Here is a 55969-nt window from a genome sequence, read left to right on the forward strand (position 1 = left end):
CAGGCCTGGTCGGGCGTTACCATTCGAGGCCTGCTTCCTTCCCAACTTCAACAAGCAAAGGATGCGTATGAACGAGCAAGCCCTTTCCCTGCAGCAACTCGCCGCCCCCGAAGGCACCTGCTACGGCTGCGGCTGCAGCCACCCCAGCGGCCTGCACCTGAACAGCTATTGGGACGAGGACGGCATCCACCTGCTGTGCCGGCATTCTCCCGACCAAACCTTCATCGGCTGGCCCGGCCTGGTCTACGGCGGGCTGCTGGCGATGCTGGTCGACTGCCACTCCAACTGGGCCGCCATGGCCCATCACTACCGCGCCGAAGGCCGTGAGCCCGGCAGCCTGCCGCGTATCGACTGCGTCACCGGCCAGCTCGGCCTGACCTATCTGAAACCCACGCCCATGGGCGTCGAGTTGCTGCTCAAGGCGCGGGTGGAAGGCGAGGTGGGGCGCAAGACCCGGGTGATCTGCGAAGTCTGGGCCGGTGATGTGCTGACCGTCGCCGCTGATTCGGTGTTCGTGCGGGTGGATACCGCGAAGCTCAAGCAGCAGGCACATGGTGGACAGTGACGGGGCAGGGCTGGCATTGTCGGGCATGATCCGGCTGCCCGACAGGATGTTGCCATGCCCTACCAGATTCGCCCGGCCCGCAGCGACGACTGTGAGGCCCTGAGCCATATCGGCCAGGCCACCTTCGCCCTGGCCAGCCCATCCGACAGCGCGCCGTCCGCGCTGCAGCACTACATCACGCACAACCTGCAGCCCGAGCATTTTCAGCAGCACCTGCAACACCCGCACAAGCGCCTGCTGATCGTCGAGCACGACGGCCATGCAGTGGGCTACAGCATGCTCGACCTGGCGCCGGGCCGGCTGGATATCGCCGCCGCCGAGCATCGGGTGGAGATATCCCGCTGCTATGTGCTGCCCGAGGCGCACGGGCAGGGTGCGGCGCAACTGTTGCTGGACGCGACCCTGGCGCACACCTGCGGCGCGGTACGCCTGACCGTCAACGAAGGTAACGCCCGGGCCATTCGCTTCTATGAGCGCAATGGCTTTCGCAAGGTCGGCGAGGCGATTTTTCCGTGCGGTGACGAGCGGCACAATGACTGGGTGATGGTCAGGTCGCCCGCAGGTCTCTAGATTGTTCTCTCTCTCATCCAAGGCACGCACATGACCGATCTCTCTGCATTTCCCATTACCCATAAATGGCCGGCGCAGCACCCCGAGCGCCTGCAACTGTATTCGCTGCCCACGCCCAACGGGGTCAAGGTGTCGATCATGCTCGAAGAAATCGGCCTGCCCTACGAGGCGCACAAGGTCAGTTTCGACAGTGACGACCAGCTCAGCCCCGAATTCATCTCCCTTTCCGTCAACAACAAGATCCCGGCGATCCTCGATCCCAATGGCCCCGGCGGCAAACCGCTGCCCTTGTTCGAGTCCGGCGCGATCCTGCAGTACCTGGCCGAGAAAAGCGGCAAGCTGCTCAGCCAGGACCCGGCCCAGCGCTACCAGACGATGCAGTGGTTGATGTTCCAGATGGGCGGCATCGGGCCGATGTTCGGCCAGGTGGGGTTCTTCCACTTCTTCGCTGGCAAGGAATACGAAGACAAACGGCCGCGCGACCGCTACGTGAACGAGTCGAAGCGTTTGCTGGGTGTGCTGGACCGGCACCTGCAAGGCCGTGAATGGATGGTCGACGAATACAGCATCGCCGACATCGCCATCTTCCCTTGGGTGCGCAACCTGGTGGAGCGCTACAACGCCCGGGAGCTGGTGGGCTTCGATGAGTTCGCGCAGGTGCAGCGGGTGCTGGCGAATTTCCTGGCGCGGCCGGCGGTGCAGCGTGGGCTGAAAATACCCGGTTGATCCGGCATCACCGAGCCTGTGGGAGCGGGTTTACCCGCGAAGGCTGTGGCGGGTTCGCCATCGCATTCGCGGGTAAACCCGCTCCCACAGGCCCTGTATTTCAACCTAGAGAATCTGATTCAGAAGCCAGTACAGCGTCCCCGCCAGCAGCATCGCCGCCGGCAGCGTCAGCACCCAGGCCATCAGCAGGTTGACCAGGGTGCGCTTCTGGATCCCCGAACCATTGGCCACCATGGTCCCGGCCACCCCCGAGCTCAACACATGGGTGGTCGACACCGGCAGCCCGAACATGTCCGCCGCGCCAATGGTGCACATCGCCACCACCTCCGCCGACGCCCCCTGGGCATAGCTCAGGTGGGTCTTGCCGATCTTTTCGCCCACCGTCACCACGATGCGCCGCCAGCCGACCATGGTGCCCAGGCCCAGGGCGATGGCCACCGCCACCTTGACCCACAGCGGGATGTAGCGGGTGGCATCGTCCAGCTGGCGCTTGAACAGTTGCACATGGCGGGCGGTGTCGGGGTCGAACGCCACCAGCGCGTTCTTGTCGATCAGGCGGATGGCTTCGCTGGTCAGGTACATGTCGTTGCGCACGTTGGCCATGGCCTCGGCTGGCACGCGGTTGAGCGAGCCATAGCCCTTGACCTCTTCGCCGATCATGCCGGTCAGCGCGGCCAGGGCCGGTACCAGTTCGGGGCTGGCCTTGGGCTGGCCGATGAATGCGGTGAGGGTGTGGCGTGGGTCGGCCGGGGCCGCTTGCGGGGCGCTGCGCACCAGCGCCTGGCGGGTCACCTCGGCCACTGCCGAGAACTGCAGGGCCTGTTCGTTGGGCATGGTCTTGTTCAGGGCGTAGGCCATCGGCAGGGTGCCGACCAGGATCAGCATGATTAGGCCCATACCTTTCTGCCCGTCGTTGGAGCCGTGGGCGAAGGATACGCCGGTGCAGGTCAGGATCAGCACCCCGCGGATCCACCACGGGGGAGGGGCCTTGCCTTCGGGCGCCTGGTACAGCTCGCGGCGTTTGACCAGCGCTTTCAAGGCCAGCAGCAACAGGGCGGCGCAGGCGAAACCGATCAGCGGCGAAAACAGCAGGGCATAGCCGACCTTGCTTGCCTGGCCCCAGTCCACCCCGCTGGTGCCGTCGCGGCCGTGCATCAGCGCGTTGGCCACGCCCACGCCGATGATCGAGCCGATCAGCGTGTGCGAGGACGAGGCCGGCAGGCCCAGCCACCAGGTGCCGAGGTTCCAGATGATCGCCGCCAGTAACAAGGCGAAGACCATGGCGAAGCCGGCGCCCGACCCCACCTGCAGGATCAGCTCGACCGGCAGCAGGGCGATGATGCCGAAGGCCACCGCGCCGCTGGAAAGCAGCACGCCGAGAAAATTGCACAGCCCCGACCACACCACCGCCACCGGCGCCGGCAGCGAATGGGTGTAGATCACCGTGGCCACGGCGTTGGCGGTGTCGTGGAAACCGTTGACGAATTCGAAGCCCAGGGCGATCAGCAAGGCCAGGCCCAGCAACAGGAACGGTGTGACCGTGGTGATCACGGTGCCGCTGGCGCTGACATCTTGCTTGAGGCTCCAGAAGGTGTAGGCCAGGCCGGCCAGCAGCAGGCCGAAGAACAGCACCAAGGTGGCACGACCGGGGCGGTGGGACAATTGCGGGCGGGAATCGGGCGTGATCAGCGCGTTCTGGCTGACCATCGAGGGGGTAGTCATGGGTGGGCTCCGGGGTGCTGTGAGGCACGAGGCGAGGTATCCCATCCTAGAAACAATCTGTTACCGGGGAGTGACCTCGATCAAAGGAACTTCTAGTCTAGGAGGCATCGGCGAATTGCCAAGCGAGCCCCGAATGATCCGCTGCAAGCGCGTGTACGACCCTGTTGAAGCCTGCGATGGCCAGCGTGTGCTGGTCGATCGGCTGTGGCCGCGCAACACGCGCAAGGAGCACCTGCACGGCCAGTGGTTGCGCGAGGCGGCACCTTCCGACGAACTGCGCAAGGCCTTCCATGCCGGGGTGCTGGATTACCCCGGATTCACCCAGCGCTACCGGCTGGAGCTGGCCGCGCACCCTGAACACTGGTACCCGCTGCTGGACCTGGCCGGTAATGGCGCGCTGACCCTGCTGTACGCCGGCAAGGACACCGAGCACAACAATGCCCGGGTGTTGGCCGACTGGCTGGAGGATGAGCTGGAGCGGCGCGGGCCCGGGAGTTCGCCGGTGTGCTATGCCCCTTGAACTGATTGCTGCCAGCGACAGTGACCTGACCTTTGCCCGCGACCTCACGCGCCGGGCGATGCTGCCGTACTACCGCGAGTTCGACCTGTTGTGGATCGAGCAGGCCTTCGACGAAGCCTGGGGCTGGCGCGAGCAATGGCTGGTAGTGGAGGACGGCACGGTGCTGGGTTTTTGCAGCCTCAGCCAGGACCGCCAGGCGCTGTTCATCCGCGAACTGCACCTGCTGCCCGAGCATCGCGGGCGCGGCGTGGGTGGCTGGGTGCTGGAAGAGCTGGCCGGTTGGGCCGCGCAGCGGCATCTGTCGTTGCTGCGCCTGATGGTGTTCAAGAGCAACCCGGCGCGACAGCTCTACCTGCGCCAAGGCTTCATCGAGATGGGGGAGGACGAGTGCTTCGTGCGCATGCAGCGCAGTATCGATTGCGGTTGACCGCTCGGCTACGTGCGCTTTATCGCCTCAGATTGATGTCGATCTTGCCGGTTACATGGTTGTTTTTTCCGTTGCGTTCGAAACTGAATTCGAAGTCCGCCTTGAACACCTGGTCTTCGACAAATTCACGAACAGCAATCTCACCGGTGCCGCGAACCGATTCGTCGTGCTCGCCGTCCTGGATCGTGAAGCGAGCAGAACTGTTTTGCGGATTTAGCTTCAGGGTCGAGTTCGTCGCGAATTCACCCTCCAGCAGGGCGATAATAAGATCGGCCGCTCGTCCATCCACGAAGCCGGCAGAACTGAACGCTGTATTGAAAAAGTACACCCAGTCAAGGGGCGCATCCCAATAGACAACCCCATTCTGCTTTGCTGTCGCTTGTACTGTGCCTACTTTACGTTTGAATGCACCAGGGTGTTTCTTGAGGTAGTCGGCGACACCATTCAGTTCGGAAATCGTGGTCATGTTCGTCTTCCTGCTGAACAAGGGAGGCTTGAATGTTACGGAGGCTGCCCAGGACCGACTACTAGCAGTTTTATCAGGTGTGGAGCGTGTTTTCCCTGCTGCTACACCGCCTGATCACGGTATTCGCAGGCGCACCGTATTCTCGCTGAGCACTACATCGCGGACTCCTTCGAGCCGCACCAGGACCTAGCCCAGGCAATTGCCGCATCTTGATCGACTCGCGGATCACCGGGGCGTCGAGGTCCTTGGTTTCTCTGTGCTTTTTCGAGCTTTTGATTGTGAGTGGAGCGCTGTCGGCAGGTGCTTTCAATGGAGCTGCGCGAAATACCCGACACTGGCGGCTTGCCATGATTGGATCCAATTGGCATAGTGCCGGGCGAATGCGTACGCATTCACTCGGGTGCTGGATGCACCTGTCCTGGAATGATGCAGAGGAGGCAAGTAGATGAATGGATTCGGTCCGCGACTCAGAGAAGAGCGCGAGCGCCTGGGGCTGACCCAGCGTGTGTTCGGTGACATTGGCGGCGTCGAGCCCAATGCCCAGGGCAAGTATGAAAGTGGCGAGCGCACCCCGCGCATGGACTACCTCGCTGCCGTGGCGGCGAAAGGTGTCGATGCCTTGTATGTGCTGAACGGCGTGCACACCCCCGCACCGCTGGACTGCCTGACCGCTGACGAAGACCGTCTGCTGGGCGCTTTCCGGCGTTTGCCAGACGCCGACCAGGCCGCTGTCTGGCACCTCTTGCACCGCCTGGCGGGTGAGGTGGGCGGCGTTGAACGGGTGCAAATGCGTCGCCCGGATTACCAAGCGTTTTTTCAGGATGCTTTACGCTAGGTTGCTTGTGAAAAATTTTGTTAAGGTGGCGGGATCCAATCGCCCCACTAATGAGGTGTCTGCTTGATTAGGGTCCTGGTGGTCGACGATCACGATCTGGTGCGTACCGGCATTACGCGCATGCTGGCCGACATCGATGGCCTGCAAGTGGTGGGGGAGGCGGACTCGGGTGAGTCCGCCCTCAAGCTTGCCCGCGAGCTCAAGCCGGACGTGGTTCTGATGGACGTGAAAATGCCAGGGATCGGCGGCCTTGAAGCAACCCGCAAATTGTTGCGCAGCCAGCCGGACACCAAAGTGGTGGCGGTGACCGTGTGCGAGGAAGACCCGTTCCCCACCCGCCTGATGCAGGCGGGTGCCGCTGGCTACCTGACCAAGGGCGCCGGGCTTGACGAAATGGTCCAGGCCATCCGCCTGGCGTTTGCCGGCCAGCGCTACATCAGCCCGCAGATTGCCCAGCAACTGGCACTCAAGTCGTTCCAGCCCCAGGGCTCGCCGTTCGATACGCTGTCGGAGCGGGAAATCCAGATCGCCCTGATGATCGTCGGTTGCCAGAAAGTGCAGATCATCTCCGACAAGTTGTGTCTGTCCCCCAAGACCGTCAATACTTACCGTTATCGAATCTTCGAAAAACTCTCGGTCACCAGCGACGTCGAACTGACCTTGCTGGCCGTCCGCCACGGTATGGTCGACGCAAGTCTGTAAACACACCCATGTCCCAAGCTTTTGATGCCAGCGCGTTCCTGGCGACCTGCAGTGGTCGCCCGGGCGTCTACCAGATATTCGACACCGAGGCGCGGCTGCTCTACGTGGGCAAGGCCAAGAACCTCAAGAAGCGTTTGGCCAGCTATTTCCGCAAGACCGGCCTGGCGCCCAAGACTGCCGCACTGGTGGGGCGCATCGCCCAGGTCGAGACCACCATCACCGCCAACGAGACCGAAGCGCTGCTGCTTGAGCAGACGCTGATCAAGGAGTGGCGGCCGCCTTACAACATCCTGCTGCGCGACGATAAATCCTACCCCTATGTGTTCCTGTCCGACGGTGAATTCCCGCGCCTGGGCATTCACCGTGGCGCCAAGAAAGCCAAGGGTCGCTACTTCGGCCCTTACCCCAGCGCTGGCGCCATTCGCGAAAGCCTGAGCCTGTTGCAGAAGGCCTTCTCGGTGCGCCAGTGCGAGGACAGCTATTACGCCAACCGCACCCGGCCCTGCCTGCAGTACCAGATCAAACGCTGCAAGGCGCCGTGCGTGGGCCTGGTCGAGCCGGCCGAGTATGCCGAAGACGTGCGGCACTCGGTGATGTTCCTCGAAGGGCGCAGCCAGCAATTGGGCAACGAGCTCAATGCCGAGATGGAAAAGGCCGCCATGGTCCTGAACTTCGAAAAGGCGGCCGAGCTGCGTGACCAGATCGCGCTGCTGCGCCGGGTCCAGGACCAGCAGTACATGGAAGGCGGCTCCGGCGACGTGGATGTGGTGGCGGCCTTCGTCAACCCCGGTGGCGCCTGCGTGCACCTGATCAGCGTACGTGGCGGGCGGGTGCTGGGCAGCAAGAACTTCTTCCCCCAGGTGGGCATCGAGGAGGAGGTGGCCGAGGTCATGGCCGCGTTCCTGTCCCAGTACTATCTGGGCAATGCCGAACGCGAACTGCCGGGCGAGCTGATCGTCAATGTGGTGCACGAGGATTTCGCGGCAATCAGTGAAGCCGTACAGACCCTGCGCGGCCGTGAGCTAAGCATCAGCCACCGGGTGCGCGGCACCCGCGCGCGCTGGCAGCAGTTGGCGGTGACCAACGCCGAGCAAGCGCTCAACGCCCGCCTGGCCAACCGCCAGCACATGGCCGCGCGCTTCGAGGCATTGGCCCAGGTGCTGGACCTGGATGAAGTGCCGCAGCGCCTGGAGTGCTACGACATCAGCCATTCCAGTGGCGAGGCCACAGTGGCCTCGTGCGTGGTGTTCGGCCCCGAAGGCCCGCTCAAGTCCGACTACCGCCGCTTCAACATCGAAGGCGTCACCGCCGGCGACGACTACGCCGCCATGCACCAGGCCCTGTTGCGCCGCTACGGGCGCATCAAGGATGGCGAGGGCAAGCTGCCCGACGTGCTGCTGGTGGACGGCGGCAAAGGCCAGTTGAACATGGCTCGCGACGTGATGCAGGAACTGGGCTTCGCCGACCTCACCCTGCTCGGCGTGGCCAAGGGCGTGACCCGCAAGGCCGGTTTCGAAACCCTGTACCTGAACGACGTGGCCCACGAGTTCACCCTCAAGGGCGACAACCCGGCGCTGCACCTGATCCAGCAGATCCGCGACGAAGCCCACCGTTTCGCCATCACCGGCCACCGCGCCAGGCGCGGCAAGGCGCGGCGCACCTCCAGCCTGGAAGACGTGGCCGGGGTAGGGCCCAAGCGCCGGCGCGAGCTGCTGAAACATTTCGGCGGCCTGCAGGAGCTCAACCGCGCCAGTATCGACGAGATCGCCAAGGCCCCCGGCATCAGTAAAAAGCTTGCCGAGTCGATTTATGCCAGCCTGCATAGCGAGTAGAATGCCGGGCTCAACTCGCAGCCAGTCGTACCGATGAATATTCCAAACCTGCTCACCGTTCTACGCGTCCTGCTCATTCCGATCTTCATCCTGCTGTTCTATGTGCCCTACCACTGGAGCTACATGGCCGCCAGCACGGTGTTCGCCATCGCCGCCGCCACCGACTGGCTGGACGGCTACCTGGCTCGTCGGTTGCAGCAGAGCACACCGTTCGGCGCCTTCCTCGACCCGGTGGCGGACAAGCTGATGGTCGCCGTGGCGCTGGTGCTGCTTGTGCAGGTGCACGCCAACTTCTGGCTCACGCTGCCGGCGGCGGTGATCATCGGCCGCGAGATCGTGGTTTCGGCGCTGCGCGAGTGGATGGCCGAGCTGGGGGCGAGGGCGCATGTGGCGGTGTCCAGCCTGGGCAAATGGAAAACCGCCGCGCAGATGCTGGCGCTGGTGATCCTGCTGGCCAACCCGCCGGCCATGACCTTCTGGGTGGCGCTGGGCTACGGCCTGCTGCTGGTGGCCGCCGGCCTGACCCTGTGGTCGATGGTGCACTACCTGGTCGCCGCCTGGCCGCACCTGCGCGAAGGCTCTGAGCAGAAATAAAACTTTTTTGAATCAAGGGGTTGACGCCGTTCTACAAATCGCTAGAATGGCCCCCATCACGACGCGGGAATAGCTCAGTTGGTAGAGCACGACCTTGCCAAGGTCGGGGTCGCGAGTTCGAGTCTCGTTTCCCGCTCCAGTTATAGATCTACAGGGTTCCACAGAATTCTGTAAGTCGTTGAAAAAAGGGCCGAAAGGCCCTTTTTTTATTTCAGTTGAAGCCACGCCGACCCATGGGCATCTGAACTTTTTCAGTCCAGAAAGTAGCCATGAAATCCGGACTCCCACCGTGGCGGTTTGTTGCTGGAGAGGAGCGTCGAGCCTTACGAGCATCTAGCCCTGAACTTCATGTTCAGGACCTTGTACAGGACACGCTCAGACACGACCGTTCGCCAGGCCAAGGCCACCGGCAAGGACTACACCCACGGCGATAGCGATGGCCTGTCACTCGATGTGACAGCGGCTGGCGGCAAGTCGTGGCACTTGTGCTACTCATGGGTTACCAAGCAAAAGCGCATGTCCCTTGGGACGTACCCCGAAGTAGGCTTGCGCCAGGCCCGTACGTTACGCGACGAGGCCCGTCGGCGATTGCCCAAGGCAGCGAGTTCGGGCCGCTGATCATTTCAAATGATATCAAGGGCAATAACCTGTTCGAGCAGAACAAGGCGCGGTTCAATGAGCGCAAGGGGCGGTGATCAAGAAGATCAACAGTCAGGTGCGGTTTATCAAGTAGCGAAGCCTTGTCCGCGTTGCCTCATAGGCAACTATGGGGCAGCGCGGACCTTCATATACAAAGCCCCTTACTGAAGATTCATGCCTGTGATTTCAATCAGCTCTTCCCTGGTTGCAGGCGAAGCGCCTATAGGCGCCTTGTCCAACACAAAAAGGGTTATGCGTGAGAAGCTGAAACTTTTCCTGGTGACAACGCCGAAGCCTGTCAGCTGATGCTTGTCCGGGTCGAAGGTAGTAACGATCTCCTGCGCCCCAGTGCCAATATCGAGCTCTGCCAGGTAACGCTTCCCATCCGTGGTATCTAGAAAGACTTGAGGCGGTTTATTTTGTGAAAAAATGCATTCCACAGACTTCACGTCGAAAAATATCGATTTCGATGTCGATGCCATGTGCGCGTCCTCCAACAAGTGAGTGTTGCAAACTTATTTTTTCGAAAGTACTGAAATAAATAAACTGGCAAAAATGTCAGGTGCCTGCCGCCGCTGGCAGGTTCCCCGGCACGCAGATGACGAGGTGATTTGAAACTCGCCTCGCGGGTGCGTTCGAAATATCTTTGATGCACATTTTCGATCAAGCCCGCGGAGCCCCCCAGGTGAGCATCAACTTCAACGACCTGCAAGCCTTTCGCGCCGTGGTCGAGCACGGCAGCTTCCGTCGAGCCTCGACGCCATCCCGATCAGCCGCAGGCCATGCGTTGTGAGCACAGCAGCAGGGTCAGCACTGCTCAGCTCGACCAGGCGTTGGATGCGGTGCTGGCTGCGCAAACTCCGCAAGCGCTGAGCGAGTCGTTGCAGGGCAGGGACTTCTGCACAGAACACTTGCGAGCGCGCTACGCCGTGCGTTTCGACGAGGCCAGCGCGCCGCGCCAGCAACAGCTGTGGCACGAGGCCTAAACGGCCCGGAGCAGGCTTACCTGGAGGCGATCGAGCCGGTCGTGCGTGAGCATGAGGCCGCCCAGGCGGCTTTGCGTCGCCAGCTGACCGACGCGGCGGTTGCCAGCAGTATGTAGCGCACGGGATCGAGGGTGGGGTGATCTTCTGCTGTCTGGTTGCATTCACGCAGAGGACATCATGCCCCATTCATTCCCGTCACCCGTTTCGAACGACGCGCTGCTCGCGCAGACATTGCCGGGGTGGTTGACCCGCGCGTCCACGGCCCATCGACGGGCGCTGTGCCAGGGCCTGCAGGCTCAACAGCGCGCGCAGCACGCGCTTGACCAGCAACTGGGTGCGTTGCTGGCGATCGATGCGTTCGCCGAGCCGCTGCTGGTGGAGGCCTTGCAAGACGCCAGCGGCCTTGCCCTGGATGTGCGGGCCTGCCGATTGCTGCGGGTCTGGACCGAAGTGCAACCCGTGGTGCCCGCCAGTCTTCCCTTGCCGATCATTACCCACCAACACACTCAGAGCCTGCTGGCCGCCGCGTTGCACAATTTCTCGGAGAGTGAGGCGCAAGCCGGTGGGCTTGGCATCGAGTCGCGCCTGCTTGATGGCGCCGGCAATCCACTGGCGCTGGCGGCCAGCACTTTCGCCGCACTCTGCCGCCGGCTGGACCTGGGAGGCCGCTACCAGGCCTATCTCAAGCAACGCCTGAGGCCAGCCGATGCGCCGGGCGAGGCGGGTGGTTACGCGCGGATCGTGGTCAATCGCCTGATGGAGGAACAACTGCGTGCCAGCCTTGAAGTGGCCGTACGCCTTGCCCATTTGCAGGGCGAAGTCGACGATACCGCCTACCTGCGCTGGCTCCCGCAGTTTTCGGCGCAACCGATCGTGGCGACCACGGCCGAGGTGCTGCACTTGCGTCAGTTGCACCTGCTCGGGCACCCGCTTCACGGCGTCGCGGCATACGAGGTGCACCGTGGTGTCGACACGGTGGGCGTCATGGCCTGGCTGCCCGATGACCCCAAAGGCGCGGTGGTGAGCGCCGATACCTGGGACGCGCTGTACCGGATCCTTGGCCAGCGCCTGCGTGACCCCGGGTATGCACGCTACCTGCAGCGGTTCACCGGCGAGACCGTGCGCGTGGCGTTCGGGCTTGCTCTGGAGGCGCGTCTGCAGGCCGATCGCGATGCGCCCGCGCTGCGCCTGGACGGGCGGGCACGTGAGGTGGAAGGCGAACTGTTTGCCTATTTGCGTCAGGTTCAGGTGCAAAGGCTGCTGGACGATGCCCGCGTGCTGGCCGTGCCCATCGATGACGAGGATCGCGAGAGGCGCAACGAACGTTTGCAGGGCTATCTGAATGCCGGGTTGGACCTGCTCGGGTTGGCGGCGTTGTTCGTACCGGGCCTGGGCGAGGCGTTGCTGGGCATCGCCGCCTTGCAGGTGGTGCATGAGGCATACGAAGGGTACGAGGCCTGGCAACTGGGCGATCGCGAGGCTGCGCTGGGCCATCTGTTCGGCATCGCCGAGGGTTTGGCGCAAGGCGCCCTGAGCACAGGCTCCGAACAGCTGCTGGGCGCTCTGCTGGAGCGCAGCGCCTTTGTCGACGGCCTGCGCCCGGTGGTCACGGGGCAAGGGCGGGTGAAACTCTGTGACGGCGCCTTGAACGACTACCGGCTGTCCGATGACGGGCATGTGGCCGGGCGGCTGGTGGGCGAGGGCGACCGCCGCTCTCTGACCTTGCACGAGGGACGCTATGCGGTGGTTCGCGAGGGCCCCGGCGAGCCTTGGCACATCAGCCATCCACGCCGTGCCGGGGCCCACGTGCCGCGGCTCGAAAGCAATGGCATGGATGGTTGGTGGCATGCCCTTGAAGTGCCGCAGAGCTGGGTGTCGCCAGTTCAATTGCTCAGGCGTCTGGGCGCCGACTTCATGGAAGTTACCCAAGCGCAGGCGCAGGCGTTGCTAGAGGTTACAGGTTTCGATGTCGAGCGGTTGCGGCGTCTGCTTCTGGAGCAGGCCGAGCCACCCGCACGCCTGCTCGACAGCCTGGAGCGCCTGGTCCTGCGTGACCGTTGGCCAGCATTGAGCGCACAAGCGCTGCAACACGGGCTGGCGTCGGACCTGCCGGCGTTGGCTGGCGAATCGGTATTGCGACGTGATTTCCCTAACCTGAGTCGGCGTGCTGCGCAGGCCCTGCTGCGCAGGGCAACGGGCGCAGAACTGCATACCCTGCGCACGGCGCGCAAAGTGCCTCTTGCGTTGGCCGAGGAGGCGCGTTGGCAGATGCGCGACAGCCGTCTGGACCAGGCCTGCGAGGGCGTGCTGCACGGCCGCTCGCTGAATCAGGACAGCGAACGCCTGACCTTGGCGCTGCTCGATCATCTGGCGCCCTGGCCGGCCGATGTGCGAGTCGAAATTCGCGATGCCTTGCCGGGCGGTACGCTGCTGGCTCACTGCGGGCCGGCGTCGGGGCACAAACGGTTGATCCTCAAGCGGCCGGAGGGGTATCTGGCTGCCGGCCCGGCTGGCCAGGGGCTTGCCGGGGCCTCGCCTGACGACAGCTTGCTGCAGGCATTGTCGAGGCATCTGCCAGCGGCGCAGAAGAGCTTGCTGGGTGACCAGGCCGCCACGCCGCAAGCATTGGGCCATTATCTGGTGCAACAGGCAGCGGTCCGGCGCGACCAGGCCGCAGGCTGGATCGGCATGAGCGTGGCGGGCACCGGTGTCCGACCGCCTGTGCGCTGGGGGGACGGGCGCCTGGGGTACCCCTTGAGCGGTCGCGGCGGTTCGAGTCGTCAGGCGCTGGAGCAGGGCATTCGCCAAGTGTTTCCGACGCTCGATGACGCGCAACTGCAGGCTTACATCAACGAACGGCTGCTTGCCGGTGACAACCTCTGGAGCCACATGAGTGCGTTGCATCAGCAGTTGCAGCGTCTGCAGTCGGCGCTGGCAGCCTGGCAGCGCTCGGCGGGCGACGCGCAACAGGCGCAGACCCGCCACCGGATCGCCGCCCGGTTGTTGCGCTGTTGGCGTCGGCAGTCGCCGGTGGTGCAAGGCGGCTACCGCCTTGTGCTCGAAGGCGAGTCGCTCCAGGTGCTGCCGGCCTTGCCCGCTGGGCTGGAGTTCGCGCATGTCCATTACCTGGCGCTGCACCGCCTTGAGCTTGGCGAAGTGGCGGGGGACTGGTTGCGGCGCTTTCCTGCTTTGCGTCGGCTCGACCTCAGCGACAACCGTCTGGTCGTGCTGCCGGATGCCCTGGGCGAGCTGAGCCATCTGGCCGAGCTCAACGTGTCGGGTAACCTCATCCGTTGGAGTGACCAGGCCAATCTTGCGATCGGTCGGCTAAACCTGCTCGAAGTGCTCAACGTCAATCGCAACCCGCTCGAGCAGATGCCGACGCTTGCGTCATTGACCCGCCTGCGCCAGGTTCACCTGCGCGCGACCGGGCTCACTCAGGTGCCACAGAGCTTGCCGAGGCTGGGAGGACTTGAGTACGCGGACTTGCGCGACAACCTGATCGTCGATCTGGACAGCACATTGTTCGAGCTGCCTCGCGGGCGGCTGGAGCATATCGCATTGCACGACAATCCGCTTTCTGCCGCCAGCCTTGCCCGGCTGGAAAGCTTCCTGCAAGGCGGGCGAGGGCCCCTGCGCCGATTGCTGCGCCACTTCCGGCCCGAAGAGGGCGCTCGCGATGTCTGGCTCGAGGGCCTTGATCGTTCGCAGCGCGCGATACGCCTGGGGCAATGGGACAACGTGGCGCAGCAGAGCGGCAGCTCCGGTTTGCTGAGGCTGCTGGGCGATTTGCGTGGCACCGCCGACTTTCGCAGCCAGCGGGCCGAGTTGCGCCAGCGAGTCTGGCGTGTGGTCGAGGCCTGCGAGCAGGATGGCCAGTTGCGCCAGGCGTTGTTCGAACTGGCAGCGCGTCCACGCAGCTGCAGTGACAGCGTCGCGCTCAACTTCAGCCACCTGGAAGTGCTGGCGCTGGTGCACCAACGCACCCATGGCGTGACCGGCGTAGGGGCTGAGCGGGATTTGCTGCGCCTGGGGCGCGACCTGTTTCGCCTGGACGAGGTGGAGCGCCTGGCGACGCTGGACATCGAAAGCCGCTGGGATAGCGGTGCATTCGTCGACGACGTCGAGGTGCGCCTGGCCTACCGCGTCGGGTTGGCCGAGCCGCTGAACCTGCCCGCGCAACCTGAGGGTATGCGCTACGCCAGCAGCGCCGATGTGACGGCGCAGCAGCTCAGCCAGGTCCGCGCCCAGGTGCTGAGCGCCGAGCGAGGGCCGCGCCTGCTCGAGTCCCTGACCCAGCGCGAGTTCTGGCAGGCGCACCTGCGTGCCACCTATGGCGAGCAATTCGAGGCGACAGACCAACCCTTCCATCAGCGCCTGGAGGCGTTGCTAGAGGCCACTGACGACCTCACGGACGCTGAGTACCTGGCTGCCATCGATCAGGTCGCCCAGGCGCGTGAGCAGGCGCAACGGGCATTGATCTTCGAACTGACCCGCTCGGCCTGGCAACGTCATCCCGGCTGAGTGTCGGCGAGCGTTATGTAGTGCCGATTGCGGTTATTGGCATGGTGTCCTGCGAGCCTCCAGACCCCGGAGGACACCATGAACAATCCTTTCATTCCCCACGTCACCGTCGACGCGCTGATTGCCCAGCGGTTGCCGTCCTGGCTTGCCGGCTTGCCTCAGGAGCAACGCAGTGCGCTGCGCCAGGCCCTTGTGCTTCAGCAGCAGGCCGAGCATCGGCTGCAACAGATGTTCGGGGCGGTCACGCCCCTTGAAGCGTTTGCCGAGAACCTGCTCGGCGAGGCCATGACGTTGATAACCGACGAGGATATCGATGTGCGTGGCGCCAGGCTGCTCAGCGTCTGGCATGAGCCCGTCGCGCCGCTCGTCGCCAGCCTGCCGCTCACCTGGCGGACCCACCGTTCCGAGCAGACCTTGCTGGCAGCGGCGTTGCACAACTTCAGCGAGGAGGAAAGCCGTGCCGAGGCATTCCATGCCGGCACGCACCTGACCGACGATCTGGGCGAAACGATCAAGGCCTTCAAGCCTGAGCAGTACGCCTGGCTATGCCGTCAGCTCGATATCGGCGGCCAGTACCAGCGCTACCTCAAGACCCACTTCGAGCCAGAGGCTGCCGAGCCCAGGCAGCAGCTCGAGCAGCAGTTGGAGGCGGTGCACCGTGCCAACTTCGACGCCGCCGTTCAACTGGCGCTGGCCAAGGGGCAGCTCGATGCGCTCAGTGGTCGGCAGTTGCGGCCGCTGCTGTCGCCAATCCCGTTGGTTGCGCTGGAGCCGGCGCTCCTGGTGCCACGCCAGCTTCACCTGCTGGGCAAGCGGGCGATCGGCGTGGTCACCCTGGAAGTGCGCCGTGACGCCGCGCCAGACGCAACGCTGGAGGGCGTGATCGCCTGGGTGCCAGGTGACCCCCACGGGGCCGTCAGTCGCCACGCCTCTTGGAATGCCTTGTATCGGGCGTTTGCCCAACGCTTTCGGCAGCCGGGTTACCCGGCGTTCTTCAAGCGCTTCCTTGCGCAGGGCGACCACATCGCCTTCGAGCGGGTGCTCGCCGGGTTGCTGGCCGAGAAGGGCTTGGTGGAACTGGACGGGCGCCACCTCGATTTCGACGGCGAGCTGTTTGTCCGGTTGCGGCAGGATCAGGTGGGGAAGATCCTGGGTGATGCGCGGGTGCTGGCGGTACCGACGGACGATGAGGATCGCCGCAGCCGCAGTGAACGCCTGGAGAGCTACCTGAACGCAGGCCTGGGCCTGCTCAATCTGGCCGCGCTGTTCGTGCCCGGGCTTGGCCTCGCCATGCTCGGCGTGGCGGCGTTGGAGATCGCCAAGGAGGTCTACGAGGGGTATGAGGACTGGCGCATCGGTGACCGCGAAGGCGCGTTGAATCATCTGTTCGGCGTAGCCGAGAACGTGGCGGCCAATGCGCTGCTGCTGGCTGGTGGTGTCGCGGTAGGCAAGGTCTTGCAGCGTGTGCATGTCGTCGATGAGCTGGTACCGGTGGTGGGTGCCGATGGCGAGGCGAGGTTGTGTCATCCCGAGCTGGAGGGTTACAGGGTCGAAGACAGTGAAGAGGATGCACTGGGCGAGGTGATCGACAACTTCACCTGGCAGCATGTGCGTACCCACGAGGGCAGCTTTGCCGTGCAGCCGCATGCCGCCAGCGACACCTGGCAGTTGCGCCATCCGCAGCGGCCGGCGGCGTTGCCGGTGGCGCTGCGGGACAATGGCGCCGGCGCCTGGCGCCATGCCCTGGAGAGTCCTCAGCACTGGCAGGGCGCGCGACTCTTGCGCCGCCTGGGCCGCGACCTGGCCGATATTCCTGAATCGACCATGGTCCAGGTGCTGGAGACCACCGGGTTCGACGAAGCGCGGTTGCGCCGGTTGCACCTCGAGGACGCACCAACGCCGGCTCGTCTGCTCGACGCTTTGGAGCGGCTTCAGCTGCATGAACAGCAGCCGGCACTGCGAGGGGACGCGTTCGACATGGCCCTGACGGCACGCCAGGCGCCTGCGGGCGAGGCTGCGCGACTGTTGCGCCGTGATTTCCCGGGGCTGACGGTGCGATGCGCCGAAGAAATCGCCGAACAGGCCAGCACGGGACAGCTTGAGCAGATGACCCGCACCTCGCGCGTACCGCTGCTGCTTGCCGAACAGGCGCGCTGGGCGCTGCGCGACAGCCGCCTGGACCGTGCCTGTGCCGGGTTGCGCCAAGCCTCGGCGATGAATGCCGATGGCGAGCGACTGGCGTTCGGGCTGCTCGACACCCTGTCGCCCTGGGCTGACGGTATCCGTGTGGTGCTGCACGATGGCCAGGCCAGTGGCCCGCAACTGCTGGTGCTGGGCAAGGCGGATGCCCTGGATGCAAGGCGTATCGTCAAGGGTGCCGGGGGCTACCAGGCCATTGCCGCAGATGGCCGGGCACTGGCTGCAGATAACCGCGAGGGCTCGCTGGTCAAGGCGTTGCTGCTGCACATGGAGCCGGTGCAGCACCTGAACCTGGGCAGTGTCACGTTGAGCGAAGGGCAATTGGCTGACGCGCTGGCCGCTCGGGCCGCCAGCCAGCGCGAAGAGGCTGCCAGGCTGCTAGGTCTGGCCCCGGTGGGCGGCGGCGTCCGGCCCCCGGTACGGTTGGGGGATGGTCGGCTGGGCTATCCACTGAGTGGTCGCGCCGAGGGTGGAAGGCAGGCGCTGCGTCACGCGTTGCGGCAGATTCATCCCGAGCTTGGCGATGCCGAACTGGATGCATTTATCGCCGAACAGCTGCAGCGGCAGGTCAATCTCTGGGACCATGTGACCGAACTTCTGCGTCAACTCCCGCAGCTCGAACAACAACTGGCGACTTGGCGCCGAGGTGCCATCGGCCGCTCGCAGCAGGTCGCGCGTAAACGCATGGCGAAATACCTGTTGCGCAGTTGGCGCCACCAGGCGTTGATGCTGGAGGGCGAGCAGATCTATATGAGCATCGAGAGCGAGAGGGTAGGGGCGATGCCTGACTTGCCGGCCAGTGTGCGCTTTGACAACGTGACGCGACTGACCCTGCGCAATCTGGATCTGGATAGCTTGAATCCAGCGTTCTTCGGCCGTTTTGGCAGGCTGCAGCGCCTGGATCTGCGGGGCAATCGGCTCACCGGTCTACCGGCGACGCTGGAAGGGCTCGACAGTTTGCAAGAGCTGGAGCTGGCGGATAATCGGATTGTCCTGGGGCCTGAGAACCGCCGGCGCCTGGAACGCCTGGGGCAACTGCGCCGCCTCAACCTGAACCGCAACCCGCTGGTTGCCGCGCCGCGTCTGGAGGGGCTGTCCCGGTTACGCCACGTGAGCCTGCGCGGTACGGGGTTGACTCAGGTGCCGCAAGGGCTGGCGGCTTTGGCAGGTCTTGAGTACGCCGACCTGCGCGGCAACCGCATCGTCACCCTCGACAATGCGTTCTTCGGTCTGCCGTCACGCAGCATCGAGCGTATCCACTTGCACGACAACCCGCTGGATCTGCGCAGTGAAGCGCGCTTGAGCGCGTTTCTCCAGGCCGAGCCCCACCGCCTGCGTCGCCTGGTCGGGCACACCGACAGCACAGTCCAGAACCGTGACGCCTGGTTGCAGTTGCTGGAGCCGGATGACCGCCTGTTGCGGGGCATACAGTGGGACAGCTTGATGCACGAACCTGGGGCAGCCGATTTTTACCAGCTGCTCGCCGATCTGCGAGCAACAGAGGATTTCATCTTTCATCGCGGTGACCTGACTGCGCGGGTCTGGCGGGTGATCGAGAGCTGCGTAGGCAATACCGGGCTGCGCGAGCGATTGTTCGAGCTGGCCGGACATCCGCGCACCTGCAGCGACAGTGTGGCGCTGAACTTCAGCTTGCTGGAGGTGCAATCCTGGGTGTACCTGCGCACTGCTGGCCAGACAGGCCCGGCGGCCGAGCGCAGCTTGCAGCGATTGGGTCGTTCGCTGTTCCGGCTCGATGAGGTCGATCGCGCGGCGTCCGAGGAAATTGCCAGGCGCGCGGCCCGTGGCATCGAGTACGACGAGGTCGAGATCCGCCTGATGTACCGCGTAGGCCTGGCACAGTCCCTGGACCTGCCTGGGCAGCCGAGCAACATGCGTTTTCCGACCAGCGCCGAGGTTTCGCATCGCAGCCTGGTGGCGGTGCGCAGCCAGGTACTGATCGCCGAGCGCACGCCGCGCTTGATGGCGTCGGTGGCCCAGCGCGAGTTCTGGCAGACGCACCTGCGCGAGACCTATGCACAACGTTTCGAAGACACCGACCAGCCCTTCTATGAGCAGTTGGAGCAGTTGCAGCAAGCCGCTCTGCCGGAGGGTGAATACCTGTCGGGCACCAGCGCGGTGGCCGAGGCCCGTGAGGCGGCTATGCAGACGCTTATCGAAACCCTGACCCAGGAAATCTTTGTCCGCAATCCGTTATGAGCGGCATGAAGCGGGGCGCAGGCGCAAGCCTGCGCCCCGCGGGCTTCAGAAGCCGAAGTCGCTCAAGCCCGGGTGATCATCGGGCCTGCGCCCCAGCGGCCAGCGGAACTTGCGCTCGGCTTCGGTGATGGGTTGCTCGTTGATGCTGGCATGGCGGTTGCGCATCAGGCCGTCCTCGGCGAACTCCCAGTTCTCGTTGCCGTAGGCGCGGTACCACTGGCCGCTGTCGTCGTGGTACTCGTAGGCGTAGCGCACGGCGATGCGGTTGCCGGTGAAGGCCCACAGCTCTTTGATCAGGCGGTATTCCAGCTCGCGGTTCCACTTGCGGGTGAGGAAGGCCTGGGCCTCCTCGCGGCTGTTGCAGAACTCGGCGCGGTTGCGCCAGTGGGTATCGAGGGTGTAGGCGAGTGCGACCTTGGCGGGGTCTCGGCTGTTCCAGCCGTCCTCGGCCAGGCGGACTTTCTCGATGGCGCTTTCGCGGGTGAAGGGCGGAAGTGGAGGGCGGGACATTGGGCGTTCCTCAGCTTGCAGTGGTCAGCGGGATGCTGTGCACGGCTTGAAGGCTAGCCCGGCAGGTTGTGCAGGGAAATCCGTGCCTGGCTCACTTCACAATTGCAGGCGGCGGAACAATTGCAGCATCAGCCGCGCGGTCACTGTCCGCGCGGCGTTTTCAGATGATCAGTCCCAAGCCGGCGCCAGACCGTCGGGGCTGACTTCGCGACCATTGCGTTCCAGGGTGGCGATCAGCGCCATGTCGTCGGCATCCAGGTGCAGGCTGCGGGCAAGCAGGTTGCTGGCCAGGTTTTCGCGCTTGGTCGACGACGGGATCACCGCGTAACCCAGCTGCAGGGCCCAGGCCAGGGCTACCTGGGCGACGGTGGCCTTGTGCTTGGCAGCAATCTGGGCAAGTACCGGGTCCTTCAGCACCTTGCCATAGGCCAGGGTCATGTAGGAGGTGGTGGTGATGCCCTGCTCCTTGAGGAAGGTAGTCAGTTTGGCGTTCTGCAGATAGGGGCTGAGCTCGATCTGGTTGGTGGCGATCTCGCCTTTGCCGACGACTTCAATGGCCTGGCGGGTCAGCTCGATGTTGAAGTTGGAAACGCCTATCTGGCGGGCCAGGCCCAGTTTCTTGGCTTCAGCCAGGGCCTGCATGTATTCGGCCAGTTCCACGCCGTTGCCCGGCGCTGGCCAGTGGATCAGCAGCAGGTCGACGTAATCGGTACGCAGCTTGGCCAGGCTCTCGCGCAGGCTCGGCAGCAGCTTGTCGGCCGCGTAGTTGTCGACCCAGATCTTGGTGGTGATGAACAGTTCGCTGCGCGGCACGCCGCTTTCGGCGATGGCCTGGCCGACCTCGGCTTCGTTCTTGTAGATCTGCGCGGTGTCGATGGCGCGGTAACCCAGCTGCAGTGCCGACTTGACCGAGTCGATGACGGCTTGGCCAGTCAGGCGGAAGGTGCCAAGGCCGAAGGATGGAATGCTCATGGGGCTGCTCCTGTGGTGGGATGCCGGGGCTGCGTGCTGCGGCATCGTTCGGATAGGCGGCAGTGTGCGGTACTCACAGGTTTTGATTAAGGCGTCGGGGCGCCAAGGTCCTTTGACCTGGAGTCATGAGTGGGTGGTTTTTTCATGCCTGGCAAAGGGGGAAACACCCTGAAAACCGCTGTGGCTTTGCGCCTTTGCACAGGTAGTTGGTCGCAATTCTCACGTTGCCTCGGAACTAACTACACTGAGATGTCTCTATGATGGCGTCGGCAGACAGCAGGGGGGGCATTGTAAGGTGACCTCCGCCTGATTAGACTGCGCCGAATTCGTACGCAAAGCCCTACGTTAAGGACGTATATGATCAAGAAATGCTTGTTCCCGGCAGCCGGTTACGGCACTCGTTTCCTGCCCGCTACCAAAGCCATGCCCAAGGAAATGCTGCCGGTGGTCAACAAGCCACTGATCCAGTATGGCGTTGAAGAAGCACTGGACGCCGGCCTGAATGAAATTTCCATCGTCACCGGCCGCGGCAAGCGCGCCCTGGAAGACCACTTCGACATCAGCTACGAGCTGGAAAACCAGATCAAGGGCACCGACAAGGAAAAATACCTGGTCGGCATCCGTCGTCTGCTGGACGAGTGCTCGTTCGCCTACACCCGCCAGACCGAAATGAAAGGCCTGGGCCACGCCATCCTCACCGGCCGCCCGCTGATCGGTGACGAGCCGTTCGCCGTGGTACTGGCCGACGACCTGTGCGTCAACCTTGAAGGCGATGGCGTGCTCGCGCAAATGGTCGCGCTGTACAAGAAGTACCGCTGCTCGATCGTTGCCATCCAGGAAGTCGATCCGCAAGAAACCAACAAGTACGGCGTCATCGCCGGTGAAGAGATCAAGGACGGCATCTTCCGCGTGGATTCCATGGTCGAGAAGCCGAAGCCGGAAGACGCACCGTCGAACCTGGCCATCATCGGCCGTTACATCCTGACCCCGGACATCTTCGAGAAGATCGAACAGACCGAGCCAGGCAAAGGCGGCGAGATCCAGATCACCGACGCCCTGATGAAGCAGGCCGCCGAAGGCAACGTGATCGCCTACAAGTTCAAGGGCAAGCGTTTCGACTGCGGTGGCGCCGAAGGCTACATCGAGGCGACCAACTTCTGCTTCGAAAACTTCTACAAGACCGGCAAGGCGTACTGAGTTCGCCCGGCAGGTCCAGGAGCCACCCTTCGGGGTGGCTTTTTTGTTTGTGGCAGGCAACGGCGCTATGCTGGGCGCCTGCCAAGGAGACTGACTACATGGCCTACGATTTTGATCTGTTCGTGATTGGCGCCGGTTCCGGCGGTGTACGTGCGGCGCGTTTCGCCGCAGGCTTCGGCGCCAAGGTGGCCGTTGCCGAGAGCCGCTACCTGGGCGGTACCTGCGTCAACATCGGCTGCGTGCCGAAAAAACTGCTGGTGTACGGCGCCCATGTCGCCGATGAGCTGGAGCAGGCCGCCGGTTTCGGCTGGACCCTGGAAGAAGGCCACTTCGACTGGGGCACCCTGATCGCCAACAAGAACCGCGAGATCGAGCGCCTCAACGGCATCTATCGCAACCTGCTGGTCAACAGCGGCGTCACCTTGCTGACCGGCCACGCGCGCATCACCGGTGCCAACGAAGTGGAAGTGGAAGGCCAGCGCTACAGCGCTGCGAACATCCTGATCGCCACCGGCGGCTGGCCGCAGGTGCCGGACATTCCGGGCAAGGAGCTGGCGATCACCTCCAACGAGGCGTTCTACCTCAAGGACCTGCCGCGCCGGGTGCTGGTGGTCGGTGGTGGCTACATCGCCGTCGAGTTTGCCGGGATCTTCCAGGGTCTGGGCGCCGATACCACGCTGCTGTACCGCGGCGACCTGTTCCTGCGCGGCTTTGATGGCTCGGTGCGCACGCACCTCAAGGAAGAGCTGGAAAAACGCGGCATGGACCTGCAGTTCAACGCCGATATCCAGCGCATCGACAAGCTCGACGACGGCAGCCTCAAGGCCACCCTCAAGGATGGCCGCGAGCTGGTCGCCGACTGCGTGTTCTACGCCACCGGGCGCCGGCCGATGCTGGACAACCTGGGCCTGGAAAATACCGGTGTGGAACTGGACGAGCGCGGCTTCATCCGTGTCGATGAGCAGTACCAGACCACCGCGCCGTCGATCCTGGCCATTGGTGATGTGATCGGCCGCGTACAGCTCACCCCGGTGGCGCTGGCCGAAGGCATGGCCGTGGCCCGTCGTTTGTTCAAGCCCGAGCAGTACCGCCCGGTGGATTACCAGAACATCCCCACCGCAGTGTTCAGCCAGCCGCCGATCGGTACCGTGGGCTTGACCGAAGAGCAGGCGCTGCAGGCCGGGCACAAGGTGCAGATCTTCGAGAGCCGCTTCCGGGCGATGAAACTGACCCTCACCGATATCCAGGAAAAGACCCTGATGAAGCTGGTGGTGGATGCCGACACCGACAAGGTGCTGGGCTGCCACATGGTCGGGCCGGATGCCGGCGAGATCATCCAGGGCCTGGGCATCGCGCTGAAGGCCGGGGCTACCAAGCAGCAGTTCGACGAGACCATCGGCGTGCACCCGACGGCGGCCGAAGAGTTCGTCACCATGCGTACCGTTACCCGCTGATCCGCGTCACCCCTGATCGCGGGGCAAGCCCGCTCCCACGCCAGAACCGTCGCTTCCATGCGATTCTGGCGTGGGAGCGGGCTTGCCCCGCGATGCTTTTTGGCTCGCGCAATCCTTTGCTCAGCTCAATCCCTTCTATTAATAAAGCCACCTTATAGCCAAAACCAATCACAAGCATGAGCTTTGCCAATGAGCCTTCAGCCGGAGCAGTCGGTAGGATTCACTCCATCAACTGATTCCAACCCCATGAAGGAGCGTCTCTCATGCCAATCATCAACAGCCAGGTCAAACCGTTCACCGCCACCGCCTACCACAAGGGCGAGTTCGTTCAGGTCAGCGAAGCCGACCTGAAAGGCAAATGGTCCGTCGTGTTCTTCTACCCGGCCGACTTCACCTTCGTCTGCCCGACCGAGCTGGGCGACCTGGCCGACAACTACGCCGAGTTCCAGAAGCTGGGCGTCGAGATCTACGGCGTGTCCACCGACACCCACTTCACCCACAAAGCCTGGCACGACACCTCGGACACCATCGGCAAGATCCAGTACCCGCTGATCGGTGACCCGACCCACATCATCTCGCGCAACTTCGACGTACTGATCGAAGAAGCTGGCCTGGCCGATCGCGGTACCTTCGTGATCAACCCGCAAGGCCAGATCAAGATCGTCGAACTGAACGACGGTGGTGTAGGCCGTGACGCTGCCGAGCTGCTGCGCAAAGTCAAAGCCGCCCAGTACGTTGCCGCCCACCCGGGTGAAGTGTGCCCGGCCAAGTGGAAAGAAGGCGAAGCCACCCTGGCGCCGTCCCTGGATCTGGTTGGCAAGATCTAAGTCGATGTGCACCTCGCGGGCGGTAGACAGCCGCCAAAGCTGAAGTACCTACCGCCCCGTAAAAACGCCCGGGCGATCCTGCCTGGGCGTTTTTGTATCCGAAGTTTGAAAAAGGAATCGCCCGTATGTTGGACGCCACGCTTAAATCGCAACTGAAAACCTACCTGGAGCGGGTCACCCAGCCGATCGAAATCGTCGCTTCCCTCGACGACGGCGCGAAGTCCCGCGAATTGCACGACCTGCTGGTGGAAATCGCCGGCCTGTCGAACCACATTACCTTCAGCGCGGACGGCAGCGACGCCCGTCGTCCTTCGTTCTCGCTGAATCGCCCTGGGGCGGACATTAGCCTGCGTTTTGCCGGCATCCCCATGGGCCACGAATTCACCTCCCTGGTGCTGGCGCTGTTGCAGGTCGGCGGCCACCCCTCGAAAGCCAGCGCCGAAGTGATCGAGCAGATCCAGGGCTTGCAGGGTGAGTTCAACTTCGAAACCTACTTCTCGCTGTCGTGCCAGAACTGCCCGGACGTGGTCCAGGCGCTGAACCTGATGGCGGTGCTCAACCCCAACGTGCGCCACGTCGCGATCGACGGCGCGCTGTTCCAGGATGAAGTGGAAAGCCGCAAGGTCATGGCCGTTCCGAGCATCTACCTGAATGGCGAAGTGTTCGGCCAGGGCCGTATGGGCCTTGAGGAAATCCTCGGCAAGATCGACACCAGTGCCGGCGCGCGTCAGGCCGAGAAGATCAATGCCAAGGACGCTTTCGACGTGCTGGTGGTCGGTGGTGGCCCGGCCGGTGCGGCGGCGGCCATCTATGCCGCGCGCAAAGGCATCCGTACCGGGGTTGCCGCCGAGCGTTTCGGCGGCCAGGTGCTCGATACCCTGGCCATCGAGAACTTCATCTCGGTGCAGGAAACCGAAGGGCCGAAACTGGCCACGGCGCTGGAAGAGCACGTCAAGCAGTACGACGTCGACATCATGAACCTGCAGCGCGGCGAAGCGCTGATCCCGGCCGTTGACGGTGGCCTGCACGAAGTACGCCTGGCCGGCGGCGCCTCGCTAAAGGCCAAGACCGTGATCCTGGCCACCGGTGCCCGCTGGCGCGAAATGAACGTGCCGGGCGAGCAGGAATACCGCGCCCGTGGCGTGGCCTACTGCCCGCACTGCGATGGCCCGCTGTTCAAGGGCAAGCGGGTGGCGGTGATCGGCGGTGGCAACTCTGGTGTGGAAGCGGCCATTGACCTGGCCGGCATCGTCGCCCAGGTGACCCTGATCGAGTTCGACAGCCAGTTGCGCGCCGACGCGGTACTGCAGCGCAAGTTGCACAGCCTGCCGAACGTCACGGTGATCACCCGTGCGCTGACCACCGAAGTGGTCGGCAATGGCGAGAAGGTGACTGGCCTGCGTTACAAGGACCGCAGCACCAATGAAGTGCATGAGCTGGCGCTGGAAGGCATCTTCGTGCAGATCGGCCTGCTGCCGAACACCGATTGGCTCAAGGGCACTGTCGAGCTGTCGCCGCGTGGCGAGATCATCGTCGATGCCAAGGGCCAGACCAGCATCCCCGGCGTGTTCGCTGCCGGTGACGTGACCACGGTGCCGTACAAGCAGATCGTCATCGCCGTGGGCGAGGGTGCCAAGGCTTCGCTGGCGGCCTTTGATCACCTGATCCGGACTTCGGCGCCGGCGTAAGGCTGTTCCGGACTCATCGCGGGGCAAGCCCGCTCCCACGAGCTTGTATCAGGCTCGTGGGAGCGGGCTTGCCCCGCGATTGCTTTGGTGTGGCAGTGGCTATCATGAAGGGCAGGCCTATTTCGGAACCACGCCATGACCCTGATCAGCCGCGAACCCTGGTGGCTCGTGCCACCCCAGCCCGGGCAGAAAGAGCAGGACCTGCACTGGGGCTACCTGGAAATCTACGCCGACGGCCGTACCGTATTCGTCGACCAGCGCCCCAGCGAGCGTGAAATGGCCGAGCGCAAGAGCTGTCGCAACTTTCCCGAAGCACTCAAGCCCTGACGTCAGCCTTCAAGCTGGGCCAGGCGTTCCTCCAGCGCGGCGATCCGCGCTTCCAGCGCTTCGATGCGCTCCTGCGAGACACTGCCGGCACTGCTGCGTGCGCCACCTTCCTGCTGACGCGCGGCGAGGATTTCCTCGATTTGGGCCGGGTCGCCCAGGGCATGGGTGTAGCGGTCCTCACGCTGGCCGGCCTGGCGCGGCAGGTGCAGGGCCAGGCCACGGGAGATCAGGCGCTCCAGCTGGTGCTGGACCTGGTCGACGTCTTCGAAATCATGCAGGCGGTTGCTGCGGGTCAGCAGTTCGTTCAGGGTTTGCGGGCCGCGCAGGAACATCAGGCCCATCAGCACCAGCTGCGCCGGTACCAGCTCCAGCGCCTTGTCCACCCGCTGTTCCCAGCGGTCGGCACGGCTGCCCATCTGCAGGCGGGCCATGTTCTGCCCTTCGAGGGCGCGCAGGGCCTGGCCAACCTGGCCGGGGGAGAGGTTCATGACAGGTTCGCGGCTGGTTTTCTGGTTGCAGGCCAGGACCAGGGCATTGAGGGTCAGGGGGTAGGTTTCCGGGCTGCTGGCCTGCTTTTCGATCAACGAACCGAGGACGCGGATTTCGGTACTGTTGAAGCGGCCTTCGCCGGTGCTTTGGTGTTCAGACATGGCCCTGTCTCATTGCGAGGAAAAGGCCACTAGCCTAGGTAAAGTGCCTGGCTTAAGCAATCGTCGAACACATCGCGGGGCAAGCCCGCTCCCACGCTATGAACTGCTACTCGAGGGTTGGATTGGTGTCCAACTTCTTTGGGGGCAGTCCAAAGCGTGGGAGCGGGCTTGCCCCGCGATGGCCCTATCAGGCGCTGCGCTGTTCCATGGCCTGGCACGCGGCGGCCGTGAACAGCACGTCGGTGGACGAGTTCAGCGCCGTCTCCGCCGAATCCTGCAGCACGCCGATGATGAAACCGACCGCCACCACCTGCATGGCGACCTCGCTGGGAATACCGAACAGGCTGCAGGCCAGCGGGATCAGCAGCAGCGAACCGCCGGCCACGCCCGAGGCGCCGCAGGCACACACCGCCGCCACCACGCTGAGCAGCACGGCGGTGGGCAGGTCGACCGGGATGCCCAGGGTGTGCACGGCCGCCAGGGTCAGCACGGTGATGGTGATCGCCGCGCCGGCCATGTTGATGGTCGCGCCCAGCGGGATCGACACCGAATAGGTGTCCTCGTGCAGGCCGAGCTTCTCCGACAGCGCCAGGTTGACCGGGATGTTGGCCGCCGAGCTACGGGTGAAGAACGCGGTGATACCGCTTTCGCGCAGGCACAGCAACACCAGCGGGTAAGGGTTGCGGCGGATTTTCCAGAACACGATCAGCGGGTTCATCACCAGGGCCACGAACAGCATGCAGCCGATCAGCACGGCCAGCAGGTGCAGGTAACCCAGCAGGGCGTCCAGGCCGGACTGTGCCAGCGTCGAGCTGACCAGGCCGAAAATGCCCAGCGGGGCGAAGCGGATGACCACGCGCACGATCAGAGTGACGCCGTTGGACAGGTCCTCGACCACGGTGCGGGTGGTGTCATTGGCATGACGCAGGGCGATGCCCAGGCCGATGGCCCAGGTCAGGATGCCGATGAAGTTGGCATTGAGCAGGGCGTTGATCGGATTGTCGACGGCGCTCAGCAGCAGGTTCTGCAGTACTTCGCTGATGCCGCCGGGTGCACTGAGCGAAGCCTCGCTGGCGCTCAGCACCAGCTGCGAGGGGAACAACATGCTGGCGGCCACGGCCACTACCGCGGCGGCAAAGGTGCCCAGCAGGTACAGCCAGAGGATCGGGCGGATATGGGTTTCCTGGCCATGGCGGTGGTTGGCGATCGAGGCCATCACCAGGATGAACACCAGCACCGGCGCAACCGCTTTCAGGGCGCTGACGAACACCTTGCCAAGGAAACCGAGGTCGAGGGCCACGGAGGGGGCGAGCAGGGCCAGCGCGATGCCGGCCACCAGGCCGATGCAGATCTGCGTCACCAGGCCGGTGCGGTTGATGAGACGAAGAACGGGGGTCATGTGCAGCGCAATCTCGGGGGTGAATGAACCGCGTACTCTACCACAGCCAGGTTTGGCACTTATCGCGGGGCAAGCCCGCTCCCACGCTACCTGGATTGCCTGAGCGTCCCGCGATGTGTTCACCAGTGAAACAACTCTCGACGGGCCCCCTCGGTGATCGCCACGATGCCCGGGTGCTTGACCTTGCGCTCCACCGAGATGGCATAGAACGACTCGTTCACCGCCTCGGTCTGGCCGATCAGTTGCACCCCGTACTGGCGGCACACTTCTTCGGCGATCACGCTGGGGGCGACGAAGATGCCGCTGCCGGACTGGCCGAAGGCCTGCATCAGCGCGCTGTCGTCGAACTCACCGACAATGCGCGGCTGCACCTGTTGCTCGGCCAACCAGCGCAGCAGGCGGCTGCGCACCACCGTTTCCTGCCCGGGAATCAACAGCGGGGCATCGTCCAGGCAGGCGGGGAAGGGCTTGTCGAGCTGGGCGGCCAGCCTGTGCGTGGCAAAGAAGCTGAGGCCGCATTCACCCAGCTTCTGGCTGTAACCCTTGATGTCCAGGTGGTTGGGCATGGGGCTGTCGGAAATCACCAGGTCCAGGCGCTGGATCGCCAGGTCTGCGAGCAGGCGCTCGAGCTTGTCTTCGCGGCAGCTGATGCGCAGCACCTCGTCCAGTTCCATGGTGGGCGCCAGCAGGCGGTAGACGATGGACTTGGGCACCACGTCGGCCACCCCCACGCGGAACAGGATCTGTTCCTGAGGGCCTGCCCGCAGCATCGCCTCCAGCTCGCCGCCGATCTGGAACATCTGCTCGGCATAGGTGAGGGCCTGGCGGCCGGTTTCCGTCAGTTCCAGCTGACGACCGACGCGCTGGAACAGCTCCAGGTTCCAGGTCTGCTCGAACAGGCTGATCTGCCCGCTGATCGTCTGCGGCGTAAGATTCAGTTGCTCGCTGGCGCGGGCGATACTCCCGGTCTTTGCTACAGCCCAGAAGTAATGAAGCTGGCGGTAGTTGAGCATGGCGTTTCCGGATTCGTAAAAACCGAAGTATATCAGCTGAAAATACGAATTTTCCGGATGTTTCAGCCCCTCTAGAATGCGACCCCATCAGGCGCCCCGTGCGCCGCACGGATATCGACAAGCGAGGACCCCATGTTGCAACTCAAATCCATTGGTACGCCCCTGGTACTGGCCCTGGCGTTGTTCGCCATGAGCGGCTGCGACCAGGCCGAGAAGTCCGCCCAGCAGATGCTCGACCAGGCCGCCGAAACGGCCAAGCAGGCCATCGACAAGACCAACGACGCCGCCCAGCAGGCGCTGAGCGACGCCATCGGCAGCGATGGCGAGAAGGCCAAGGCCGAAGACGACAAGAAAGACACCCAAGACATCTGACCCACCGGACCCGAAGCAGGACTGACCAATGGAATATTTACTGGAACTCGCCGCTAGCCCCACCGCCTGGGTTGCCCTTGCCACCCTGGTGGCCATGGAGGTCGTGCTCGGCATCGACAACCTGATCTTCATCTCGATCCTCACCAACAAGCTGCCTGAGGAGTTCCGCTCGAAGGCACGACGCATCGGTATCAGCATGGCCTTGGTCATGCGCCTGGCGCTGCTCAGCACCGTGGCCTGGATCGTCCAGCTGACCGAGCCGGTAATCGATGTGTTCGGCCACGCCTTCTCGTGGAAGGACATGATCCTCATCGCCGGTGGCTTGTTCCTGCTGTGGAAGGCGACCAAGGAGATCCATGAAAGTGTCGACCCGCATGGTGCCAAGGAAGAGTCCAAGCTCGGCAGTACCGTGACCCTTGGTTTCACTGCGGCGATCTTCCAGATCCTGCTGCTGGACATCGTCTTCTCGATCGACAGCATCATCACCGCCGTGGGCATGACCGAGCACCTGCCGATCATGATCATCGCCGTGATCAGCGCCGTGATCGTGATGCTGGTGGCCGCCGACCCGCTGGCCAAGTTCATCAACGACAACCCGACCGTGGTGATGCTGGCCCTGGGCTTCCTGATCATGATCGGCATGACCCTGATCGCCGAAGGCTTCGGCGCCCATGTACCGAAAGGCTACGTGTATGCCGCCATGGCCTTCTCGACGGTGATCGAGATGCTCAACATCATGGCCCGCCGGGCGCGCTTGAAGCGTGAGGCTGCCGAGGGTTGAGTTAGTTTCGCAACCCTTTCGCGGGGCAAGCCCGCTCCCACGCTATGAACTGCTGGATGGATGTCCAACTTCTTGATGGCAGTTCATGGCGTGGGAGCGGGCTTGCCCCGCGATGTTTCAAGACTTGCCGGCAGTCTTGCGCCGGCGCGGGGTCGTGGCCTTGGCCGCCCCTTGCTCCACCTTGCGCTTGCCCCCACCCCCACGCTTCTTCTTCCACGGTGCACCCTTGCCCCCCGGCGCCAAGGGCGGGCCGCTGATGTTCAGGCGCATCCCCGCGCAGCGCTGTACCAGCTTGCCCATCCAGGCCGACTGCCGAGCGACGAACTCCTCAAGGCTCATCTCACCGCTTTGCACCATGTCCAACGCTTGCTCCCAGATGGCCGTGGTGCCGGGGTCGGCGATGGCGCGGGGCACGGCATCGATCAGGCTGAACGCCGCAGGTGTCGCCGACAGCGCCTTGCCATTCTTGACCAGATAACCACGATCGAGCAGGCCCTGGATGATGCTGGCACGGGTCGCCTCGGTACCGATGCCCGTGGTTTCCTTGAGCTTCTGTTTGAGCAGCGGATCATCCACCAGCTTGGCGACGTTCTTCATCGCCTTGATCAGGTCGCCCTCGGTGAAGGGCTTGGGCGGCTGGGTCCACAGGTCTTTGAGTTGCAGATCATGCAGCGCGCAGTCCTGCCCTTCGCGCAGGGCGGGCAGCACCTGGGCCGGTGGTGCTTCGCGGCCTTTGGCCGGGGTGAGTGCCTCGGGCAAGGCGCGGCGCCAGCCCGGCTCGACGATCTGTTTGCCCACTGCGCGCAGCGCAAGCCCTGCGCAGTCGAACTCGGCCTGGGTGCGGTCGTATTCGTGGTTGGGCAGGAACTGCGCCAGGTAGCGGGCGCGGATCAGCGTGTAGACCGCCTTGTACTTGGGCGGCAGGCGCGCCGGGTCGCTGGCGGCGGCGGTGGGGATGATGCCGTGGTGGGCGCTGACCTTCTGGTCATTCCACGCCCGTGAGCGGCGCTGGGGCTCAAGATGGGCTTGCAGCGGTGCGAGGCTGGCGTCGGCACGCTGCAGGGCGGCGAGAATCGCCGGTGCCTCGCCGTGCTGGCTGAGTGGCAGGTAGCCGCTGTCGCTGCGCGGGTAGGTGATCAGCTTGTGGGTTTCGTACAGGGCCTGGGCGATGTCCAGTGTCTCCTGGGCGCCCAGGCCGAATTTTTTCGAGCACAGCTCCTGCAGCGTGCCCAGGTCGAAGGGTAGCGGCGCCGCTTCGCGCACGCGCTCGGTGGCAACCTTGAGCACCCGCGCCGTGCCTGCGGCCTGCATGGCGGTGGCGGCCTGCTGCGCCAACGCTTGTTGCAGGCAGCGGCCCTGGTCGTCGCAGGCGTCTTCCGGCGCGCGCCATTGGGCATTGAACACCTGGCCTGCGCTTTCCAGCTGCACGTCGATGGCCCAGAACGGCACAGGCACGAAATCGGCGATGCTGCGGTCGCGGTCCACCACCAGGCGCAATGTCGGAGTTTGCACCCGGCCCACCGGTAGCACGCCCTGGTAGCCGGACTGGCGGCCGAGCAGGGTGAACAGGCGGCTCATGTTCATGCCGATCAGCCAGTCGGCACGCGAGCGGCCCAGGGCCGAGTGGTAGAGGCTGAAGGTTTCCTGGCCAGGCAGCAGGCGCCCCAGGGCCTTGCGGATCGAGGCATCGTCCAGTGCCGACAACCACAGGCGCTGGATGGGGCCGCGGTAGCGGCAGTGCTCGACCAGTTCGCGGGCGATCATCTCGCCCTCGCGGTCGGCGTCGGTGGCGATCACCAGCTCGCGGGCCTCGCCCAGCAGGCGCTTGACCGCCTTGAACTGGCTGGCGGTCTTGGGCTTGACCGTCATCTTCCACTTGTCGGGGATGATCGGCAGGTCGTCGAGGGACCAGCGCTTGTAGCGTTCGTCGTAGCTGTCGGGTGGCGCGGTTTCCAGCAGGTGGCCGATGCACCAGGTGACGCACACGTCAGTGCCTTGCCAGCAGCCATCGCCACGGCGCTGGGCGCCGAGCACCTTGGCGATGTCTTTTGCCTGGGAGGGTTTTTCGCAGAGAAAGAGGCGCATGGCCGGCAACGCTTCATCGTTGGAGATGGGGCACTAGGATGCGCAAGGCAGGGCGGGCAGGCAAGTTTTATCTGTATGCATGTACAGGTTTTATGCCCGCACCTTTGGCAGGGTAGCCCCAGGCATGGTGTTGGACCTTGGGGCGAGCCCCGTGCGAACTTGGCCCTTCGCCCGTCAGTCGTGTCAGTGGACGATGTCGCTGGGGCGTTTTTCCTACCTGCAACAAGGACGTCAAACAATGCCCGTATTCGATTACAAGCAACTCGACAGCGCCGCCTCCGGCGCGCTTTACCAGGACGCCATGGCCCTGGCCATGTACGCCTACCATGGCATCGACGACGGCTTTGCCGCCGGCTACCAGCAGCATGGCTTCGGCCTGGGCCTGCCGGCCACGCTGGTCAAGGCCTTGATCGGCGGCAGCGACAGCCAGGGGGTGATCCCCGGCATCCCGTGGAACCCCGATTCCGAAGCCAAGGCGTTGGCCCAGGTGAAAGCCGCCGGCTGGACGCCGATCAGCGCAGAGCAGTTGGGCTACAACGGCCACACCGATGCCCGCGGTACCTTTCACGGGGAAACGCCGGGCTACACCAGTGCCCAGGTGGAGATCCTCGGGCGCTACGACGCCAATGGCCAGCTGAGCGGGATCGGCATCGCCTTCCGTGGCACCAGCGGGCCCCGCGAGAACCTGCTGGGGGACACCCTGGGCGATGCGGTGAACGACCTGTTGGCGGCGCTGGGGCCGGCCGGCTATGCCCGCGACTACGCGGCCAACGCCTTCGATGGCCTGCTCGGTAACGTCGCGGCCTTCGCCAAGGCCAACGGCCTGAGCGGCGCCGACATTACCGTCAGCGGCCACAGCCTGGGCGGCCTGGCGGTCAACAGCCTGGCCGACCTCAGCGGTGCGCGCTGGGGTGGCTTCTATGAGGATGCGCGCTACGTTGCCTTTGCCTCGCCCACCCAGGCTGCGAACCCCGACAAGGTGCTTAACATCGGCTACGAAAACGACCCCGTGTTCCGTGTGCTCGACGGCACGTCGGTCACCTGGGGCACCCTGGGCGTGCATGACGGTGCCAAGGCTTCGGCCACCGACAATATCGTCAACTTCAACGACCACTACGCTTCGGACGCCTGGAACCTGCTGCCGTTCTCCATCGGCAACATCGCTACCTGGCTGTCGCACCTGCCGGCGGCCTATACCGACGGCCTGGGCCGGGTGCTGGACTCCGGCTTCTATCAGTGGACCAGCCGCGACTCGACCATCGTGGTCAGCAACCTGTCCGACGTCACCCGGGGCTCGACCTGGGTACAGGACCTCAACCGCAACGCCGAGACGCACAAGGGCAGCACCTTCATCATCGGCAGCGAGCAGGCCGACCTTATCCAGGGCGGGCGTGGCAACGATTACCTGGAGGGGCGCGGCGGCAACGACACCTTCCGTGACGAGGGTGGCTTCAACCTGATCGACGGTGGCAGCGGCCACGACACCTTGAAGCTCGGCGACGCGCTGGCCAACCTGAGCATTGCCCGTGACGGGCAAGGGACGCTGTACGTGCGCGACGCCGAGGGCGGCATCAGCCTGGTGCGCAACGTGGAGAGCCTGGTGAGCCAGGAGACGAACCTGGTGTTCTTCAGCAAGGAGGTCAGCCACACGGTTGGCGCCGATGGCTTGTTCTCCAGCGGCAAGCTCAACCTCTATGCCGCCTCGCAAAGCGGCAGCCAGGCGGGCGACACGCTGGTGGCCGGCAAGCAGGGCCAGTGGCTGTTCGGCCTGGACGGCGACGACCGCCTGCTGGGCGGTGCGGGCAATGATGTGCTGGTGGGCGGTGCCGGCAACGACCTGCTCAGCGGCGGGGCAGGGCGTGACACCTTCCTGTTCGACGGCCATTTCGGCCAGGACCGGGTGCTGGACTTCAGCAGCCAGGACCGCCTGGTGTTCATGGGGGTGGACGGTGGCACGGCGTCGCGGGACTTCCGGGATCACCTGAGCCAGGTGGGTGATGACCTGGTGCTGACCTTCGGCAAGGACAGCGTGACCCTGGTGGGCATTGCCGGGCAGGGCCTGGCGGACGGCCAGATCGTCATCGCTTGATGGGGTGAACCCGTCGCGGCCGGGCGCCGCGGCGGGTTCAGGCCGGGATCAGTATTCCCAGAAGATGCGCTGCAGTTCCTTGCTGTCCTGGGTCTTGGTCATGGCGACCATGGCCAGGATGCGGGCTTTCTGCGGGTTCAGGTCGTGGGCCACGACCCAGTCGTTCTTGTCGTCGGGCTGTTCGGCGTTGCGCAGCACGAAGCCACCCTGGTTGACGTGGGACGAACGAATGATCTGCACGCCGTTCTTGCGCAGTTCCTGCAGAGCAGGGACGACGCGCGACGACACCGAACCGTTGCCGGTGCCGGCGTGGATGATCGCCTTGGCGCCACCCTGGGCCAGGGCCTTGTAGGCGGTGTCGGTGACGTTGCCGTAGCCGTAGGCGATGTCCACGGCCGGCAGGCTGCTGATGGTCTTGATGTCGAACTCGGAGTTGACCGTGTGGCGCTTGGCCGGCAGGCGGAACCAGTAGGACTTGCCTTCCACTACCATGCCCATCGGGCCCCAGGCGCTCTTGAAGGCTTCGGTCTTGATGTTGACCGACTTGCTCACGTCGCGGCCGGACTGGATCTCGTCGTTCATGGTCACCAGCACGCCCTTGCCACGGTTCTGCTTGTCGCTGGCCACGGCCACGGCGTTGTACAGGTTGAGCATGCCGTCGGCGGACATGGCGGTGCCCGGGCGCATGGAACCGACCACCACGATCGGCTTGTCGGTCTTCTCCACCAGGTTGAGGAAGTAGGCGGTCTCTTCCAGGGTGTCGGTGCCGTGGGTGATGACGATGCCGTCGACGTCCTTGCTGTCGGCCAGTTCGGCAACACGCTTGCCCAGCTTGAGCAGGTCGTCGTTGCTGATGCTTTCGGAGGCGATCTGCATGACCTGCTCGCCGCGCACGTTGGCGATGTCCGCCAGTTCCGGTACACCGGCGATCAGCTTGTCGATGCCGAGCTTGGCGGCCTGGTAGGTGGCGCTGTTGGCGGCGCTGGCACCGGCACCGGCGATGGTGCCGCCGGTGGCGAGGATCACCACGTTGGCGAGCTTCTGTTGTTGCTCGGCTTCCTTGGCCGAAACGGTGGTCGGCAGGGCCAGCAGCAGGGCCAGGGTCGCCGGAGTGAAGGCCTTGAGTGCGATATGGATCATAGTTCTTCTTCTCTCTTCCTATTGAGATGTTCGCTGTGTCGCACAACAGTCAGGCAGATTTCGTACCAGGCTTGACCGTTCGTCGCTTTTCATCTGTAAGCCGTTGATATTCATCATGTGTAACCTGAATGCGTGAGACTGCGCGGGCTGCCGTCGTTCGGCATCCCGAACGCACGTAGGAAAAGTGTTCGGTTTTTCGGATAAATTGCGGATAATCTGGCGCGCGTGCTGGCGCTTTGCCGACGTACTGGATTTGACAAACGCGGGACCTGTTTCCATAGTGAGTCACCGCAAACGTTTGCATCCGATAAAAATCACAAAATTCGGAGTCATTTCCATGAAGCTGCCGTTCTCCGGTCGTCCGCTGGCCGTCGCTGTACTCTCTTCGCTGATGCTTGCCCTGCCACTGACCGCCGCCCATGCCGAGGACGCGCCCAAGGTCGCACTGGTGATGAAATCTTTGGCCAACGAGTTCTTCCGCACCATGGAAGACGGCGCCAAGGACTACCAGAAAGCCCACCCCCAGGATTTCGAGCTGATCGCCAACGGCATCAAGAATGAAACCGATACCGGCGAGCAGATCCGCATCGTCGAGCAGATGGTCAACTCAGGCGCCAAGGCCCTGGTGATCGCGCCGGCCGACTCCAAGGCGCTGGTCGCGGCGGTGAAGAAGGCCATGGACAAAGGCGTGATCGTGATCAACATCGACAACCGCCTCGACCCCGAACTGCTCAAGAGCAAGGGCATCAGCGTGCCCTTCGTCGGCCCCGACAACCGCAAGGGCGCTCGCCTCGTCGGCGATTACCTGGCCAAAGAGAAGCTCAAGGCCGGCGATCAGGTCGGCATCATCGAAGGCGTGCCGACTACCACCAACGCCCAGCAGCGCACCGCCGGCTTCAAGGACGCCATGGAAGCCGCGCAGATGAAGATCGTCTCGGTGCAATCGGGCAATTGGGAGATCGACAAAGGCAACGCCGTGGCCGCCTCGATGCTCAACGAATACCCCGACCTCAAGGCGCTGCTGGCCGGCAACGACAGCATGGCGCTGGGCGCGGTCTCGGCCGTGCGCGCTGCCGGCAAGGCCGGCCAGGTGCAGGTGGTCGGCTACGACAACATCAAGGCCATCAAGCCGATGCTCAAGGATGGCCGCGTGCTCGCCACCCTCGACCAGGCCGCCAGCCAGCAGGCGGTGTATGGCATCCAGGCGGCGTTGACCATGCTCAAGGGCGAGAAGCCTGCCGTGGATGCCGACAATGTGATCCAGACGCCGGTGGAATTGATCACGAAGTGACTGTTCGTGAGTGAGAGACCTGATGCTTGAGTGGTCGTGGGAGCGGGCTTGCCCCGCGATGGGCGCACCGCGGTGGATGGCACCGGCTACGCCGGTGTTCGCGGGGCAAGCCCGCTCCCACGCAGGCAAGATCAACAAGCTGTGATTGGTTCTATCAAGAGAGGTGGCCATGTCAGTAACGGCCAATGAAACCATGCTGGCCGTCAGCGGCCTGGGCAAGACTTACGCCCAGCCGGTGCTCGGCGACGTCACCCTCGAGCTGCGCGGCGGCGAGGTGCTGGCGCTGACCGGCGAAAACGGCGCGGGCAAGTCGACCCTGTCCAAGCTGATCAGCGGCCTGGAAATCCCAACCACCGGGCAGATGCACTACCGCGGCCAGCCCTACAACCCCGGCAGCCGCGCCGAGGCGGAGCGCCTTGGGGTGCGCATGGTGATGCAGGAGCTCAACCTGCTGCCGACTCTGACCGTCGCCGAGAACCTGTTTCTCGACAACCTGCCCAGCCGCTTCGGCTGGATCAGCCAGAAGCGCCTGCGCCAGTTGGCCACGGCGGCCATGGCCCAGGTGGGCCTGGAAGCCATCGACCCGGACACCCCGGTTGGCGAGCTGGGCATCGGCCATCAGCAGATGGTCGAGATCGCCCGCAACCTGATCGGCGACTGCCATGTGCTGATCTTTGACGAGCCCACGGCCATGCTCACCAACCGTGAGGTGGAACTGCTGTTCACCCAGATCGAGCGCCTGCGCCAGCGTGGCGTAGCCATCGTCTATATCTCGCACCGCCTCGAAGAGCTGCAGCGCGTGGCCCAGCGCATCGCCGTGCTGCGCGACGGCAAGCTGGTATGCGCCGAGCCGATCCAGCGCTACAGCAGCAACGAGCTGGTCAACCTGATGGTCGGCCGCGAGCTGGGCGAACACATCGACCTTGGCCGCCGCCAGATCGGCGCGCCGTTGCTCAAGGTCGACAAGCTCAGCCGTGGCGACAAGGTGCGTGAAGTGTCGTTCGAGGTGAGGGCAGGGGAGATCTTCGGCATCTCCGGGCTGATCGGCGCCGGGCGCACCGAGCTGCTGCGCCTGATCTACGGCGCCGACCGCGCCGACAGCGGGCAGATTGCCCTTGGCTTGCCGCCGCAGCCAGTGAGCATCGACTCGCCCAAGGCCGCCGTGGCCGCCGGCATTGCCCTGATCACCGAGGACCGCAAGGGCGAAGGCTTGCTGCTGACCCAGTCGATCAGCGCCAACATCGCCTTGGGCAACCTGGGCGCCGTATCCCGCGCCGGTGTGCTCGACAGCGGCGCCGAGCGCAGCCTGGCCGAACGGCAGATCAGCGCCATGCGCATTCGCAGCGCCAGCCCGGCGCAGGCGGTGGGCGAGCTGTCCGGCGGCAACCAGCAGAAGGTGGTCATCGGCCGCTGGCTCGAGCGTGACTGCCAGGTGCTGCTGTTTGACGAGCCCACCCGCGGGATCGATGTGGGGGCCAAGTTCGACATCTATGGCCTGCTTGCCGAACTCGCTCGCCAGGGCAAGGCCCTGGTGGTGGTGTCCAGCGACCTGCGCGAGCTGATGCTGATCTGCGACCGCATCGCCGTGCTGTCCGCCGGGCGTCTGATCGACACCTTCGAGCGTGACCGCTGGAGCCAGGACCAGCTGCTTGCCGCCGCCCTTGCCGGCTACCAGAAACGTGATGCCCTGCTGCACGACGCAGCTCCCAGGATGGACGCATGAAAACCACTCCCCTCGACACCTCGGGCGCCGTGCCCGCCCGCCGCAGCGGCAACTATTATGGCCTGGGCACCTACCTGGGCCTGGCCGGCGCCTTGCTGGCGATGATCGTGCTGTTCTCGTTGCTGAGCAGCCACTTCCTGTCCTACGCCACCTTCAGCACCCTGGCCAACCAGATCCCCGACCTGATGGTGCTGGCGGTGGGCATGACCTTTGTATTGATCATCGGCGGCATCGACCTGTCGGTGGGCTCGGTGCTGGCGCTGGCCGCCTCCACGGTCAGCGTGGCGATCCTCGGCTGGGGCTGGAGCGTGCTGCCCGCCGCCTTGCTCGGCATGGCCGTGGCGGCGTTGGCCGGCAGCATCACCGGCAGCATTACCGTGGCCTGGCGTATCCCGTCGTTCATCGTCTCGCTGGGCGTGCTGGAGATGGCCCGGGGCCTCGCCTACCAGTTCACCGACTCGCGCACTGCCTACATCGGCGATGCCTTCGCCTGGTTCTCCAACCCCATCGCCTTCGGCATTTCGCCGGCCTTCATCATTGGCCTGCTGGTGATCGTGCTGGCCCAACTGGTGCTGACCCGCACGGTGTTCGGCCGCTACCTGATCGGCATCGGCACCAACGAAGAAGCCGTGCGCCTGGCCGGTATCGACCCGCGCCCGTACAAGATCCTGGTGTTCGCCCTGATGGGCGTGCTCGCCGGCCTGGCCGCGCTGTTCCAGATTTCCCGCCTGGAGGCCGCCGACCCCAACGCCGGGGCTGGGCTGGAGCTGCAGGTGATCGCCGCCGTGGTGATCGGCGGCACCAGCCTGATGGGCGGGCGCGGCTCGGTCATCAGTACGTTCTTCGGGGTGCTGATCATCTCGGTGCTGGCCGCAGGCCTTGCGCAGATCGGTGCTTCGGAACCCACCAAACGCATCATCACCGGGGCGGTCATCGTCATCGCCGTGGTGCTCGACACTTACCGTAGCCGGCGTGCGAACCGGCGGAACTGATAAAACATGGCCACCATCAAAGATGTCGCGGCACTGGCGGGTATTTCCTACACCACCGTGTCCCATGTACTGAACAAGACCCGTCCGGTCAGCGAACACGTGCGCCTTAAAGTCGAGGCGGCGATCGCCGAGCTCGACTACGTGCCCAGCGCCGTGGCCCGCTCGCTGAAAGCCCGCAGCACCGCCACCATCGGCCTGCTGGTACCCAACAGTGTCAACCCGTACTTCGCCGAGCTGGCCCGGGGTATCGAGGATGCCTGCGAGCGCAACGGCTACTGCGTGATCTTGTGCAACTCCGACGACGATCCGCAGAAGCAGCGCAGCTACCTGCGCGTGCTGCTGGAAAAACGCATTGACGGCCTGATCGTCGCCTCGGTGGGCGAGGAGCGCGACCTGCTCGACAGCCTGGCCTGCGTGCGCACGCCCATGGTCATCGTCGACCGCGCGCTGGACGGCGTCGAGGCAGACCTGGTGCGCATCGATCACGAGCACGGCGCTTACCTGGCTACCCGCCACTTGCTGGAGCTGGGCCATCGCGACATCGCCACCATCGCAGGCCCCGTGGACACTGGCGTCAGTCAGCTGCGCCTGGCCGGTTTCCGGCGGGCCATGGCCGAGGCCGGGCTGCGCATTGCCGCCGGCCATGTGCTGCACAGCGACTTCACCAGCCCCGGAGGCCATGCCGCCGCGGCGCGCCTGCTCGATGGCCAGCGGCCGACGGCGATCTTCGCCGGCAACGACATGATCGGCTTTGGCGTACTGCGCGCCGCCGCCGAACGCAATATCAACGTGCCGGGCGAGTTGTCGGTGATTGGCTTCGACGACATCGAGCTGAGCCGTTATGTGTACCCGGCGCTCACCACCGTCGGCCAGTCGATCCGCGAGCTGGGCGACAGCGCGGCGGCGCTGCTGCTGTCGCGCATTGGCGCGCCGAGCTGCGGGGCGGTGGAGCAGCGCATCGTCGCGCCGCGCATCGTCCTGCGCGAATCCACCGGGCCGCGCCCGGACCTGTTCAACGATTACCGTTAAGGAATGCCCATGAATGCCAAGGTGGTAGTGGTTGGCAGCCTCAACATGGACCTGGTGGCCCGCGCCCAGCGCTTGCCACGGGGTGGTGAGACCCTGGCCGGTGACAGCTTCTTCACCGTGCCCGGCGGCAAGGGTGCCAACCAGGCCGTGGCCGTGGCCCGGCTGGGCGCCAGCGTGGCGATGGTCGGCAATGTGGGGGACGATGCCTATGGCCAGCAGCTGCGCGAGGCGCTGCAAGTGGAAGGTGTCGACTGCCAGGGCGTCGGCATCTGCCCAGGGGTCTCCAGTGGCGTTGCGCTGATCGTGGTGGATGCCGCCAGCCAGAACGCCATCGTCATCATTCCCGGTGGCAATGGCTTGCTCACCCCTGAGGCGGTGCAGCGCTTCGACGCGTTGCTGCAGCAAGCCGAGGTGATCATCTGCCAGCTTGAAGTGCCTGCCGAGACTGTGGCCTGGGCCCTGGCGCGCGGGCGCGAGCTGAGCAAGACGGTGATCCTCAACCCGGCGCCGGCCACCGGCCCGCTGCCGGCGCAGTGGTACGCCCATATCGACTACCTGATCCCAAACGAAAGCGAGGCCGAGGCGCTGAGCGGGATCGCGGTGACCGACCTCGACAGTGCTCGCCGTGCCGGCGAACAGTTGATAAAGCTGGGGGCAGGGAAGGTGATCGTCACCCTGGGTGCCCAGGGTGCATTGTTTGTCGACGGGCAGGGCGACAGGCATTTCCCTGTCGCACCGGTCAATGCAGTGGACACCACGGCGGCCGGTGACACCTTTGTCGGTGGTTTTGCCGCCGGCCTGGCCCGTGGCCTTTCGCTCGACGACGCAATCGTTTTCGGGCAGCGTGCAGCGGCGTTGTCGGTCACTCGGGTGGGGGCTCAGCCGTCGATTCCCTATTTGCAGGAGCTGGCGCCATGAAGAAGACGCCGCTGCTGAACATCGCCCTATCAAGGCTTGTTGCCGGGTTGGGTCATGGCGACATCGTGGTGATCGGCGATGCCGGTTTGCCGGTGCCGCCTGGGGTCGAGCTGATCGACTTGGCGCTTACGCCGGGGATTCCGGATTTCGCCAGCGTGCTGCGGGTGGTGTTGAGCGAGATGCAGGTGGAGCGGCATGTATTGGCCGAGGAAATCTTGCAAGCTGCGCCGCCGGCGTTGGTGGAGGTTGAACGTTTGCGTGGCGAAGGGCAGATCGGTGCGCGCCAGCTACTGACCCACGCCGAATTCAAGGTGCTATGCCAGAAGGCCAGGGCCGTGGTGCGCACGGGTGAGTGCAAGCCTTACAGCAATATTGCCCTGGTGGCGGGCGTTACTTTTTGAGTCACCCTCGCGGGGCAAGCCCGCTCCCACGGTTCTGCGCGGGCACGAGCGTGGGAGCGGGCTTGCCCCGCGATTGAATCAATCATCAAACAACAAGGAGTGTTGAATGTCTCTCAAACGCCTGCTCCAAGGAGCTGCTCTCATGTCTGCGCTAACCGCTACCACGCTGATGGCCGCCCCGCGCGACCTGATCATCGACACCGACCCTGGCGCCGACGATGTGGTTGCCCTGCTGCTGGCCATGGCTTCCCCTGACGAGCTGAGAATCCGCGCCATCACCACGGTCGCCGGCAACGTGCGCCTGGACAAGACCTCGCGCAACGCCCGCCTGGCCCGCGAATGGGGTGGGCGCGAAGACATCCCGGTGTATGCCGGGGCCGGGCGGCCTTTGGTGCGCCCGCCGATCTACGCAGCCAATGTGCACGGTGAAGAAGGGCTGACCGGCGTCCAGGTGCATGAACCGAAACAGCCCTTGGTCAAAGGCAACGCCGTGCAATACCTGGTCGATACCCTGGGTGCCGCCGAGCCCCACAGCATCACCGTCGCCATGCTCGGCCCGCAGACCAACCTGGCCCTGGCGCTGATCCAGCAGCCGGACATCGCCAAGGGCATCAAGGAAGTGGTGGTCATGGGCGGTGCTCACTTCAATGGCGGCAATATCACCCCGGCGGCAGAGTTCAACCTGTATGCCGACCCGCACGCCGCCGAGGTGGTGCTGGCCAGTGGCGTCAAGCTCACTTACCTGCCGCTGGACGTCACCCACAAGCTGCTCACCAGCGATGCACGCCTCAAGCAACTGGCGGCGGTGAACAACAAGGCCAGCAAGCTGGTGGTGGATATCCTCAACGCCTACATCAAGTTCGACATGGACACCTACGGCATGCCTGGCGGCCCGGTGCACGATGCCAGTGTGATCGCCTACCTGCTCAAGCCTGAGCTGTTCAAAGGGCGGGACATCCACATGGTGGTCGACAGCCGTGAGGGCCCGACCTTTGGCCAGACCGTCGCCGACTGGTACGGCGTGCTCAAGCAGCCGGCCAATGTCACCTGGGTGGAGGAGGGCGACGCACAGGGCTTCTTCGACCTGCTCAGCGCGCGCCTGGCTCGATTGAAATAGCCGCCTGCGGCGCGCGGCGTTCCAGCACCTGCTCGATAAAGCTGCGCGCCGCTTCACCACCGCGGTCGCGCACCAGCAGATCGATGGCGATCAGCACCAGTTCTTCGGGGGTGTCCGGGCTATAGGCACTCTGGCCTTCGTCCCATTTGACCTTGATGTCGGCATCGATGCTGTGGTTGCTCATGAAGCGTTCTCGCTGGGGGCCTGGGCTGAGGAATCGAATACCGGGTCCTGGCGTTCGAAGGGAGGCGTTGCGCGCTCCATTGAATGCAGTAAATCACGGCTTGCAGTCAACGGCCCTGCGACTTAAGCATAAGCGCCGCTACCGGTGTAACTGAAGGTTTGGTGCAAAATCCGGTCACGATTGCGTTGCCCGCCTAGGGCGCGGTTCAGGCAGAATCCGGCGCTTTTCAGCTAACTGTCAGCGGACATTGCCGCATCGACTTTCAGGAGGATTCATGTTCCGTTTCCGCGCATCCCTGGCTACCCTGCTGGTGGCTACTGTACTGGCAGGTTGCAGTACTGGTGCCACTTCCCGTCAAGCCGCAGTCCCGTCTGCATCGCCCAACAATGAGGGGCGCTGCGACGCTAGCGGCGCCGCCTTCGCCATCGGCAGGCAGGCCACTCCTGAACTGTTGGAGCAGATGCGCAAGGCCAGCGGCTCGCAGCAGATGCGCTTCCTCAAACCCGGTTCGCTCATCACGGCAGATAGCCGAGACGATAGAGTCGACATCAGCGTCGATGACAAGGGTGTGGTCATAAAGGTGGAATGCCGCTGAGTCTGGTGCAAAATCCGGTCACGATTGCGTTGCCCGCCCGGCGCGAGGTTCAGGCAAAATTCGGCGTTTTGCAACAAACAGTTAGCGGAATTGTCGCATGTGCAATTCCCACATCGATTTTCAGGAGGATTCATGTTCCGTACCCGCGCTTCCCTGGCGACCCTGTTGCTGGCTACCGTTCTCGCAGGCTGCAGCACCGGCGGCACTTCGGGTGGCACTGCCGCCCCTGCCGCCCCGGTCGGCAACGATGGCCGCTGCGAAGCCAGTGGCGCCGATTTCACCGTCGGCAAGCCGGCTACCGCGGAGTTGCTCGAGCAAGCGCGCAAGGCCAGTGGCTCGCAGATGGCGCGTATCCTCAAGCCCCACGACATGATCACCCTGGAGTACCGCTCCGAGCGCTTGAACCTGAATGTCGATGACAAAGGTGTGGTCACCCGCGTCAACTGCGGCTGATGCAATCGCGGGGCAAGCCCGCTCCCACGTGGGAGCGGGCTTSCCCCGCGATGGGTCAGACCTGCTTACTCGGCCTTGAGGGTCTTCACGCCTTCAGCGGTCCCCAGCAACAGCACATCCGCCGGGCGCGCCGCGAACAGGCCGTTGGTGACCACGCCGACAATGGCGTTGATCTGGCTTTCCAGTGCCACCGGGTCGGTGATTTGCAGGTTGTGCACATCGAGGATGACGTTGCCGTTGTCGGTCACCACGCCCTCGCGGTACACCGGGTCGCCGCCCAGCTTGACCAGCTGGCGCGCCACATGGCTGCGGGCCATGGGGATGACTTCGACCGGCAGCGGGAAGGCGCCCAGTACCGGTACCAGCTTGCTGGCGTCGGCGATGCAGATGAAGGTCTTGGCCACGGCCGCGACGATCTTCTCGCGGGTCAGGGCCGCGCCGCCGCCCTTGATCAGGTTGAGGTGGGCGTCGCTTTCGTCGGCGCCATCCACGTAGAACTCCAGCTCGCTCACGCTGTTCAGCTCATACACCGGGATGCCATGGCCCTTCAGGCGCTGCGCGGTGGCCTCGGAGCTGGCGACGGCGCCGTCGAAGGCGGTCTTGTGCTGGGCCAGGGCATCGATGAAGAAGTTGGCGGTAGAGCCGGTGCCGACACCGACGACGCTCTTTTCATCCAGTTTCGGCAGGATGAGGTCGACGGCGGCCTGGGCAACGGCCTGTTTGAGTTGGTCCTGGGTCATGCGGGCTCCGGGAGGGGCTGGGCGGAAATCGAAAGGGGCCTAGTATAACGGCTCGCGCGGCTTTGCTGTGGTCGCCCGACGTAGCGCTGCGGTAGACTCCCAGGCCTTGTCCCGCGGCCCAGTGATGCTTTCCCGATGCTCGAACAGTACGTCAAGAAGATCCTCACCTCGCGCGTCTACGACGTTGCCGTCGAAACCCCGCTGCACAGTGCCGGCCAGCTGAGCAAGCGCCTGGGCAACACGGTGCTGCTCAAACGCGAGGACCTGCAGCCGGTGTTCTCGTTCAAGATCCGCGGGGCGTACAACAAGCTGGCGCAGCTGAGCGCCGAGGAACTGGCCCGCGGCGTGGTCACCGCGTCGGCCGGCAACCACGCCCAGGGCGTGGCCCTGGCCGCCCGTGAGCTGGGCATCAAGGCCACCATCGTGATGCCCAAGACCACTCCGGAGATCAAGATCGAGGGCGTGCGCTCGCGTGGCGGCAAAGTGGTGCTGCATGGCGACTCCTTCCCCGAGGCACTGGCCTATTCGCTGAAGCTGGTCGACGAGAAGGGCTTCGTCTATATCCACCCCTATGACGACCCGCACACCATCGCCGGCCAGGGCACGGTGGCCATGGAAATCCTGCGCCAGCATCCGGGCCAGCTTGACGCGATCTTCGTGCCGGTCGGCGGCGGCGGCCTGATCGCCGGCATCGCCGCCTACGTGAAGTACCTGCGCCCGGACATCAAGGTGATCGGCGTCGAGCCGGACGATTCCAACTGCCTGCAGGCCGCCATGGCTGCCGGCGAGCGCGTGGTGCTGCCGCAGGTCGGGCTGTTCGCCGACGGTGTGGCGGTGGCGCAGATCGGTCAGCACACCTTCGACATCTGCCGGCACCATGTGGATGAAGTGATTACCGTCAGCACCGACGAGATCTGTGCGGCGATCAAGGATATCTACGACGATACCCGCTCGATCACCGAACCTGCCGGCGCACTGGGTGTGGCCGGGATCAAGAAGTACGTCGAGCTCAAGGGCGTGACCGGGCAGACCCTGGTGGCCATCGACTCCGGCGCCAACGTCAATTTCGACCGCCTGCGCCATGTCGCCGAGCGCGCCGAGCTGGGCGAGAAGCGCGAGGCGATCATTGCCGTGACCATCCCCGAGCGTCCGGGCAGCTTCAAGGCCTTCTGCGAGGCCATCGGCAAACGCCAGATCACAGAGTTCAACTACCGCAAGCACACCTCGGACGAGGCGCACATCTTCGTTGGCGTGCAGACCCACCCGGACACCGACCCGCGTGCGGCTTTGGTGCAGCAGTTGACCGAGCAAGGCTTCCCGGTCACCGACCTGACCGACAACGAACTGGCCAAGCTGCACATTCGCCACATGGTCGGCGGCCACTCGGCCGGGGCCAGCGACGAGATCGTGCTGCGTTTCGAATTCCCCGAGCGGCCGGGTGCACTGTTCAACTTCCTCAACAAGCTGGGCGGGCGCTGGAACATCTCGATGTTTCACTACCGTAACCACGGCGCCGCCGATGGCCGCGTGGTGGCGGGGCTGCAGGTGCCGGAAGACGAGCGTCACCTGGTGCCGGCGGCGCTGGCCAAGATCGGCTACCCCTACTGGGACGAGACCGAGAACCCGGCTTACCGGCTATTCTTGGGCTGAATACGTCATCGCGGGGCAAGCCCGCTCCCACAGATCATCGTGGGAGCGGGCTTGCCCCGCGATGAGGCCGCCAGCAAGAAGGACGATCACGAAATGGAACACCTGACCACCCTCAAGACCCTGCACATCCTCGCCACCGCGCTGCTGTTGCTCGGTGCCCTGGGCCTGGCGATCTGGACCGGCTACGCCCGTCGCAAGGGCGACGCAGAGGCTTACGCCAAGCTGCTGCGCCGACCGCTGGTGTTCGTCTGGCTGCTGATGGGCCTGTGCCTGGTGAGCATGCCGTTCACGGGCTGGTGGCTGGTGCACCTGGTGGGTTGGCCGCTGGGGCAGACCTGGGTGCTGGCGTCCAGCGTCATCTATACCGTTGGCGCGTTTGCCGTGTGGTGGCTGCTGGTGCGCTTGAACCGGCTGCGCAAGGCCGAGGTGGTGGGGTTGAAGTTCACCCTGGCGCTGGCAGTGTTCAGCGGTGTCTGTTTCCTGTCCATCGCCGGGCTGATGGGCGCCAAGCCGGTCTAGACCCTTTGGGGCTGCCTTGCAGCCTGATCGCCGGCAAGCCGGCTCCCACAAGGATCGGGTTTGCACTTCCCCTGTGGGAGCCGGCTTGCCGGCGATTGGGCCGCAAAGCGGCCCCGGCATTCTCAATCGCGCAGCGAAATCACCCGCCACCCTCGCCGCTCAGCCTCAGCCCGCAGCTTCGGGTCAGGGTCCACCGCCACCGCATGGGTCACCTGTTCCAATAGCGGCACATCATTCAGCGAATCGCTATAGAAGCAGCTGTCCTCCAGGTCGAAGCCGTTCTCCAGCATCCAGCGCTTCAGCCGCGTCACCTTGCCTTCACGGAAACAGGGTATATCGGTACTGCGCCCGGTATAGCGCCCGTCCTGCGTTTCGCATTCGGTCGCCAGCAGCACGCGCACGCCCAGGCGGCGGGCGATGGGCGCGGTGACGAAGCGGTTGGTGGCGGTGATGATCACCAGCTGGTCGCCGGCCTCGCGGTGCTGCTGCAGCAACGCCAGGGCCTTGGGCAGGATCATCGGTTCGATGCAGTCGCGCATGAACTCGCGGTGCCACTGCTCGAGCTGTGCAGGTTCGCTGGCGGCAAGGATCTCCATGGAGAAGGCCAGGTAGGCCTGCAAGTCCAGGCTGCCGCTGAGGTAGTCCTGGTAGAAGGTATCGTTGCGCGCCTTGTACGCGACCGGGTCGAGGATGCCCCGTTCGCACAGGTAGTCACCCCAGGCGTGGTCGCTGTCGCCACCGAGGAGGGTATTGTCCAGATCGAATAAAGCCAGGCGCATGGGAATGTCTCGCAGAAGCCCTCGGGAAGCCCCGCACAATACGGAGTTTTCACCTCGCTGCACATAAGCTTGGCGGGCGCGTTGCTGCGCTCGCAAGCTTTGTGGAACAATGCCGCGACATGCGTTTGCGAGGTTGCTGCCGTGATCGACCCCGATGGTTTTCGCCCCAATGTCGGGATCATTCTTACGAATGATGCCGGGCAGGTGCTATGGGCTCGGCGGATCAACCAGGATGCCTGGCAGTTTCCCCAGGGCGGAATCAACCCTGACGAGACGCCGGAAGACGCCCTGTACCGCGAGCTGAATGAAGAAGTCGGCCTTGAGCGCGACGATGTGGAAATTCTTGCCTGCACCCGTGGCTGGTTGCGTTATCGTTTACCCCAGCGCCTGGTGCGCACCCACAGCCAGCCGCTGTGCATCGGCCAGAAGCAAAAGTGGTTCCTGCTGCGCCTTGTGAGCAATGAGCAACGGGTGCGCATGGACCTGACTGGCAAACCGGAATTCGACGGCTGGCGTTGGGTCAGCTACTGGTATCCGCTGGGCCAGGTGGTGACATTCAAGCGCGAGGTCTACCGACGCGCCCTGAAAGAGCTAGCCCCGCGCCTGCTGACGCGCGACTGACGACGGAGTCCGACCCCGAGCCATGCTCAATACGCTGCGCAAGATCGTCCAGGAAGTGAACTCCGCCAAAGATCTCAAGACGGCGTTGGGTATCATTGTCTTGCGCGTCAAGGAAGCCATGGGCAGCCAGGTCTGCTCGGTCTACCTGCTCGATCCCGAGACCAACCGCTTCGTGCTGATGGCCAGCGAAGGCCTCAACAAGCGCTCCATCGGCAAGGTCAGCATGGCCCCCAACGAGGGCCTGGTCGGTCTGGTCGGCACCCGGGAAGAGCCGCTGAACCTGGAAAACGCCGCCGACCACCCCCGCTACCGCTACTTCGCCGAGACCGGCGAAGAAAAATTCGCCTCCTTCCTCGGTGCACCGATCATCCACCACCGCCGCGTGGTCGGGGTGTTGGTCATCCAGCAGAAAGAGCGCCGCCAGTTCGATGAAGGCGAGGAAGCCTTCCTGGTCACCATGAGCGCCCAGCTCGCCGGGGTTATCGCCCATGCCGAGGCCACCGGCTCGATCCGCGGCCTGGGCCGCCAGGGCAAGGGCATCCAGGAGGCGCGCTTCGTCGGTGTGCCGGGCTCGCCAGGGGCTGCGGTCGGCCGTGCCGTGGTGATGCTGCCGCCGGCTGATCTGGAAGTGGTGCCGGACAAGACCGTCGAAGACATCGACAACGAACTCAAGCTGTTCAACAACGCCCTCGAAGGCGTGCGCGAAGACATGCGCAAGCTGTCGGCCAAACTGGCCACCCAGCTGCGCCCGGAAGAGCGCGCGTTGTTCGACGTTTACCTGATGATGCTCGAGGACGCCGCCCTCGGTGGCGAGGTGACCGAGGTCATCAAGACCGGCCAGTGGGCACAGGGTGCCCTGCGCCAGGTGGTTGGCGAGCACGTCAACCGCTTCGAACTGATGGACGACGACTACCTGCGCGAGCGCGCCTCCGACGTCAAGGACCTCGGCCGCCGCTTGCTCGCCTACCTGCAGGAAGCCCGTTCGCAGTCGCTGGTGTACCAGGACAACACCATCCTGGTCAGCGAAGAGCTGACCCCTGCCATGCTCGGCGAGGTGCCGGAAGGCAAGCTGGTCGGCCTGGTCTCGGTACTCGGTTCGGGTAACTCCCACGTGGCGATTCTCGCCCGGGCCATGGGCATCCCCACGGTCATGGGCCTGGTCGACCTGCCGTATTCGAAAGTCGATGGCATCGAGCTGATCGTCGACGGCTACAAGGGCGAGGTCTACACCAACCCCGGCGAAGTGCTGCGCAAGCAGTACCGCGACGTGGTCGAGGAGGAGCGCCAGCTGGCCCAAGGGCTCGATGCCCTGCGCGAGCTGCCGTGCATCACCCCGGACGGCCACCGCATGCCGCTGTGGGTCAACACCGGGCTGCTCGCCGACGTGGCGCGCGCCCAGCAGCGTGGCGCCGAGGGGGTCGGCCTGTACCGCACCGAAGTGCCGTTCATGATCAACCAGCGCTTCCCCAGCGAGAAAGAGCAGCTGGCGATCTACCGTGAGCAGCTGCAGGCGTTCCACCCGCTGCCGGTGACCATGCGCACCCTCGACATCGGTGGCGACAAGGCGCTGTCGTACTTCCCGATCAAGGAAGAGAACCCGTTCCTCGGCTGGCGCGGCATCCGCGTCACCCTCGACCACCCGGAAATCTTCCTGGTCCAGACCCGCGCCATGCTCAAGGCCAGCGAGGGCCTGAACAACCTGCGCATCCTGCTGCCGATGATTTCCGGTATCCACGAGCTGGAAGAGGCGTTGCACCTTATTCACCGTGCCTGGGGCGAAGTCCGCGACGAGGGCACCGACGTGCCGATGCCGCCGGTGGGCGTAATGGTGGAAATCCCCGCAGCGGTGTACCAGACCAAGGAGCTGGCGCGGCAGGTGGACTTCCTGTCGGTCGGTTCCAACGACCTTACCCAGTACCTGCTGGCGGTCGACCGCAACAACCCGCGGGTCGCCGACCTCTATGACTACCTGCACCCGGCCGTACTGCAAGCGCTTAACACCGTGGTGCGCGACGCCCATGGCGAAGGCAAGCCGGTGAGCATCTGTGGCGAGATGGCGGGCGACCCGGCAGCGGCGATCCTGTTGATGGCCATGGGCTTCGATAGCCTGTCGATGAACGCCACCAACTTGCCGAAAGTGAAATGGATGCTGCGCCAGATCAACATGAGCAAGGCCAAGGAGCTGCTGGTCGATGCCATGAGCCATGACAACCCGCAGGTTATCCACAGCTCGCTGCAGCTGGCGCTGAAGAACCTGGGGCTGGCGCGGATGATTGGGCCTGGGGCCAACAAGACCCTCTGAAAGTGAGGTTTCCTGTGCGGGCCTCTTCGCGGGTAAACCCGCTCCCACAGGTTATGTGCAAGCCCTGTGGGAGCGGGTTTACCCGCGAAGAGGCCCGCACGGGCGATCAGAACCATCAAACCAGCACTTCAACCTCCCCCAGATGCCCCCCAAACGGCCCGAAACTGCGCTCCACCATGCGCCGCCGCCCTCGTTCATCCACAATCAGCACCGTACTCGCCCGCGTCCCGTAGTTCTGGCTGGCAATGAACACGCTCGACAGCAACCGCTCGGTGGCCAGCCCCACGCCGGTTTCCGGCAGTTCGCTGTCCGAGGCCGGCTCACCGTCGGCCAGCAAACTCAGCAGTTGTTCGGGCTCAGCTGATTCGAGCAGCTTCTCAAGCCCGCTGCGCGCCTTGACCAGCTTGGGCCACGGCGTGTCCAGCCCGGCATTCGACAGCCCGTAGACCCCCGGCTCCAGCAAGCGCGGCGCCGCGTCCCGGGCATGCAGGTAGCCCAGTTGCCCGGCATCCCCGACCAGCAGGTTGAACCCGGAGTACTGCCCGCTGCGGCTGGCGACCGAATCCAGATACGCCTCTACCCCCAGTTCGCCCTGCAGAAAAGCCGCCACCAGCTCGCCCCGCGAGCGTGGCCCCAGCGCCTGGCGCGGGTCTCGGATATTGGTCAGCGCGGCGAAGCGCCCCTGCGGCCCCACGCCAAGCCAGGTGCCGCCGGCCTCCAGGTCACGCCCGGCGTACACCCCTGGTGCATCCTCCCAGGCCCCCAGGGCCTGGGTCGGGCGGGCATGGAACTCGTCGCGGTTGGCCGCGACGATCAGTGGCCGGGCGGTACCCGGCCGCCAGGCGAATACGATCAGGCACATAGGTTGTCCCCTGTGTTTTCGGCCACTCTACCCGCGCCGGAGGAGCCGATCCATCACCTGACACAGACTTCACTAGAGCGCCGGGCTTGGCTTCCGTTACCATGCCGGATTGTTTTCCACAGGGGCCACGAATGGAATTCGTACTCTATCTGCTGTTGGGTGCCTGCGCCGGCGTGCTGGCCGGGCTGTTCGGCGTGGGGGGCGGCATCATCATCGTGCCGGTGCTGGTGTTCAGCTTCACCTTGCAAGGCTTCGACCCTGCGGTCCTCACCCACCTGGCGGTCGGTACCTCGCTGGCCACCATCGTGTTCACCTCGATCAACGCCGTGCTCGAGCACCAGCGCAAAGGCGCGGTGCAGTGGCCGATCTTCACCTGGATGGCCGTGGGCATCCTGCTCGGCGCGCTGGTGGGGGCCAAGACGGCCTCGCTGATCCAGGGCCCGATGCTGCAGAAGATCATCGGCGTGTTCGCCCTGGTGATCGCCGTGCAGATGGCCCTGGACCTCAAGCCCAAGGCCAGCCGTGGCATTCCTGGCAAGCCTGGCCTGATCGGCGCCGGCGGCGTGATCGGCTGGGCCTCGGCGATCTTCGGCATCGGCGGTGGCTCGCTGACCGTGCCGTTTCTGACCTGGCGCAGCCTGCCCATGCAGAAGGCCGTGGCCACCTCGTCGGCCTGCGGCCTGCCGATCGCCCTGGCCAGTGCGCTGAGTTTCATGTGGCTCGGCTGGCACGAAGAACACCTGCCGGCCCACAGCGTGGGTTACGTCTACCTGCCCGCGCTGGTCGGTATCGCCGTGACCAGCATGTTCTTTGCCCGCTATGGCGCGCGCCTGGCGCACAAGCTGTCGCCGCGCCTGCTCAAACGTCTGTTCGCCGCGCTGCTGTTCTGCGTCGGCTTAAGTTTTCTGATTTGAACCAAGAGGAAAATCCATGCTGCCTTACCCGCAGATAGATCCCGTGGCCGTGGCCCTCGGGCCGCTGAAAATCCACTGGTACGGCCTGATGTACCTGATCGGCATCGGCGGCGCCTGGCTGCTGGCCTCGCGCCGGCTCAACCGTTTCGACCCCACCTGGTCCCGCGAGAAGCTGTCCGACCTGGTGTTCTGGCTGTCGATGGGTGTGATCGTTGGCGGACGCCTGGGCTACGTGCTGTTCTACGACCTGCACCAGTACCTGGCCAACCCGACGCTGATCTTCGAAGTGTGGAAGGGCGGCATGTCGTTCCACGGCGGCTTCATCGGCGTGATGCTGGCGGCGCTGTGGTTCGGCAAGCGCAACAACAAGTCGTTCTTCGAGCTGATGGACTTCGTCGCACCGCTGGTGCCGATCGGCCTGGGCGCCGGGCGCATCGGCAACTTCATCAACGCCGAACTGTGGGGCAAGGCCACCGACGTGCCGTGGGCCATGGTCTTCCCTCCGTTCAGCGACCCGGCGCAACTGCCGCGTCACCCGTCGCAGCTGTACCAGTTCGCCCTGGAAGGTGTGGCATTATTCGTCATCCTCTGGCTCTACTCGCGCAAGCCGCGCCCGACCATGGCCGTTTCCGGCATGTTCGCGCTGTTCTACGGCATCTTCCGCTTCATCGTGGAATTCGTGCGGGTGCCGGACGCCCAGCTGGGCTACATTGCCTTTGGCTGGCTGACCATGGGTCAGTTGCTCTGCGTGCCGATGATCGTCGGCGGCATCTTCCTGATCTGGTGGGCCTACAACCGTAAACCTACGGCCAAGGCCGCCGTCTGATTCCCACGGCAGGGGCGATCCCCCTGCCGTTCTTGTTACAGGTATGCGATGAAACAGTATCTAGATCTGGTCCGTGACGTCATCGACAACGGCACGCTGCAGGAAAACCGCACCGGCACCCGCACCATCAGCCTGCCGGGCGCCATGCTGCGTTTCGACCTGCAAAAAGGCTTCCCGGCCATCACCACGCGCAAGCTGGCCTTCAAGTCGGCGATCGGCGAGATGGTGGGCTTTCTGCGTGGCGTGAAGAACGCCGGCGAGTTCCGCGAACTGGGCTGCAAGGTCTGGGACCAGAACGCCAACGAAAACGCCCAGTGGCTGGCCAACCCGTTCCGCCTGGGGCATGACGACCTTGGCGAAATCTACGGTGTGCAATGGCGCCAGTGGCCGGGCTACAAGCGCATCGCGCTGAGCAACCCGGCCGCCATCGAAATGGCCGAAAAGGCCGGTTTCCGCCAGATCGCCCAGGACGAGGAAGACGGCCAGGCGTTCGTCATCCTGTACAAGGCCATCGACCAGGTGCGCCAGTGCCTGGACACCATCGCCAACGACCCGGGCAGCCGCCGCATCCTGTTCCACGGCTGGAACTGCGCCCAGCTTGACGAGATGGCCCTGCCGCCGTGCCACCTGCTGTACCAGTTCCACCCGAATGTCGAGACCAGGGAAATCTCCCTGACCCTCTACATCCGCTCCAACGACCTGGGCCTGGGCACGCCGTTCAACCTCACCGAAGGCGCCGCGCTGCTGTCGCTGTTCGGCCGCCTGACCGGCTACACCCCGCGCTGGTTCACCTACTTCATCGGCGATGCCCATGTGTACGAGAACCACCTGGACATGCTCAACGAGCAGATGAAGCGCGAGCCGCTGGCGGCGCCGAAGCTGGTGATCAGTGATCGGGTGCCGGCGTTTGCCGAGACCGGCAAGTACGAGCCGGAGTGGCTGGAGAAGATCGAGCCGAGTGATTTCTGGCTGGAAGGCTATGAGCACCATGCGCCGATGACGGCGCCGATGGCGGTCTGATAGATCCTCATCGCCTGAGCAGACGCTATCGCGGGGCAAGCCCGCTCCCACGCATACTCAGTCTGCGTGGGAGCGGGCTTGCCCCGCGATGCTTTTGGCCTCAATGCCCATGGCTACGCCCCACATGGGAATGCTCGGTCTCCGGTACAGACACCGCCCCATTGGTCTCCAGCTGCTGCAGAATCGCGCACTCCGCCCCCTGCGCATTGCACTGCTGCCTCAGCTCCACCAGCTGCGTCTGCAGCGCCAGCAACCCATCGATCCTCGCCTGCACATGCTCGATATGCTCGTCGATCAGCGCATTGACGCTGCCGCACGAGCCTTCCGGGCTGTCGCGCAGGCGTAGCAGGCTGCGGATCTCGTCGAGGGTCATGTCCAGGGTGCGGCAGTTGCGGATGAACGTCAGCCGCTCCACGTGGGCCTGGGTATACAGCCGGTAGTTGCCATCGGTGCGGGCGGGCTCGGGCAGCAACTGCTCACGCTCGTAGTAGCGAATGGTCTCCACGGCGCAATCAGTGGCCTTGGCCAGTTCTCCGATCTTCATGGCAATTCTCCTGCAGAGGGCTTGACCCTATAGTGGCTACAGGGTGTTCACTTGGCAACAGGCTCCCTTTAAGGACAAACCCATGAACCAGCCTGTCAGCCCCGAACACAAGCATGACCACGCCCATGACCACGCGCATGGCGACCAAGGCCATCGCCATGAAGCCCACGCCCACAGCTGCTGCGGGGCCAGTGCCGCGCCGGCCCTGGTGCAACTGACCGAAAAGGCCAGCGCCGGGGCGCAGCTCAGCCGCTTCCGCATCCAGGCCATGGACTGCCCGACCGAGCAGACCCTGATCCAGGACAAGCTGGGCAAGATGGCCGGCATCGAACAGCTGGAATTCAACCTGATCAACCGCGTGCTGGGCGTGCGCCACACCCTCGACGGCACTGCCGAGATCGAGCGCGCCATCGACAGCCTGGGCATGCAGGCCGAGCCGCTGAGCGGTGATGACGAGGCCA

At 64.4% G+C, this 55969-nt stretch carries 53 protein-coding genes, 1 tRNA gene and 2 pseudogenes (1 of these 56 cut by a window edge); 41 read left to right on the forward strand and 15 right to left on the reverse strand.

Going from position 1 to position 55969, the window contains the following annotated elements; all coding sequences use genetic code 11:
• Positions 1–67 precede the first annotated feature (67 nt).
• Genes RTH46_RS05730 through RTH46_RS05740 form a run of 3 tightly spaced genes read left to right on the forward strand, consistent with a single transcriptional unit; the run spans position 68 to position 1861 of the window.
• Positions 68–565 carry a PaaI family thioesterase gene (locus RTH46_RS05730; RefSeq protein WP_316905201.1) on the forward strand — a complete coding sequence of 166 codons (498 nt, stop codon included), beginning with the start codon at positions 68–70 and terminating at the stop codon, positions 563–565.
• A gap of 54 nt (positions 566–619) precedes the next feature.
• Positions 620–1135: an N-acetyltransferase gene (locus RTH46_RS05735; protein ID WP_316905202.1), complete on the forward strand. Its 516-nt coding sequence runs from the start codon at positions 620–622 to the stop codon at positions 1133–1135.
• Between the two features lie 30 nt (positions 1136–1165).
• Positions 1166–1861: a glutathione S-transferase N-terminal domain-containing protein gene (locus RTH46_RS05740; RefSeq protein WP_153786064.1), complete on the forward strand. Its 696-nt coding sequence runs from the start codon at positions 1166–1168 to the stop codon at positions 1859–1861.
• Between the two features lie 105 nt (positions 1862–1966).
• On the opposite strand, the gene RTH46_RS05745 is transcribed toward RTH46_RS05740, so the two are convergent.
• On the reverse strand, positions 1967–3583 hold the full coding sequence (locus RTH46_RS05745; protein ID WP_316905203.1) for an inorganic phosphate transporter: 1617 nt from the start codon (positions 3581–3583) through the stop codon (positions 1967–1969).
• Between the two features lie 133 nt (positions 3584–3716).
• Here RTH46_RS05745 and RTH46_RS05750 point away from each other — a divergent pair, with 133 nt between their 5' ends.
• Together RTH46_RS05750 and RTH46_RS05755 are read left to right on the forward strand one after the other, a co-directional pair.
• Positions 3717–4103, forward strand: coding sequence for a DUF488 domain-containing protein (locus RTH46_RS05750; protein ID WP_316905204.1), 387 nt, complete (start codon positions 3717–3719; stop codon positions 4101–4103).
• A complete protein-coding gene (locus RTH46_RS05755; protein WP_316905205.1) occupies positions 4093–4530 on the forward strand; it encodes a GNAT family N-acetyltransferase in 438 nt (145 codons plus the stop codon). Before RTH46_RS05750 ends, RTH46_RS05755 begins: the two co-directional genes overlap by 11 nt.
• Before the next feature lie 19 nt (positions 4531–4549).
• Here the strand turns inward: RTH46_RS05755 and RTH46_RS05760 are convergent, their stop codons facing one another.
• On the reverse strand, positions 4550–4996 hold the full coding sequence (locus tag RTH46_RS05760) for a hypothetical protein (protein WP_153786060.1): 447 nt from the start codon (positions 4994–4996) through the stop codon (positions 4550–4552).
• 445 nt (positions 4997–5441) lie between these two features.
• Between RTH46_RS05760 and RTH46_RS05765 the strand changes: the two genes are divergently transcribed.
• The 7 genes and pseudogenes from RTH46_RS05765 to RTH46_RS05795 all read left to right on the forward strand — a co-directional run.
• Positions 5442–5831, forward strand: a complete 390-nt coding sequence (locus RTH46_RS05765; RefSeq protein ID WP_316905206.1) for a helix-turn-helix domain-containing protein — start codon at positions 5442–5444, stop codon at positions 5829–5831.
• A 63-nt stretch (positions 5832–5894) separates the two neighbouring features.
• The gene (gene uvrY / locus RTH46_RS05770) at positions 5895–6533 is read left to right on the forward strand and encodes a UvrY/SirA/GacA family response regulator transcription factor (RefSeq protein WP_110993916.1); all 639 of its coding nucleotides are present in this window, start codon (positions 5895–5897) and stop codon (positions 6531–6533) included.
• A gap of 8 nt (positions 6534–6541) precedes the next feature.
• Positions 6542–8365 carry an excinuclease ABC subunit UvrC gene (uvrC, locus tag RTH46_RS05775; RefSeq protein ID WP_316905207.1) on the forward strand — a complete coding sequence of 608 codons (1824 nt, stop codon included), beginning with the start codon at positions 6542–6544 and terminating at the stop codon, positions 8363–8365.
• Between the two features lie 33 nt (positions 8366–8398).
• Positions 8399–8959 carry a CDP-diacylglycerol--glycerol-3-phosphate 3-phosphatidyltransferase gene (pgsA, locus tag RTH46_RS05780; protein ID WP_125464769.1) on the forward strand — a complete coding sequence of 187 codons (561 nt, stop codon included), beginning with the start codon at positions 8399–8401 and terminating at the stop codon, positions 8957–8959.
• Positions 8960–9022: 63 nt separating this feature from the next.
• Positions 9023–9098 (forward strand) — tRNA-Gly (locus RTH46_RS05785).
• Between the two features lie 209 nt (positions 9099–9307).
• Positions 9308–9565: pseudogene (locus RTH46_RS05790) on the forward strand (Arm DNA-binding domain-containing protein); the annotation flags it as partial.
• Positions 9562–9692: pseudogene (locus tag RTH46_RS05795) on the forward strand (L(+)-tartrate dehydratase subunit beta); the annotation flags it as partial. The pseudogenes RTH46_RS05790 and RTH46_RS05795, both read left to right, overlap by 4 nt.
• 67 nt (positions 9693–9759) lie before the next feature.
• Here RTH46_RS05795 and RTH46_RS05800 read toward each other — a convergent pair.
• Positions 9760–10080, reverse strand: coding sequence for a hypothetical protein (locus RTH46_RS05800; RefSeq protein WP_316905208.1), 321 nt, complete (start codon positions 10078–10080; stop codon positions 9760–9762).
• 203 nt (positions 10081–10283) lie between these two features.
• Between RTH46_RS05800 and RTH46_RS05805 the strand changes: the two genes are divergently transcribed.
• The 4 genes from RTH46_RS05805 (at position 10284) to RTH46_RS05820 (ending at position 19524) form a co-directional block, all read left to right on the forward strand.
• Entirely contained in the window at positions 10284–10391 is a 108-nt protein-coding gene (locus tag RTH46_RS05805; RefSeq protein WP_178125833.1) for a LysR family transcriptional regulator, read from the forward strand.
• The gene (locus RTH46_RS05810) at positions 10381–10584 is read left to right on the forward strand and encodes an NEL-type E3 ubiquitin ligase domain-containing protein (RefSeq protein ID WP_153787506.1); all 204 of its coding nucleotides are present in this window, start codon (positions 10381–10383) and stop codon (positions 10582–10584) included. Before RTH46_RS05805 ends, RTH46_RS05810 begins: the two co-directional genes overlap by 11 nt.
• Before the next feature lie 177 nt (positions 10585–10761).
• The gene (locus RTH46_RS05815) at positions 10762–15108 is read left to right on the forward strand and encodes an NEL-type E3 ubiquitin ligase domain-containing protein (RefSeq protein WP_316905209.1); all 4347 of its coding nucleotides are present in this window, start codon (positions 10762–10764) and stop codon (positions 15106–15108) included.
• Positions 15109–15186: 78 nt separating this feature from the next.
• Positions 15187–19524, forward strand: a complete 4338-nt coding sequence (locus tag RTH46_RS05820) for an NEL-type E3 ubiquitin ligase domain-containing protein (RefSeq protein ID WP_316905210.1) — start codon at positions 15187–15189, stop codon at positions 19522–19524.
• A 45-nt stretch (positions 19525–19569) separates the two neighbouring features.
• Here RTH46_RS05820 and RTH46_RS05825 read toward each other — a convergent pair whose 3' ends face one another.
• Together RTH46_RS05825 and dkgB are read right to left on the reverse strand one after the other, a co-directional pair.
• Positions 19570–20034, reverse strand: coding sequence for a DUF1348 family protein (locus RTH46_RS05825; protein ID WP_316905211.1), 465 nt, complete (start codon positions 20032–20034; stop codon positions 19570–19572).
• A gap of 168 nt (positions 20035–20202) precedes the next feature.
• Positions 20203–21006: a 2,5-didehydrogluconate reductase DkgB gene (gene dkgB, locus RTH46_RS05830; protein WP_316905212.1), complete on the reverse strand. Its 804-nt coding sequence runs from the start codon at positions 21004–21006 to the stop codon at positions 20203–20205.
• A gap of 357 nt (positions 21007–21363) precedes the next feature.
• Between dkgB and galU the strand changes: the two genes are divergently transcribed.
• The 5 genes from galU to RTH46_RS05855 all read left to right on the forward strand — a co-directional run bounded on the left by galU (position 21364) and on the right by RTH46_RS05855 (position 26499).
• Positions 21364–22203: a UTP--glucose-1-phosphate uridylyltransferase GalU gene (galU, locus tag RTH46_RS05835; RefSeq protein WP_046855135.1), complete on the forward strand. Its 840-nt coding sequence runs from the start codon at positions 21364–21366 to the stop codon at positions 22201–22203.
• A 98-nt stretch (positions 22204–22301) separates the two neighbouring features.
• The gene (gorA, locus tag RTH46_RS05840) at positions 22302–23657 is read left to right on the forward strand and encodes a glutathione-disulfide reductase (RefSeq protein ID WP_316905213.1); all 1356 of its coding nucleotides are present in this window, start codon (positions 22302–22304) and stop codon (positions 23655–23657) included.
• Positions 23658–23920: 263 nt separating this feature from the next.
• Positions 23921–24484: an alkyl hydroperoxide reductase subunit C gene (gene ahpC, locus RTH46_RS05845; protein ID WP_110993908.1), complete on the forward strand. Its 564-nt coding sequence runs from the start codon at positions 23921–23923 to the stop codon at positions 24482–24484.
• Positions 24485–24609: 125 nt separating this feature from the next.
• Positions 24610–26172 (forward strand): alkyl hydroperoxide reductase subunit F, encoded by a 1563-nt coding sequence (gene ahpF / locus RTH46_RS05850; protein ID WP_316905214.1) that lies wholly within the window; start codon positions 24610–24612, stop codon positions 26170–26172.
• A gap of 135 nt (positions 26173–26307) precedes the next feature.
• Positions 26308–26499, forward strand: coding sequence for a hypothetical protein (locus RTH46_RS05855; protein ID WP_110993906.1), 192 nt, complete (start codon positions 26308–26310; stop codon positions 26497–26499).
• A 2-nt stretch (positions 26500–26501) separates the two neighbouring features.
• Here RTH46_RS05855 and RTH46_RS05860 read toward each other — a convergent pair whose 3' ends face one another.
• The 3 genes from RTH46_RS05860 to nhaR form a co-directional block, all read right to left on the reverse strand.
• Positions 26502–27149: a YceH family protein gene (locus RTH46_RS05860; RefSeq protein ID WP_153787499.1), complete on the reverse strand. Its 648-nt coding sequence runs from the start codon at positions 27147–27149 to the stop codon at positions 26502–26504.
• 187 nt (positions 27150–27336) lie between these two features.
• Positions 27337–28548 (reverse strand): serine/threonine transporter SstT, encoded by a 1212-nt coding sequence (gene sstT / locus RTH46_RS05865; protein ID WP_153787498.1) that lies wholly within the window; start codon positions 28546–28548, stop codon positions 27337–27339.
• Positions 28549–28667: 119 nt separating this feature from the next.
• A complete protein-coding gene (nhaR, locus tag RTH46_RS05870; RefSeq protein ID WP_153787497.1) occupies positions 28668–29561 on the reverse strand; it encodes a transcriptional activator NhaR in 894 nt (297 codons plus the stop codon).
• A gap of 132 nt (positions 29562–29693) precedes the next feature.
• Between nhaR and RTH46_RS05875 the strand changes: the two genes are divergently transcribed.
• Positions 29694–29933, forward strand: coding sequence for a hypothetical protein (locus RTH46_RS05875; RefSeq protein WP_046856230.1), 240 nt, complete (start codon positions 29694–29696; stop codon positions 29931–29933).
• A 28-nt stretch (positions 29934–29961) separates the two neighbouring features.
• A complete protein-coding gene (locus tag RTH46_RS05880; RefSeq protein WP_153787495.1) occupies positions 29962–30714 on the forward strand; it encodes a TerC family protein in 753 nt (250 codons plus the stop codon).
• 117 nt (positions 30715–30831) lie between these two features.
• Here RTH46_RS05880 and RTH46_RS05885 read toward each other — a convergent pair whose 3' ends face one another.
• Positions 30832–32799, reverse strand: a complete 1968-nt coding sequence (locus RTH46_RS05885; protein ID WP_316905215.1) for a DNA topoisomerase III — start codon at positions 32797–32799, stop codon at positions 30832–30834.
• A gap of 238 nt (positions 32800–33037) precedes the next feature.
• On the opposite strand from RTH46_RS05885, the gene RTH46_RS05890 reads away from it, so the two are divergent.
• Entirely contained in the window at positions 33038–34888 is a 1851-nt protein-coding gene (locus RTH46_RS05890) for a polyurethanase (RefSeq protein WP_316905216.1), read from the forward strand.
• 48 nt (positions 34889–34936) lie between these two features.
• On the opposite strand, the gene RTH46_RS05895 is transcribed toward RTH46_RS05890, so the two are convergent.
• Entirely contained in the window at positions 34937–36028 is a 1092-nt protein-coding gene (locus RTH46_RS05895) for an asparaginase (protein WP_153787492.1), read from the reverse strand.
• A 337-nt stretch (positions 36029–36365) separates the two neighbouring features.
• On the opposite strand from RTH46_RS05895, the gene RTH46_RS05900 reads away from it, so the two are divergent.
• The 7 genes from RTH46_RS05900 to RTH46_RS05930 all read left to right on the forward strand — a co-directional run bounded on the left by RTH46_RS05900 (position 36366) and on the right by RTH46_RS05930 (position 43499).
• Positions 36366–37319 carry a sugar ABC transporter substrate-binding protein gene (locus tag RTH46_RS05900; protein ID WP_279847914.1) on the forward strand — a complete coding sequence of 318 codons (954 nt, stop codon included), beginning with the start codon at positions 36366–36368 and terminating at the stop codon, positions 37317–37319.
• A 169-nt stretch (positions 37320–37488) separates the two neighbouring features.
• On the forward strand, positions 37489–39042 hold the full coding sequence (locus RTH46_RS05905; RefSeq protein WP_316905217.1) for a sugar ABC transporter ATP-binding protein: 1554 nt from the start codon (positions 37489–37491) through the stop codon (positions 39040–39042).
• Positions 39039–40034: an ABC transporter permease gene (locus RTH46_RS05910; RefSeq protein WP_153787489.1), complete on the forward strand. Its 996-nt coding sequence runs from the start codon at positions 39039–39041 to the stop codon at positions 40032–40034. Before RTH46_RS05905 ends, RTH46_RS05910 begins: the two co-directional genes overlap by 4 nt.
• 6 nt (positions 40035–40040) lie before the next feature.
• Positions 40041–41063, forward strand: a complete 1023-nt coding sequence (locus RTH46_RS05915; protein WP_279847911.1) for a LacI family DNA-binding transcriptional regulator — start codon at positions 40041–40043, stop codon at positions 41061–41063.
• Between the two features lie 9 nt (positions 41064–41072).
• Entirely contained in the window at positions 41073–41981 is a 909-nt protein-coding gene (gene rbsK / locus RTH46_RS05920; RefSeq protein WP_316905218.1) for a ribokinase, read from the forward strand.
• Positions 41978–42382 (forward strand): D-ribose pyranase, encoded by a 405-nt coding sequence (gene rbsD / locus RTH46_RS05925; RefSeq protein ID WP_316905219.1) that lies wholly within the window; start codon positions 41978–41980, stop codon positions 42380–42382. The genes rbsK and rbsD overlap by 4 nt, the downstream gene beginning before the upstream one ends.
• Before the next feature lie 106 nt (positions 42383–42488).
• Positions 42489–43499, forward strand: coding sequence for a nucleoside hydrolase (locus RTH46_RS05930; RefSeq protein WP_153787485.1), 1011 nt, complete (start codon positions 42489–42491; stop codon positions 43497–43499).
• Here RTH46_RS05930 and RTH46_RS05935 read toward each other — a convergent pair.
• A complete protein-coding gene (locus RTH46_RS05935) occupies positions 43471–43683 on the reverse strand; it encodes a hypothetical protein (RefSeq protein ID WP_153787484.1) in 213 nt (70 codons plus the stop codon). The genes RTH46_RS05930 and RTH46_RS05935 overlap by 29 nt on opposite strands.
• Positions 43684–43957: 274 nt before the next feature.
• Between RTH46_RS05935 and RTH46_RS05940 the strand changes: the two genes are divergently transcribed.
• Both RTH46_RS05940 and RTH46_RS05945 read left to right on the forward strand, forming a co-directional pair.
• Entirely contained in the window at positions 43958–44278 is a 321-nt protein-coding gene (locus RTH46_RS05940; protein WP_153787483.1) for an I78 family peptidase inhibitor, read from the forward strand.
• A 132-nt stretch (positions 44279–44410) separates the two neighbouring features.
• Complete coding sequence (locus RTH46_RS05945; protein WP_316905220.1) at positions 44411–44731, forward strand: I78 family peptidase inhibitor; 321 nt, start codon at positions 44411–44413, stop codon at positions 44729–44731.
• 65 nt (positions 44732–44796) lie between these two features.
• Here RTH46_RS05945 and rpiA read toward each other — a convergent pair whose 3' ends face one another.
• On the reverse strand, positions 44797–45471 hold the full coding sequence (gene rpiA / locus RTH46_RS05950; protein ID WP_153785486.1) for a ribose-5-phosphate isomerase RpiA: 675 nt from the start codon (positions 45469–45471) through the stop codon (positions 44797–44799).
• A gap of 135 nt (positions 45472–45606) precedes the next feature.
• Between rpiA and ilvA the strand changes: the two genes are divergently transcribed.
• Both ilvA and RTH46_RS05960 read left to right on the forward strand, forming a co-directional pair.
• Positions 45607–47121, forward strand: coding sequence for a threonine ammonia-lyase, biosynthetic (gene ilvA / locus RTH46_RS05955; RefSeq protein WP_153785487.1), 1515 nt, complete (start codon positions 45607–45609; stop codon positions 47119–47121).
• 93 nt (positions 47122–47214) lie between these two features.
• Entirely contained in the window at positions 47215–47640 is a 426-nt protein-coding gene (locus RTH46_RS05960) for a DUF2269 domain-containing protein (RefSeq protein ID WP_232883021.1), read from the forward strand.
• A 122-nt stretch (positions 47641–47762) separates the two neighbouring features.
• Here the strand turns inward: RTH46_RS05960 and RTH46_RS05965 are convergent, their stop codons facing one another.
• Positions 47763–48419: an HAD family hydrolase gene (locus tag RTH46_RS05965; RefSeq protein WP_316905221.1), complete on the reverse strand. Its 657-nt coding sequence runs from the start codon at positions 48417–48419 to the stop codon at positions 47763–47765.
• Between the two features lie 141 nt (positions 48420–48560).
• Between RTH46_RS05965 and RTH46_RS05970 the strand changes: the two genes are divergently transcribed.
• Together RTH46_RS05970 and ptsP are read left to right on the forward strand one after the other, a co-directional pair.
• Entirely contained in the window at positions 48561–49040 is a 480-nt protein-coding gene (locus RTH46_RS05970) for an RNA pyrophosphohydrolase (RefSeq protein ID WP_003249017.1), read from the forward strand.
• A gap of 22 nt (positions 49041–49062) precedes the next feature.
• Positions 49063–51342 (forward strand): phosphoenolpyruvate--protein phosphotransferase, encoded by a 2280-nt coding sequence (gene ptsP, locus RTH46_RS05975; RefSeq protein WP_110992113.1) that lies wholly within the window; start codon positions 49063–49065, stop codon positions 51340–51342.
• 115 nt (positions 51343–51457) lie between these two features.
• On the opposite strand, the gene RTH46_RS05980 is transcribed toward ptsP, so the two are convergent.
• The gene (locus RTH46_RS05980; protein ID WP_316905222.1) at positions 51458–52204 is read right to left on the reverse strand and encodes an NRDE family protein; all 747 of its coding nucleotides are present in this window, start codon (positions 52202–52204) and stop codon (positions 51458–51460) included.
• A gap of 131 nt (positions 52205–52335) precedes the next feature.
• Between RTH46_RS05980 and RTH46_RS05985 the strand changes: the two genes are divergently transcribed.
• From RTH46_RS05985 to RTH46_RS05995, 3 genes are read left to right on the forward strand one after another with little or no spacing between them, the layout of a single operon-like run.
• Positions 52336–53118, forward strand: coding sequence for a sulfite exporter TauE/SafE family protein (locus RTH46_RS05985; RefSeq protein WP_153785490.1), 783 nt, complete (start codon positions 52336–52338; stop codon positions 53116–53118).
• A gap of 16 nt (positions 53119–53134) precedes the next feature.
• Positions 53135–53944, forward strand: a complete 810-nt coding sequence (gene lgt / locus RTH46_RS05990; RefSeq protein WP_110992116.1) for a prolipoprotein diacylglyceryl transferase — start codon at positions 53135–53137, stop codon at positions 53942–53944.
• Positions 53945–53992: 48 nt separating this feature from the next.
• Entirely contained in the window at positions 53993–54964 is a 972-nt protein-coding gene (locus RTH46_RS05995) for a thymidylate synthase (protein ID WP_153785491.1), read from the forward strand.
• 100 nt (positions 54965–55064) lie between these two features.
• On the opposite strand, the gene cadR is transcribed toward RTH46_RS05995, so the two are convergent.
• Positions 55065–55508: a cadmium resistance transcriptional regulator CadR gene (gene cadR, locus RTH46_RS06000; protein WP_153785492.1), complete on the reverse strand. Its 444-nt coding sequence runs from the start codon at positions 55506–55508 to the stop codon at positions 55065–55067.
• Positions 55509–55590: 82 nt separating this feature from the next.
• Between cadR and RTH46_RS06005 the strand changes: the two genes are divergently transcribed.
• On the forward strand, positions 55591–55969 hold the 5' end (the start) of the coding sequence (locus RTH46_RS06005; RefSeq protein WP_153785493.1) for a heavy metal translocating P-type ATPase. The gene runs 1874 nt beyond the window's last position; 379 of the gene's 2253 nt are visible here — the first part of the coding sequence; it begins with the start codon at positions 55591–55593; its stop codon lies beyond the right edge, outside the window.

Origin of the sequence: Pseudomonas sp. zfem004 (assembly GCF_032621715.1) — a bacterium.
GTDB classification, from domain to species: Bacteria; Pseudomonadota; Gammaproteobacteria; order Pseudomonadales; family Pseudomonadaceae; genus Aquipseudomonas; species Aquipseudomonas sichuanensis.

Bases quoted from the DNA above. Each gene is read 5' to 3' on its own strand.
- galU (WP_046855135.1), top strand. From the start codon at position 21,364: ATGATCAAGAAATGCTTGTTCCCGGCAGCCGGTTACGGCACTCGTTTC.
- sstT (WP_153787498.1), bottom strand. From the start codon at position 28,548: ATGACCCCCGTTCTTCGTCTCATCAACCGCACCGGCCTGGTGACGCAG.
- gorA (WP_316905213.1), top strand. From the start codon at position 22,302: ATGGCCTACGATTTTGATCTGTTCGTGATTGGCGCCGGTTCCGGCGGT.
- RTH46_RS05885 (WP_316905215.1), bottom strand. From the start codon at position 32,799: ATGCGCCTCTTTCTCTGCGAAAAACCCTCCCAGGCAAAAGACATCGCC.
- ptsP (WP_110992113.1), top strand. From the start codon at position 49,063: ATGCTCAATACGCTGCGCAAGATCGTCCAGGAAGTGAACTCCGCCAAA.
- RTH46_RS05940 (WP_153787483.1), top strand. From the start codon at position 43,958: ATGTTCCGTTTCCGCGCATCCCTGGCTACCCTGCTGGTGGCTACTGTA.
- RTH46_RS05985 (WP_153785490.1), top strand. From the start codon at position 52,336: ATGGAATTCGTACTCTATCTGCTGTTGGGTGCCTGCGCCGGCGTGCTG.
- dkgB (WP_316905212.1), bottom strand. From the start codon at position 21,006: ATGAGCATTCCATCCTTCGGCCTTGGCACCTTCCGCCTGACTGGCCAA.
- ahpF (WP_316905214.1), top strand. From the start codon at position 24,610: ATGTTGGACGCCACGCTTAAATCGCAACTGAAAACCTACCTGGAGCGG.
- RTH46_RS05980 (WP_316905222.1), bottom strand. From the start codon at position 52,204: ATGTGCCTGATCGTATTCGCCTGGCGGCCGGGTACCGCCCGGCCACTG.
- rpiA (WP_153785486.1), bottom strand. From the start codon at position 45,471: ATGACCCAGGACCAACTCAAACAGGCCGTTGCCCAGGCCGCCGTCGAC.
- RTH46_RS05995 (WP_153785491.1), top strand. From the start codon at position 53,993: ATGAAACAGTATCTAGATCTGGTCCGTGACGTCATCGACAACGGCACG.
- rbsD (WP_316905219.1), top strand. From the start codon at position 41,978: ATGAAGAAGACGCCGCTGCTGAACATCGCCCTATCAAGGCTTGTTGCC.
- RTH46_RS05880 (WP_153787495.1), top strand. From the start codon at position 29,962: ATGGAATATTTACTGGAACTCGCCGCTAGCCCCACCGCCTGGGTTGCC.
- RTH46_RS05860 (WP_153787499.1), bottom strand. From the start codon at position 27,149: ATGTCTGAACACCAAAGCACCGGCGAAGGCCGCTTCAACAGTACCGAA.
- RTH46_RS05895 (WP_153787492.1), bottom strand. From the start codon at position 36,028: ATGATCCATATCGCACTCAAGGCCTTCACTCCGGCGACCCTGGCCCTG.
- RTH46_RS05960 (WP_232883021.1), top strand. From the start codon at position 47,215: ATGGAACACCTGACCACCCTCAAGACCCTGCACATCCTCGCCACCGCG.
- RTH46_RS05930 (WP_153787485.1), top strand. From the start codon at position 42,489: ATGTCTCTCAAACGCCTGCTCCAAGGAGCTGCTCTCATGTCTGCGCTA.
- RTH46_RS05800 (WP_316905208.1), bottom strand. From the start codon at position 10,080: ATGGCATCGACATCGAAATCGATATTTTTCGACGTGAAGTCTGTGGAA.
- RTH46_RS05755 (WP_316905205.1), top strand. From the start codon at position 4,093: ATGCCCCTTGAACTGATTGCTGCCAGCGACAGTGACCTGACCTTTGCC.
- RTH46_RS05935 (WP_153787484.1), bottom strand. From the start codon at position 43,683: ATGAGCAACCACAGCATCGATGCCGACATCAAGGTCAAATGGGACGAA.
- ilvA (WP_153785487.1), top strand. From the start codon at position 45,607: ATGCTCGAACAGTACGTCAAGAAGATCCTCACCTCGCGCGTCTACGAC.
- RTH46_RS05745 (WP_316905203.1), bottom strand. From the start codon at position 3,583: ATGACTACCCCCTCGATGGTCAGCCAGAACGCGCTGATCACGCCCGAT.
- RTH46_RS05735 (WP_316905202.1), top strand. From the start codon at position 620: ATGCCCTACCAGATTCGCCCGGCCCGCAGCGACGACTGTGAGGCCCTG.
- pgsA (WP_125464769.1), top strand. From the start codon at position 8,399: ATGAATATTCCAAACCTGCTCACCGTTCTACGCGTCCTGCTCATTCCG.
- nhaR (WP_153787497.1), bottom strand. From the start codon at position 29,561: ATGCTCAACTACCGCCAGCTTCATTACTTCTGGGCTGTAGCAAAGACC.
- cadR (WP_153785492.1), bottom strand. From the start codon at position 55,508: ATGAAGATCGGAGAACTGGCCAAGGCCACTGATTGCGCCGTGGAGACC.
- RTH46_RS05730 (WP_316905201.1), top strand. From the start codon at position 68: ATGAACGAGCAAGCCCTTTCCCTGCAGCAACTCGCCGCCCCCGAAGGC.
- RTH46_RS05750 (WP_316905204.1), top strand. From the start codon at position 3,717: ATGATCCGCTGCAAGCGCGTGTACGACCCTGTTGAAGCCTGCGATGGC.
- RTH46_RS05825 (WP_316905211.1), bottom strand. From the start codon at position 20,034: ATGTCCCGCCCTCCACTTCCGCCCTTCACCCGCGAAAGCGCCATCGAG.
- RTH46_RS05855 (WP_110993906.1), top strand. From the start codon at position 26,308: ATGACCCTGATCAGCCGCGAACCCTGGTGGCTCGTGCCACCCCAGCCC.
- RTH46_RS05820 (WP_316905210.1), top strand. From the start codon at position 15,187: ATGAACAATCCTTTCATTCCCCACGTCACCGTCGACGCGCTGATTGCC.
- RTH46_RS05900 (WP_279847914.1), top strand. From the start codon at position 36,366: ATGAAGCTGCCGTTCTCCGGTCGTCCGCTGGCCGTCGCTGTACTCTCT.
- RTH46_RS05760 (WP_153786060.1), bottom strand. From the start codon at position 4,996: ATGACCACGATTTCCGAACTGAATGGTGTCGCCGACTACCTCAAGAAA.
- RTH46_RS05875 (WP_046856230.1), top strand. From the start codon at position 29,694: ATGTTGCAACTCAAATCCATTGGTACGCCCCTGGTACTGGCCCTGGCG.
- RTH46_RS05965 (WP_316905221.1), bottom strand. From the start codon at position 48,419: ATGCGCCTGGCTTTATTCGATCTGGACAATACCCTCCTCGGTGGCGAC.
- rbsK (WP_316905218.1), top strand. From the start codon at position 41,073: ATGAATGCCAAGGTGGTAGTGGTTGGCAGCCTCAACATGGACCTGGTG.
- ahpC (WP_110993908.1), top strand. From the start codon at position 23,921: ATGCCAATCATCAACAGCCAGGTCAAACCGTTCACCGCCACCGCCTAC.
- lgt (WP_110992116.1), top strand. From the start codon at position 53,135: ATGCTGCCTTACCCGCAGATAGATCCCGTGGCCGTGGCCCTCGGGCCG.
- RTH46_RS05905 (WP_316905217.1), top strand. From the start codon at position 37,489: ATGTCAGTAACGGCCAATGAAACCATGCTGGCCGTCAGCGGCCTGGGC.
- RTH46_RS05765 (WP_316905206.1), top strand. From the start codon at position 5,442: ATGAATGGATTCGGTCCGCGACTCAGAGAAGAGCGCGAGCGCCTGGGG.
- RTH46_RS05915 (WP_279847911.1), top strand. From the start codon at position 40,041: ATGGCCACCATCAAAGATGTCGCGGCACTGGCGGGTATTTCCTACACC.
- RTH46_RS05810 (WP_153787506.1), top strand. From the start codon at position 10,381: ATGCGTTGTGAGCACAGCAGCAGGGTCAGCACTGCTCAGCTCGACCAG.
- RTH46_RS05945 (WP_316905220.1), top strand. From the start codon at position 44,411: ATGTTCCGTACCCGCGCTTCCCTGGCGACCCTGTTGCTGGCTACCGTT.
- RTH46_RS05890 (WP_316905216.1), top strand. From the start codon at position 33,038: ATGCCCGTATTCGATTACAAGCAACTCGACAGCGCCGCCTCCGGCGCG.
- uvrC (WP_316905207.1), top strand. From the start codon at position 6,542: ATGTCCCAAGCTTTTGATGCCAGCGCGTTCCTGGCGACCTGCAGTGGT.
- RTH46_RS05910 (WP_153787489.1), top strand. From the start codon at position 39,039: ATGAAAACCACTCCCCTCGACACCTCGGGCGCCGTGCCCGCCCGCCGC.
- RTH46_RS05815 (WP_316905209.1), top strand. From the start codon at position 10,762: ATGCCCCATTCATTCCCGTCACCCGTTTCGAACGACGCGCTGCTCGCG.
- RTH46_RS05740 (WP_153786064.1), top strand. From the start codon at position 1,166: ATGACCGATCTCTCTGCATTTCCCATTACCCATAAATGGCCGGCGCAG.